Raw genomic sequence first — 57,671 nt, 5'->3', positions numbered from 1 at the left:
CACGGTGATATTTTCCCCTTTTTTGATGGACAGCGTGAGGCCCATATGGACTTCCTTGGGGCCGAAGGATTTATAAACGTCCTTTATGTCTATAATTATTTCATCCTGCATCCGATGTCCGCCGTTTCAATCAGGTGATGATAAATCACTAACGGTGATTAAATTCTCAGAAGATCATTCGGGATTGTAATTATACAACAATAATTTGTCAAAAAGAGCCGGGGCTCTCGCGAGATAACACCAATACGCCATAAAAATTGACATTTCCCCCCAATCGATGTATAAAGAAAGGCTTATAACAAACGGTTGCACGCCCCTAATAGCCACTCTTATTACGGCGCTGCAGCAGTACGGGGCAATACGCGATGAGAAGAAACGACATCAGCGCCGATACGGAGCTAGAGTACAACCTTAAATTCTTCACCCAGTTCATAATAAATCCGGCAAGAACCGGAGCCATCCTTCCTTCGAGCGACAGGCTCTGCGAGCTGATGACGGACATGGCGGGACTCGGGGACGTTTCCACGGTGATCGAGCTCGGCTCGGGGACGGGTGTAGTTACTGAAAAAATAATGCGGAAAAAAGCCGAGAGCACTACTTTCTTCGCACTCGAGATAAACCCCGCATTCGTCGAGGCTACCAAAAGAAAGTGCCCCGACGCCGTCGTCTACCAGTCCTCGGCCGAATACGTCATGAAGCACCTGGAGATGCACGGAGAGAGCGGCTGCGACCGGATTATCAGCAGCCTCCCGTGGTCTACATTCAACGGAGAGACCCAGCAGCTCATACTCGATTCCATCTACGACGTGTTAAAGCCGGGTGGCTTATTTCTGACATATGCATACGTGCTCGGGGTCGTGGCTCCAGCGGCCTGGAGGTTCAAAAAGAAGCTCTATGCAAAATTCGACAAAGTCGAAACGAGCCCGATCGTGTGGAGTAACATCCCGCCGGCATTCATTTATATGTGTGAAAAGTCGTCCCTGTGATACGGCTTCCAGCCTCAAAATACGACCCGGCCCGGCCCGGCTCCCGGCGGCCTTTCCTCCATAAGCACAAAGAGTCTTGACATAATTGTGAAAATCGATGAGAATAGCTTGTGTAGCAGATTGACCTTTCTTCGATTGAATAAAGGAGGATTGGAGGGTGGTCAATCCTGTTTCGAATTATCCATCCCTGGTACAAACGTTAGTTTCTCAAGCTTAGCCCCCGCAAATACTGGGATTACTCTGTCTTCGACTTATCGTCCGGGCGTTTAAAAACCTCTTGCAACGGCCGGGCTTCTCATATTAGTATTAAAAATGTATCAGCATCTATCCCATATCATCAAAGGAGATATGTTATGAGAAGATTAGCCAAGATATTCTGTACCGCTTTGCTTTTTGCATCGATCGCCCTGTCCGCTGTGGGGAGCGTCTGGAAGGCGGACGCCGCCCGTGCCGCCGACCTTCCCGCGCCCCAGCTTGTGACGGACGCGTGGATGTTCATAGCGGCCTACAAGACCGACCCCGAGACGCTTAAAGCCCTCCTGCCGCCGGGACTAGAGCCCAACCCGGCGGGGCATATAGTCATCAACATGTACACTGTTCCGAACGCGACACAGACCTCGGGCTTCGGGGCCTACACGCTCACCTATCTCACCGTCGAGCTGAACGGCCAGGACTCGTACGTCATGGGGTCAGATACGACGATCCCGGGGAGGTACTTCGTCTATTACTTCAACAGCTCGCCCGCCATGCGCGAATACACGAAGAAGATAGGCATCCCCGCGCAGGAAGGCATGACGACCACCACGGTAAAGGACGGCAAGCTCACTGCCGTGCTCACATCGGCTGACGGAAAGCCCCTCATCGAGGCGACTGCCGACGTAGGGAGCGAGCTCGGGAATTTCGGCGGAGGACACCTCAATTACTTCGGATTAATGACGGAAGAGAAAGACGGCAAAACGACGAGCCAGGTAGTGAAGTACCCGATACCCTGGGTCGGCGGCACGGTCGAGATGAAGAATCCGAAGATAACGTTCAAGGCCCCGGAAGACCACCCGCTCAACAAGATAAAGCCCCTAGCAGAGGCGCCCGACTGGGCGATATGGACTCAGGGAAGCTTCGTATACCCGCAGTATGTCGTAGTAAGCGAATTCACGCCGGAAGCGAAGAATTAGAACTTGTTCCACACTCCCCGCGGCGGGCTCATCCGCCGCGGGGAATTTTCTCAGCAAATTCCAACGCATAAGGCTAGGCTAAACCCGTTTTCTCTTCCTCAGCACCCCTGAAACCCCAGCGAAAAGAATGAGCAGCATTATGGCTGCATTTACCCCCGCCTGACCCGGCGAAACCTCCCCGGCAATCGCGCACCCGCCGCTTGTGTCGCCGTCGCTTACTATCACGCGGCAGTCGGCGAAATAGACCTCTATGTTCCCGTCCGGGTTCTCCCCCGTAATATCCGAACCCGAAGTGAACAGTATCCTCGTGCCGTCGCCGCTTATTACGGCGTCCGAGAAGCTGCCGCCCACGCTATCGGTTATCTGAGTGGTAATTCCCGTATTTGCGTCAAAAAGGAACACCTCTCTATTCCCGTCGGGATTATCTCCGGTCAGATTGGCGCGTGAAGTAAATACGAGACGTGTGCCGTCCGCGCTTATAGAAGGTCCGCCATTATCCGTATCAGCTGAATCCGTCACCTGCGTGAATGACATAGCAACGGTATCGAACAGGAATATCTCACGGTTGTTATCGGGGTTCCCGCCTGTCGGATTAGTATCGCTGTTGAGCCCGATAACCCCGCCGTCGGAGCTTAGCGCGGCCGTCGCGCTATTTATGCCGTCACCGTCCGTTATCTGTGTAAACGTCATCGAGACCACGTCAAATAGAAATACCTCCAGGCTCGCGTCAGGGTTTGAGCCGGTCAGGTCTGCGGAAGAATGAAAGCCGATGGTGGTCCCGTCGGGCGTTATGTCGGGAACGAGGCTGTCTCCGGACACGGTATCGGTTATCTGAGTGAATGTATCCGTATCGGCATCGTAGAGGAATATCTCCCTGTTCCCGTCAGGGTTCCCGCCAGTTACATCCGCGGAAGAGTCAAAGGCAATCAGTGTGCCGTCGCTGTTCAGCGCTGGAACGATATTATCTTCACCCGTTGTATCCGTTATCTGAGTGAATATCTCCGTCCCCCTGTCGAACAGGAATATCTCCCTGTTGCCGTCAGGATTATCCCCCGTCGGATCCCCTTCAGAAGACAGAGCGACGATGTTGTCCCCCGCGGATATATCGAAGGGAAAGCTGTCCAATCCCGCGTTGTCGGTCAGCTGTGTTATGACAAACGTATCCGTGTTGATCAGATACGCTTCGAAGCTGCCGTCGGGATTACCTCCGTTTACATCCGCATTGGAATCAAAACCCCCCAATGTCCCGCCCGAGTTCAAAAACCAAACATCGGACTCTCCGCCTACTGTATCGGTAACCTGCATAATCGTGCAGTCCTCCTGAGCCGAGGAAAAATTACTAAGGACATCGAGAGAAAAAAACGACAAGAGGAGTACTGCTGCAATTCCGATTAAGTCACTGCCCAAGCGCCCCGAAATATTCTGCTTATTACATATTGAAATACCCATGATGCCCGCCTCCTTTTGCTTCATGCCTCACTAATAATCACATGACGCATAGTTTATTTTGTCATCGCAGAATATCCCCCCTGTCGATATTAAAATAATTTTATTACTATTACAATTGGATTCTTTGGGTTACTCTCAACCTTTTTTCATCGCCGGCCTACTCCCCTACAGTCGGATAGCCCATATGCCGCAATAACTTACAGCTCCCGCCCGCCTGTCGTCTGAATATATACATACCCTGTCCTTCGTCTTCTCGACTCCCCTCTCCCCTAAGGGGAATTTCTAATCACGATTGCTTTCTCCCCACCCTTCGTGTATTCTGTAAATGTTCTGAAAGAGCGTAGATGATCTTCCTGGGCTCTTTAATGTTCTCTTACAGAAAATGGTAAGTAGACCCTTCTGAATTTATTCCATTCCTGATTAAACCAGAACGGACCCTACTAGTGTCGTGAGATTTAATCGGGAGCTTGATGCAGAAACTCAAAATCGGCGTAATCGACTTCATCACAAAGTCCCCTAACCATTCTATCTGGGCGCGCGTTATGCACGCAAACTTCATGGGCATCATGCCCCAGGTCATAGCCAAATGGTGCGAGGACGCGGGACACGAGGTTCAATATTTCATTTTTACGGGGCTCGAAGACCTGGCTAAGGACGCGCCGAAAGACGTGGACATGGTCTTCATAAGCGCCTTTACTCAATCCGCAATTCAGGCTTATGCGCTTAGTGCGAAATACAGGCGGGAGGGCGTAGTCACCGCTCTTGGAGGTCCTCACGCACGCTGTTACCCCGAAGACGCGGTCAAGTATTTCGACTACGTAATGGGGATCACCGACGAGGAGCTATGCCGGGACGTGCTCGAGGACTGCAGGCCCTACAGGCCCGAAGGTGTGAGCTTGTCGGCGAAGAGCTCACCGAAACACCTCCCCGGAGTGAGGGAGCGCTGGAAGTACATCTCGAAGGCGCTGGAGAAGACGACTTTCCTCTTTAAGGTAGTCCCGATGATCGGGAGCCTCGGCTGCCCTTATACATGCAGCTTCTGCATCGACGCGAGCGAGCCTTATCAGCCGCTCGACTTCGATATGCTCAAGGAAGATTTAAGATTCGTCCGGACGAAGATAAAACGGCCGCTTGTGAGCTGGTACGACCCCAACTTCGGCGTACGTTTCGACGATTACATGAACGCGATCGAAGAAGCCGTACCGGTAGGGAGCATCGACTTCATAGCCGAGAGCAGCCTCTCTCTCCTTTCCGAGCCCCACCTGAAGCGCCTCAAACAAAACTGCTTCCAGGCCGTACTGCCGGGCATCGAATCCTGGTTCGATATGGGGAATAAGTCCAAGACCGGGGCGAAGCAGGGGATGGAAAAGGTAAAGGCCGTCTCGGAGCATATAAATCAAATACTGAGTTACATACCCTACGTGCAGACGAATTTCGTCGTCGGGCTCGACAGCGATAACGGGGCGGAGTCTTTCGAGCTCACGAAGAGGTTCGTCGATCTCGCTCCCGCCGCTTTCCCTGCCTATCCGCTTATCACGGCTTTCGGCAGGGCTGCGCCGCTCAACCTCGAATACCAGAGCGAGGACAGGGTGCTCCCGTTCCCGTTCCATTTTATGAACAACAGCCACGCCTCTAACGTGAAGCCCAGGAACTACTCATGGCCCGAATTCTACGACAATATAATCGGGCTTGCCGAATACTCGTACTCGTGGCGCTCTATCTACAACCGCTTCAGGAAAACGAGGACTCGCATTCCCCGGTGGATGAACCTGATGCGCGCCGTCTCCACGGAAGGCTTCGGGCGTCTTCGGTACTATCGCAAGATAAGGAAATTTTTGGACGATGATGTTCAGTTCAGGGCGTTCTTCGAGGGCGAGACGAGGGAGATACCCCAGTTCTACATCGATATAATGAAGAAGGACCTCGGCCCCCTCTGGGAATACCTGCCCGAGGGCGCTATCTACCACGACCAGAACGCCTACCTCAAGTCCGAAATGGAAAAGAGGCAGAAGAAAGCCCAAATCGCGTGAAACCGAGATTTATTAGACCTAATAACATTACAAACATAGCTATAGACAATATTAGAATTGGATTAAGAAATTCTGGAAGGATACGGTAGATTCTAAAATTATTCATTACAGTAACTTAATGCTATGATTAAATATATCCGGTCTCACGTTTCTAGTACGTAGAACGAAATTATCAGGATTCATATCACTTACGACCCTTAAATGATTTTTACCTAGTGGTGAATTTTCCGGCTCGTCAAGTACAAAATCTGCGAAAACAACTGCTTTATTCTCCCACAGCGAATCGTACTTATCTATACTATATACTTTCTGTTCCACAATTGTAGCCAATGAGTTCAAGACTAGATATGACAGGAATTTAACTGCTTCAGTACTACTTTTGAAAACGGGAAACCTATCTAAAACACAATCTAGTAAAATGCATTTACCATCAGTCATAACATGTATCTGAAAACAAGTTACTCGCTTCTCTATGCTAGCAATTTTGTGAGCGACAAAATCCCTGAATGATTCATCATTGCCAACTGTAGCAAGTAATCCAAGCACCCAGCTATTCGATATATTTACAAACTCAAGTATGTTTTTTGCTTTTTGATCCTTGTGTGCAAAATTATTCAGAATCTTTTCAAGACTCCTATAACTCTGCGTTTTGCTATTATATTTCTCCGAAACCAACCATGTCAATCTATCTAACGCTGCTCTCCCATGAAGTAGTAATGATTCAAAATCCGCAATTGCTTCTTGACCATTTAAAACAAACAAAAACTCTTTGCCTTTATTCTTTGTGGCGTTATCACTAGCTGACTGTATAAATTTATCGTAAAATTCCCTAATTCTACTGATTTGCATCAAACAAGCATCAAGCTTTACTAGGCAACCTAAAATTGCCTTCATGCCGGCTTTGTCTTTTCCCCAGTTTTCAGCAATATATCGCTCCAATGCTTTCCATTGCATTTGTGGTTCATCACCTAACAAACGCCACCCTTTGTTTTCGCCCACCTTTGCAATGTAATTTATTTTCGGGCCAGTCATATAAATATTATAATAGTAATCAGATTCTTTTAACTTTTGATAGTCTGACCGTGCTTCTATAACATCCGACAGTATGAAGGAAAATTTTCCATCAAGCTATATCAGTAATCTTGATAATACTTTTTCTGCTCCCTCCTCGACCAATCCACAATTACCCCATTTATCCGCTATTACCAGCTCCTGAAACTATGTTCAAAAGCCACTCCGGATACGACATCGAGTTCCCCGCGCCCAATTCAACCCCCTTAAGCCCGCCGAGAAACGCTTCAACCACCCGCGTAAACGCGGCGTGCATCGCCGAATCGTCGGGATACGCTTCGAACGCAACCGTGCAATAAGGCTTCCCGCCGACTTCTATATCAGTGAGCTCGAAATTAATCCCGCGGTCGATGAACTCCTTCGGATCGACTTCCAATGCGCTCCCGTCGTATGTGTCTATCTTTATCTTGCGGAGTGCCCGTGTCTTCCGGACGCTTACTGTGATTAAACCCTTTTCGTTCCCGTCGAGAAACAAATTCCGGTACGCCTCCGGCATGCCCGCGTAGGACCACCTCACCCAGCGCTCGACAGACCCTTGAAACCGCCCGCAAAACGAGTGCACCCCGAGTGAAGCCGTGCGTCCCTTGACCTGAAAGTTCCCTTCCCGCCACTTGATGCCCATGTCGTCCGCCCCCGGTACGAGCAGATACACGTCAGGCTCGCCGCCGAGTCTTCCCATCCACACAGGCGGGCCGAAGCCGCCCTGCTTTGGAATAGGCGAGCTGGTTTCAAACCAGCTCCCCAGGGCGGGATTTTTATCGACAGCCCCGTCGAAAAACCACCTCACCTCGTGACTGGCGAAAGGTATATTCTTCGCATACATTGCCGGATTCACCCCGCGTGATACATTGACTTTAATTATACGATTTTATTCCGCCCGCCAGGGCGCTGTGTGAGTTGTTAAGATCGCTCACGGAGATAGATGGGATCGAACCGCCGAAGTCGGCAAAAAGCTGTCCTTCAGTTCGTCTTCTTCCCTTTCGGCTTATCCGCTGGCACGCCCTCGTCGGCCACGGCTATCGCCTGAGCCTCGTCAGCAGGGTTCGAGAGTATGATGATTGTCGTAAGCTGACCTGCCGCCGCAGGCCTGATGATCGTCTTTTTGATTTTCGTGTCGAGGCCCTGCTTGTTCAAAGCCTGACCCACCGCGGCATCGAGATTTACCCGTCCCTGGCTCTGCGTTGCGGCATCGAGGTCCGCGAGTATAGCCGCCGCCTGAGATGAGCTCACTGCATCCGTCGAATATACGAGCTTATAGAGGTTGCTCTTCGACGAGTTCAGGTTCGACCCGGCGCGGGAAAACGGTACGACAAGCATAATAAAAACAGCCGCCGCACATGCTAGGTACATGCCCCTCATTTCTGCCACCCCCTTCCCGGAGCTCTCATTACAGCGAGCCTAGTTATCACAGATATTAGCACATTGTAGCGAGAAATCGCTATGAGCGAAAATTCAATAATAATTCGTTACCCTCTATAACTTCATAACTCGCTGTAATCGTTGATATATGTTTCTCATTTATCTTTGGCACATCCGTTGCACCATTATCTCAGCAAATAAATCAAACGGAGGTAAGTGCAATGAAGAAGTTAATCGCAGTCACGGTATTAGGGTTATCGCTCGGTTTTTCCGCCCTATCGTTCGCTTCCGACTACATGGTCCTTTACACAAACGGCCCTGCGGTCTGTGAGCTGAAGAGCGAGACGATAGGCGGGGAAGTAGAGACGAGCCCGATGAGCTTCTACCTCAGCCCGGTCAAGACGCACGGCGACGATACGTTGACCACGGTTGAGGAGACGAGCGATGAGAATACTCTTCTCGTGTTCGGCGTCAGGATATAACAAAGGTTTAAACGGGCTGGGAGTCTGGTTCGAACGAGACTCCCGCTCTATTTAGAATTTATGAAATCAGGAGGGAGAAAAAATGAAAGACGATATTTCTAAAAGAATAATAGTTTTCGGATATGGAGTGGTTTCTTATTTTTTATTTGTTGCAACATATTTATACGCCATAGGTTTTGTAGGTAATTTTCTGGTGCCTAAATCCATTGACTCAACCCCGGAAGCTCCTCTATCTCAAGCTCTATTACTGAATACGGTGTTACTGGGAATCTTTGCCCTGCAACACAGTATAATGGCCAGACCGGGATTTAAACGTATTTTGACCAAACTCATTCCCAAAGCAGCCGAGCGCAGCACCTACGTATTATTCTCGAACCTCGCGCTTATATTGTTATTCTGGCAGTGGCAACCTATGGGGGGAACCATATGGAACGCAGAAAATGAAACTTTAAGAATAATTCTGTACTCACTTTTTGCATTCGGGTGGGTGACTGTTTTAGTGACGAGTTTTCTGATAAACCATTTTGATCTATTCGGACTGCGCCAGGTATGGCTCTATTTGATGGGTGAAACGTATACTCAGCTTAAATTCGGAACGCCCGGACCGTATAAATACATAAGACACCCGCTATATGTCGGATGGTTGTTTGCTTTCTGGGCGACTCCGACTATGACCGCAGCCCATCTTTTCTTCGCTATCGCTACGACCGCTTACATACTCGTTGCCATCAGATACGAAGAAAGAGATTTGATATCAGAGCACGGTAGGGCGTACGAACAATATCGGGAGTCTGTTCCGATGTTTATACCGTTTACCAGGAAGATGAAACATCATACAGAAGAGAAGACGGTTGATACCGTAGCTTGAACTCGTGATATGGGACTGGGGCCGGCATGGCTGGTTTTCCGAATCCGATCCCGCTATCACAAAGCATGGGAGGTTATTATGAGCAAGATTCTAACGATATTAAAAGAGAATTATCTCTTTAGTATGTACAAGTACTATATCATCGATAGCGTCTTTATCATCAAGAACAGAGGTTTTAAAGAACTGTTACGAACCCGGGGACTGAAATTTATTCTCGTAGTGATTGCTTATTACATTGTAAGAGATTCATTTATTTATCTCGTTATTCCTTTCCTGGCAGCGAGCGGATTATTTTGACGGGGTGCTGAGCGCTTAAATAAGCCTGGATAGAAGGGCTGATGATATCATGTACACAGATCACATATCTAACTGGAACTAACTCAATCGTATCACAACCACCTGTAATCACTGGTGGAGATGAGGGGAATCGAACCTGGCGTCCGCGTTGCGGACACAGCCTCGCAATGAGCAGGGATTCATCAAATCTGAAACACGCAAAGCGGCCCGGACTAACTAAATGGCCGCTTACTCAGCTGGCAGTAGTTCGCACTTGTGACCGTCCGCACACGCATATCCCTCCGCACAGTCGCCGTCAGTAACACACTGCTGCTGACATGCTCCTCCGACACACGCATACGGGGTACATTCCTGCTCTATTCCGTTGGTCAGCTTTACGGTGAGAGCGTCCTTGCAGAAAGACGATATGGTGCCGCACTTGCCGGTTGCCGTATCGCACTTCCCAGCCTGAGAACAGTCCGCATCGCTGACGCATGACGTTTTGCAGGTGAGTCCTTCAGCATCACAGGCGTATGGCTCGCACGGATACGCGAAGTGCTTGACGCAGCTTTCCGTTCGCGGATCAAACTGGTAGACAATCGTAACGTCGTTCTCGCATGATGAATCACAAACCTGGTTCTGCTTTGCAAAGGAGAAAGGGGTCGCGGCGATTAAGAAGACCATAACAAGAACAACGATTTTGTCTCGCATGATCTAACCTCCTTTATTTAATTTACGTTCGGATGGACGTTATCAGCTCTGTTGAGCGGCCACGCCCTTGCCACCCGTCAAATCAATCTTACAATACGAGACTGGAAAAACTAAGCTGTTTTTTCTCGGGCTATCGATACAAGAGAGGTAGTAAAATTGAAGATCGCCCGGATCGGCAAAAACCTATGTTAGAAGAATCCGCAACCCCCTGAGATCACTGGTGGAGATGAGGGGAATCGAACGTATTTCTTAGCTCCAAAGGAACACCCTATAAGAGACATGACTCTTTAAAAAGAGCCTACACTCTCGCATTAGAAAAAGCAGGTATAAAAGGACTGAGGTTTCACGACCTGAGACATACCGCGGCAACAAGAATGGTTGAGCTAGGGCATTCTATAGTGGCGGTAAAGGAGATACTCGGACATTCGACCTTGGATATGACCATGAGATACGCTCACCCTAACGAGTCCCTAAAGATGGCTTTAGAAGGACTCTCTGCCTGTTTTTCTGACTCAATTGGTGACAAATCCGGTGACAGGAGAGATTTACAATCAAGGGAAGGTGACGCAACCCCCTGAAACCATTGGTGGAGATGAGGGGAATCGAACCCCCGACCTCCGCGTTGCGAACGCGGCGCTCTCCCAAGCTGAGCTACATCCCCACGGTTTCACGATGCAAGATGCACGATACAGGATACATGATGTGACATTTTTTTATCATGCAGCATGAATCTTGCATCTTGTATCCTGAATCATAACGGCAGGCAAATTATATAACACATTTCACGGCGGGCTTCAATTGACTGGCGGCCTATTACCTCGAAGCCTTGACCGCCCTGTTAGAAGCCCAGCGCTCGAGCTTCGATATCTCCTCCCTCATCGTGGTCGAGAGAGGCACAATCGAGGAAGCGGCGATTATGAGCTCCCTGTCGTCGAGCTCCTTCCCCTTTGAATAGGACTCGAAGAGCGCCGAAATGACGGCCTGCTCTATCTCGGCCCCGCTTAAGCCCTCCGTGTTCTTGGCGAGGGAATCGAGGTCGAACCCTTCGGGGTTCTTACCTCTGTTCTGAAGGTGTATCCTGAAAATCTCCTTCCTTTCTTTCAGGTTAGGCAACGTGATGAAGAATATCTCGTCGAACCTGCCCTTCCGCAGTATCTCGGGCGGGAGCAGGTCTATCTGGTTAGCCGTAGCGGTGACGAAGACTGGATACGCCTTTTCCTGCATCCATGTGAGGAAGTACCCGAATATCCTCGCCGTAGGGCTGTCCCCGGACTTCTCCCCGCTCCTCGTGATTCCCGCCTCGATCTCGTCTATCCACAGCACGCACGGGGCGCTCGCCTCTACCGTCTTTATCGCCTTCCTGAACGCTTCCTCGGGGCTCCCGAAAGATTCGCTGTAGACCTGATTCAAATCTAATCTCAAGAGCGGCAGGTTCCACGCGGTCGCTATCGCCTTAGCGCAGAGGCTCTTCCCGCACCCGCTTATCCCCATGAGAAGTATGCCCTTTGGCGTATCCAGCCCGAACTCCCTGGCCTCGCTCGAAAAGGCGAGCCTCCTTACGTTGAGCCACTCTTTTATATTCTCGAGCCCCCCGACCTTCTCTATATCGACCCTGCTCCTCACGAAATCGAGCGTCCCCGATTTCCTCACGAGCTGCGCCTTTTCTTCGAGCAGCGCGTCGACCGCGTCTTCCCCGAGCTCTTCCCTTCCGACGAGCGTCCTCCTGAGCGCGAGCTCCATCTCCAGCGCGCCGAGACCCTGGAGCGCGTTTATGGCCGCCTCCCTGAAATATGGCTTCATCGTACTCTGCACGCTCTCGGGCGTATAGTTTTTAATAACGAAGTCGAAGATCTTGCCGGTCTCAGCCCTGTCGGGGAGGTCGATATCGACGACGGCGACTTCCTTCTCGAGCTCAATCGGAACTGAAAGGGTGTTTGAAAGTATGAATATCGTGTTGGACGACTTTCTGAGCTTCTGGTACGCGTCTTTCAGCTTCCTTATCAGCCTGGGTTCGTCGAGAAAATAATTCACGTCCTTAAAAACGTAAAACCCCTTTACCTGCTCGACCATCACCCTGTCGAGCGCATTTACCAGGTTCTCGGCTCCCTCCCTGAATCCGTCGTTACACGCCCATACGGAGAACTTGCCGGACTCGCCGTATACGTTTTTCCCTATGGATTTGAGCGTATTCTCGACCCTCTCCTCCTCCCACGAGACGAGATAGATGATCGGGTAGCCCGCTTTTACGTAATTCTCGATAGTCTTTGTGGGGAACGCCATGACTATTGGTAAGTATATAGCAAGTCTGTCTGATTAGTTGCGGGAATGCGGATTATGAAGGATAGAGGACTATTACATCCCCTGCGACGTGACCCTCTTCGGGTGCTCTTTACGCCAGCGTAGCTTGTTGAGCGCGTTCACGTACGCTTTTACACTCGCAACCACTATGTCCGTATTGGATCCCTGACCCTGGGTTATGACGCCTTCGTCCTCGACCCTCACGGTAACCTCCCCCTGTGCGTCTATGCCTTCGGTAATAGCTGTGACGACGTAGCTTTCAAGCGTAGGGCTGAGTCCCGTCGCTTTCGACACGGCCTGATACGCCGCGTCCACCGGGCCGTCCCCGCTCTCGGAAACGGTAACTTCCTTGCCGTCGATGAGGAGCTTCACCGTGGCCACGGGCTGCATGTCGGAGCCGCCCGAGTAGTTGGCGGTAATGAGCTTGTAAAAATCGGACGAGCGGACGAACTCTTCGCTTATAATAGCTTCGATGTCTTCGTCGAAGACGTATTTTTTCTTGTCCGCCAGGTCCTTGAACTTCTTGAACGCGCTCTCGAACGCCTTATCGTCGAGGAAATACCCGTAGTCCTCGAGGCGGTCCTTAAAAGCGTGCCGTCCCGAGTGCTTTCCGAGGATGAGCTTGTTCGAGGGAATCCCTACCTCTTCGGGGTCCATGATCTCATAGGTGATCCTTTCCTTGAGCACGCCGTCCTGGTGTATGCCCGCTTCGTGGGCGAACGCGTTCGCGCCGACGATAGCTTTATTCGGCTGGACGTTTACACCCGTAACCTGCGAGACGAGCCTGCTCGTCGGATAGAGCTGGTCGGTGTTTATTCTGGTCAGGTATGGATTGCGGTCGTTCCTGACCTTTAGTCCCATCACTATTTCTTCGAGCGAGGCGTTCCCAGCCCTCTCCCCGAGGCCGTTGATCGTGCATTCGACCTGCCTCGCGCCTTCCCTTATCGCGGCGATTGAGTTCGCGACCGCAAGCCCGAGGTCGTTATGGCAGTGTACACTCAGTATGATGTCGTCGAGGCCGGGGACCTTTTCCTTAAGAGTCCTGATGAAGAACGCGAACTCCTCCGGGACGGTGTATCCGACCGTGTCAGGGATGTTTATTATCTTTGCGCCTGATCTCACCGCGACGTCTACCGCGCGGCATAGGTAATCCAAATCCGTCCTCGTCGCGTCCTCGCACGAGAACTCGACGTTCTCCGTGTAGTGCCTCGCGTGCTTGACGGCGGTGCTGATGATCTCGAGCACCTCGTCCCTCGATTTTCTGAGCTTGTGTTTCAGATGGATGTCGGAGGTGGCGATGAATGTGTGTATTCTCGGGTACTCGGCGTTCTTGACCGCTTCCCAGCCCCTGTCTATATCGTTGAAATTGGCCCTGCATAGGCCCGCGATCTCGCAGCCCCGTATCTTCTCCGCAATGACCTTCACCGACTGAAAATCGCCTTCTGAAGAAATCGGGAAGCCGGCTTCGATGACATCGACGCCGAGCTTTTCGAGCTGGTGAGCCACCCTGAGCTTCTCTTCCGCGGTCATGCCGCAGCCCGGGGCCTGTTCTCCATCCCTTAAAGTCGTGTCGAATATCTTCACCATATTGTCGCTGCCCATCTCTTACGCCTCCTCAAATTCAAATTAGTCTAAGACTTAGAGCATGTTTTGTCAATTGAAGGGCTGGCGTGGGGAATGGACGGGAACCCCGTTCGGGGAATTCCCTATAAACCTGTCGGCAGGTCTATGAAAACCGTCTCTATCCCGAATTTTTTCTTCAATATCCGGGACAACGCTTTTAACCCCAGAGTCTCGGTCGCGTGGTGGCCGGCGAATATTACGTTGACCCGCGCGTCCTTCGCCGTGTGGTAAATCTCGACCGCGTCCCCGGTTATGTATAGATCGACACCCGCATCGAGCGCATTGTAAAACCCGCTGTAGCTCCCCCCGCCGCTGCAGACTGCTATCGACCTGACTCTATCCGGGCCGAACGGGAGCACCCTGCATATCGTGCTTAACTCACGGTTGAGCTTCTCCTCGATATCTTTGAGCGGAAGCCCCTTCTTGACCTCCCCTATCCAGCCGATGTTTTTCCCGTGGTAGTGAAAGAATTCTTCCGTAATCTTGGCGCCCAGCAATTTTAGGAGCTCCGCGTTATGACCGATCTCTTTGTGCCTGTCGAGCGGATTGTGGCTCACGTAGAGAGAAATATCGTTCTCGAACAGTATCCTTATTCTTTCCTTCGCCCAGCCGGTTATGGAAGGGTTGCGGAAATCCCAGAAATGTCCGTGATGCACTACTAGCAAATCAGTCTTCTCCCCGGCTGCTTTCTCGAAAGCCTCGACTCCCGCATCCACCGCAAACGCGACCTTCTTCACATTCCCCTTTCCCTCGAACTGGAGCCCGTTCCACGAGGAATCATCTATGTCATCGGTTTTGAGATAATCATCCAGGAATGCAACGATCTTGTTCAGCTTCGGCATAGATTCAAAGTATGCACAACTAACGGATTCTTGGTAAGTTCACTAGAACAAAACCCTCGGGTTCGCTTCTTTAATCCTCATACCTTGTAGGAGCGGCTTTCCTGAATAGATCCTGAAATAAATTCAGGACATGGTTCAGGACAGGCCAGCCCTTAGAAAAAGAACGGTTCTGAATGTGTGCAAGAACCAGACGCCATACCAACAAAGGCGTATGAGTAAATTATCTTCCGCGTCGTCGTTGCCTAAGCCAAAATAGGTTAGGGAGGATTTTCCTTTCCTAAAAACCGTTTATCCTGAGCGCACACGTAGTGTGCAGTCGAAGGATGTAAGGTTCTTAGGTCAAGCCTTCCCCTTCACCAACCTGTACACTGCCAGCAGAATGATAGAGCCCGCGACCGCGAATAAAAAGCTCTTGAGGTTGAAGCCGGGCTGTACTTGAGTCCCTCCGAACATCGGCATACTGGCAATAAGCCCGCCAACGAACGCCCCGACGACGCCAATCGCTATAGTGCCGATAAAGCCCCCGGGGTCCTTTCCGGGCATCAGCATCTTTGCGACTGCCCCCGCCACGAGTCCGAATATTATCCACGAGATTATCTCCATCATTTCATTCTCCTTTGTCGAGCCCCAGACGGAAACTGATGCACGTATAAAGCGACATATTACAATTTTTTCCCGAAAAGCTCAAAACCGAGATCTCTTTACCAACAATCAAGATACGAGGGAACTTTCGGCTGGTTTGTTACGAGAATTTTATCTCTGCGATTACATCAATTGAGCAGGTCCATCTTAATCATCCTGTTCCTGAGCACCTGTCTCGTAACCCCTAGCATATCGGCGGCCTTGGTCTGGTTCCAGCTGCTGAGCTCGAGCGCTTTCCTGATGACCATCTCCTCGACCGTATCCAGCGTGAGCTTGTCCATATCGAGCTCGAAGAACATCTTGTGCTCGTCGCCATGAATTTTTACTCCCTTGCTCTGCTCGTCGATCTGCACGTACTTAGGGTTGAGCGTGTCGCCTTCGCTGAGCAATACCGCCCTCTCTATGGTGCTCCGTAGCTCGCGGACGTTCCCCGGCCACTGGTAGCCCATAAACGCCATTTCTACTTCCTCGGGGACGTGCTTTATGTTCTTGTTGAAATCCACGTTGAAGTAACTTATAAAATGCTCCGTGAGAAGGGGGATGTCCTCCCTCCTCTCCCTCAGGCTCGGCATCTCGAAATTTATCACGTTGAGCCTGTGGTAGAGGTCCTCCCTGAAAAGGTTCTTTTCGACCAGGTCCTTCAAGTCCTTGTTCGTTGCGGCGACGACCCTCACGTCTACTTTTATGTCCCTCTTGCCGCCGATCCTCCTGAACGTCCTCTCCTCGACCGCCTTCACGAGCTTCGCCTGGAGGGCGGGGCTCATATCCCCTATCTCGTCGAGAAAAATAGTCCCGCCGTTAGCGTCCTCCAATATTCCGGTCTTCATCTTTTTAGCGTCGGTGAACGAGCCCGCCTCGTGTCCGAACAGCTCGCTTTCGAGGAGTGTTTCAGGAATCGCCGCGCAGTTGAGCTCTATTATAGGCTTCTCAGCCCTCACGCCGTTGTGGTGGAGAACCTTCGCCGCAAGCCCCTTGCCGGTCCCGCTCTCGCCGCTTATCAGCACCGTCTTGGGGTCGGTCGTAACGAGCTTCTCGAAGAGCTCGATAATTTTCCTGATAGCCTCGCTCTTTCCTATTAATGCATGAAACCCGTACTGCTTCTGCTCGCTCCTTAACCTCGTGTCGAGGTTTTTTTTGAGCCCGACGTTATCGAGAGCGTTCTTCACGATTATTTTAAGCTTGTCTATGGAAAAGGGTTTCTCTATAAAATCATACGCGCCCTTTTTAATGGCCGAGACCGCCATGTCCACGTTGCCGTGCCCGCTCATGAGAATTGTCACGGGCCTGGGGTCCATATTATTTATCTGGCCCAGGGCCTCGATCCCGTCCATGTCCGGGAGTCTCAGGTCGAGCAGGATCAGGTCAGGGTTGTCTCTCCTGGCAAGAAGAAGCCCTGACTCTCCGTCGTTGGCGGCGCTGACGAGAAATCCCTCGTCTGAGAGGCTCTCGCTCAATTTTTTACAGAGGAAATCCTCGTCGTCGATTATCAATACGGTCTGGCTCAATCTTTACTCCTTGACATAGAATACACCAGCGGACTCGGGTTCTCGACAGGAGCGCCTCGACACTAGACCGATATTCTGGCTTTCTCCATTGAGCTCCCGGGTAAAACCAGCGTAAAAGTAGAACCCTTCCCCAATTCGCTTGAAACAGTGATCCTCCCGTCGTGTGCTTCCGCGATTCTTTTTGATATCGCGAGCCCGAGGCCGGTACCTTGTTTTTTGCTCGTATAAAAGGGCTCGAAGACCTTATCTATATCCTGCGGCGGAATGCCGTGGCCGGTATCCGTGACTCTTATATGGAGCTCCCCGTCGACGCTTTCGGTCCCGACCGTCACCTTTCCTCCTCCCGTCCCGAGTGCGTCTATTCCGTTTATCAGGAGGTTGATGACGACCTGCTGGCACTTCTCATAATCGAGATTGAATTCTTCAGAGCACCCGAGGTCCGTTTCTATGGTCACTCCCTTTTCTTCCGCGATCGGAGACACCACAAGGATAGACCTTTCCACTATATCGTTTGGATCGGCTTTTCTGAAATCCATTTCCTTCGGGACCGAAAGCTGAAGCAGATCCTTCAGGATTCGATCGAGCCTCCTTACCTCTTTCAGGACCTCCGAAATGGACTGCTGCTGGTCATTGTCATCCGATTTGCTTTTCATTATTTCAAGCGCAACGGTGATCCCCGAAAGCGGGTTTTTTATCTCATGCGCTATGCGAGCCGCGAACTCTCCGATCGTCGCAAGCCTCTCCGCCTTGATAAGCTCGTTCTGCTGTTCCCTGATCTCGCTTGTCGCCTCGTCCACCCTCTCCCTGAGGGTCTCGTTGAACCTCTTTGTCTGCTCGAGCAGCTCCAGGTTGCTCCTGTGGGTGTCCTCTATGTTCTGAAGCATTTCGTTGAACGAGCCGGCCAGCGCGGAAATCTCGTCGGCTTCCCCCACGCTCTTGATCCTGTAGGAGTAATCCCCCTTCTTTACGGTTTTTGTGGCGTTTATCAGCCGCTCAATCGGTCTCGTGATCTTTGACGGGAAGAGGACAGTAATCATTCCCGCGAATAGCAAAGATAATCCGACAGCGATCAATACGTAGGTGTAATTATATTTCAGCTGCTCGTCGACGAGCGCCACGGCGCGGTCGACGATCTCCTTGCCGATACCGGGGTCGGGCTCGATCGTGTTGTCAGGGTTCGAGAACAGCTTATACAGGGTAGAATACCTTCCCTCGATATTGGAAGCCGCGTCGTTCAGCCTGTAGACGTTGTATACAAAAAGACCCCCGATGATAACCATGAGAATCAGCATGAGGCCGAACCCGAGCCTTATCTGTTTACTGAGTTTCAATTTTAGTCTCTCCCGACCCTCTGCGGAGGTAAAAGATAATTCTACCAGCTTTTACCCGGAAGAATTAAATGTTTTTCAAACCCGAAAATTAATAATCTCTCGATATCAGCAAAGAATCCGCATTGTAAGATTCTAAACAGCTTGTTCTGTTCCATATGCGACTGACCGGTCATTCTTCGTTCCCCCCGCCGGACGAATTCTAAATGCAACCAAAAGGAATCATTAAAAATATGCGACGCGAGCGCAGACCTGGCACGGCTTTTGCCGTTATTGCCTTGAGTATGCATAGAATATGCATGCATAAAATCCTATACCAGGGAGGTATTAGATATGAATCGTTTATTACTAGCATCGATTTTAGCTACGGGGCTTGCTCTCGGCGGAGCGAGCGGGGTTTATGCGGCCGATCAATATGGAAATCCCGAAGACGGCAGCCAGCCGTCGGAGAATTACCAGCTCGATCCGGCCCAGGATCAGCACAGTGCGGTAGGCGGACAGTATACGGTTAAGGCCGGAGACACGCTCGCAACGATAGCGGAAGAGCAGCTCGGGTCTCAGGACAGGTGGCAGGAAATAGCGATGGCCAACAACCTCGAGAACCCGGACCGGATTTTCGAGGGGCAGACGCTGACGATTCCGGCTGAGGACGGCGCGGCCGGCCAGGCGAATAATGAGGAAATCTCTCAGGAGCAGGATATCGCAGCAGAAACTTCTGCGAAAGATGCCGAATCCGGCTCAGGTGATATGACGGAAAGCGAAAAGCCGGAGGACAGTCAGCCCATGAACCGTGAGCAGGAGCTCAAGGGCGAGATCACGGAAATCAGCCCCGATAATGACAAGTTGTCACTTAAAGACGAGCAGGGAATGACACATTCCTTCACTAAATTCGAGGACGACACTATGCTCGAAGGAGTGACGGTAGGCGATTTCGTCAAGCTCGAAATCGAAAACGGCACGGTCATTTCTCTGGAAAAGGTCGAGAAGAGCGCCTGAACCGAAAGACTCTCACACACCCTAACTTCTTTAGCGGCTATGCGCTAGCCTGCTATTCAAGTTAATATGCCGGCAGGGACGTTTGCCCCGTCCCTGCCGCTTTTTTTATTCATCTCCCCCTCCCCCCTGTAGATGTTAAATAATTCGCGGATGGAATTCTCTAATTTTCTTGTCATGTTGAGCCAAATCCTGAACCACTTCCCGGCAATCTCATCCTGTATCGTGAATCTTGCGTGATTGTAGGAGCGGCTTTCCTGAATCAAGTTCAGGACAGGCCAGCCGCGAAAACAAACCTGTATTTGCCAATTATCAGGATCGCTTTGACAACACTGAATTATTATCAGATAATTCTCTCCTCGGGGTGAAAAAGACTTAGCAAGTTAATGCCCTACGACAATTGAACAATCCCGGGGTCGCATATGAAGATATCGATCTGCGCCATATTAGCTTTCTCGTGCATGCTTGCCGGCTGCATCGCCGGTCCCGGTTCCATACAGGAGCTCAACGAGAGGCAGGAAAGCCTCGAAAAAACAGTCGCGGCCATGTCAAGTGATTTAAACGACATACAGAGAAGACTCGAAATTCAGGGAGCGAGAATCAGGAGCCTCGAGCAGAATTATTCTGACATGTATATGAAAATGGACGACCTCCAGAAGAAGCGGGTCCTGCCGGCGTCGCCCAAGGGCGAATCCCCTCTCGAGGAGATACCACCACCCCCTACGGGAGACCTCTACCAGCGCGCAACCGCCCTTTACAACGAGGGGCAGTATCTGAACGCTATACTGGCTTATCAGGTATTTATCGACACTTATCCGAACGACGGGAAAGTCGCGGACGCTTATCTGAAGCAGGGCCTTTCTCTCGTTAAAATCGGGAGGCCTGACGGGGCGAAATTCTTTTTCAAGACTCTCATAGACAGGTTCCCCGATTCGAGAGAAGCCGCTCTCGCAAAGCAGGAGCTCGATAAAATCAACCCCTGATACGGCCGATTACCCGGTATATTTCCGAACAACCCGGATTGTACGAATCTGTACAACCCTAAATCTCTAATAGCCTGAATCTGTCTCTATGCTCCGTAATATCCCGGCATTATAGAACTATTCAGCGTCCCCGCTATGGCACAGGGATTGCACTTATTATCCCCAGGCAGTCAAGCTCAATTTACAGGAGGTAATCGATATGAATAAACATTCTAACTCTTGGTATAGGTATTTATTAGCTGCAGTTCTCGGCGTATTTATTGTCATGGGGATCTCGTCGACCTACGTACACGCGGTTTCAAACGGGCAAGAGCCCGGCTCCGGACTGTCAGGCGCGGCCTCGTCATCCGACTCCGCTCTGCCCAATCCGTACATCCCCGAATTAAAGGACGTCTTCTTCGACCCGGGCAGCTTTGAAATAAGGGATGACGCGAAGCCAGTGCTCGACGAAAATGTCAGCGTCCTCAAAGAATCGCCCGATATTGACGTCGTGATCGAGGCGTATTGCAGTGCGGGTGAGAATTCAGCGGACACGCTTGGCGCGGATAGAGCCGACTCCATAAAAAAGTATTTCATAGATATGGGAATTGACCCCGACAGAATCATAACGGCCGACGGATGCCGGGATTCAGCTAAACAAGTAGCTTCCGGTACGGATGATCTGGGGCTCGAAAGTAGAGTGAACTTTATTCCAATGGACAGGGTTCTCGATAAGGATTCTTTCGCACTCAATGCGTGCTGCAGAGACTCGGGAAGAAAAGGTTTGATAAACTGAAGCCTTAAACAAGGAAACCCTATTCTCAATATCTCCTCTAATATGCAAAAGCCGTTGAGCTGTCATTCCGCCCAACGGCTTTTGTTCTTTAACAGAAATTATCGTACTGAAATTTTTGAGGGATTGCCGGTGACAGAAAAGAGGCGCTCAGCCGCGATACGGCATATGCGCCTCATTTCGTCACCTTAGCTCATACGTTTCCCGTGCCCCTCTTAGCCCGCCTCCTGAGCACCATGATCGAGATCAGCACCATGAGCAGCGGCATCCCTGCCGACGCCCAGCCGGAGAGTGTGGGTATCGAGTTTATTCGTGGACCCGGGAGTGGCGTTCCCGGCGGTTCTGACGGATCGATCGTCGGAACAGGCCCTGTCGGCGTTGGTCCCGGAGGGGCCGGATCGACATCCGTATCCTCGTCATCAGAGTTGTCGCCCGGGTCAGGGTCGTTGACGTCTCCTATCACAGATGCGCTGTTCACGTTGTTTCCGACGACCGTCGGGGTAACTGTTATCGTAACTATCACGCTGTCCCCGTCCGCTATGTTTCCGAGGCTGCATGTAACTACACCCGCCGCTTCGCCGCAGCTCCCCTGCTCGGCCGTGGCCGAGCCGAATACGGCCCCAGCGGGCAGTGTATCAGTCACTACGACGTTCGTCGCCGTGTCGGGCCCCGTATTAGTAACCGTGAGAGTATACGTCAGCGGCTGATTTACAATTACAGGGTCGGGGCTGTCCGACTTTGCGATTGAAAGATCGGCGTTCTGCGGAACTGGATCGACAGCCGTATTTTCGGTATCCGAATTATTGTTGCTGTCGGGATCGCTCTCGTCACCTGCAACGGAGACCGTGTTAACGGCCGTTCCGGTAGCGGTCGGAGTAATTATGATCGTGATATTTACGCTGCTTCCGCTCGGAATGCCGCCCAGGTTGCACGTTACTACTCCCGCTGCCTCACCGCAGCTACCCTGTTCCGGCGTGGCGGAGCCGAAGGTCGCGCCTGCGGGGAGAGTGTCCGTCCCGACGACGTTCGTAGCGTCGTCGGGACCCAGATTCGTAACCGTAACCGTGTACGTCAGCTGCTGATTGACGATTACCGGGTCGGGGCTGTCCGACTTTACGACCGAAAGATTGGCGCTCGCGGGACCGGCCCCCTCGACAGTCGTGGATTCCGTATCCGAATTATCGTCGGGGTCGGGGTCGGGCTCGTTCCCCGACACTACGGCCATATTTGAAATAATACCGGCCTGTGTGGGTGTTACAGATATAGTAACAGAGGCGTTATCCCCGTTTGCTATGGTCCCCAGATTACAGGTGAGCGTCTGGCCGACGAGCGGGTTGCACGTCCCCTGGCTGGGAGTGGCGTTGTTGAACGTAAAACTCGAAGGTATTACGTCGGTGACGGTGACTCCGGTCGCCTGGTCAGGCCCGCTGTTGGTCACGGTCAGCGTGTACGTGAGGACGTTACCCACTGTAACGGGGTCGGGACTGTCGGCTTTGGTAATGGAGAGATCGGCTGATGCTTGTACCTCATTACACTGCACCTGCGCCTGGGATTGTGAAATAATAATATCCCCGCTGAGTGCGCCTATCAGCGTGAGAATCGTATTCGTCAGGTCGACGTGTATTGCGTTTACGGTTATACCTCTGCTGGTAACGCCGTCGCCGGTTACTATCTGCTCGTTCAGCACGACCCTGATGCCGAGGAGGTTAATGAGCTCGAAATTGGGCGGGGGGTTCACGGCGATGCTGAGACCGAGCCCGAGCGTTCCTCCCACGGACGCTCCCTCTATCGTCGTCGTCCCCGTAGCCGTCAGGCTGCCCGTGCCGCAGTCCCCGCTTACATCGGCAGTCGAAACGACGGTATCGGCCCCGATCGTCAAAAGCTGTAGCGCCCCCACTATGGAGAGGGCCAGGTCGTCGACCGTGGCATCGGCAGAAGTGTTGTCATTTGCGATAACAGAGCTCGCGTTCGTCGCGAGGACGCCGGTCGATAGAATATTCCCCGTCAGGCCTGTGGACAATCCGGCACTCAGCACCGTGTCAGAGTCCGAATAATCGGGCGGCGCATTCCCCGAAGCGGTGGATACGGGTCCCAGATCGATGTTGATGCCCGGGCCGAGAAGCGGCAGCAATGTCAGGTCCGCGAACGCGCCGAACGAAGAGCTGGTGCCCGTAGTCTGAGCAGTTGCGATCGTCGGTATTGAAACCAAGCTTAGAGCGATTAACAGAAAAACAGGTCGAGCCAGTCGTAAGAGATACACCCCTCCCCGATTCTTGAAGAGATTCACTTCAGCCTCCTTTAAGCCTTTTTTAAATATCCCCTGTTTTACTTTAGTGCCAATTTTAATGCATATTGCATCTATTTGTAATATATGATTTATCTTTTTGTAATAAAATCTTGTGAGTTGCCTGGAACTTAGTTGAAGATGTAATAGAGGCTTCGTTATTCTTTACTGTGTCCGGGTAATCGAATACCCCGCACGCAACCGGTGAATTCTCCCGTATAATTCTGTGAAGAAAAACATTTCTAAGATGAAAAGCCGCGCGTACGGACTCGGTTTTAGCTCGAATATCGAACAGTGATCAATCTCGGAAAAGAATTCGGAAAGGCGTTGGCTGGGGTTCTTGCATAATCTTCGAACCCCAGAATATTTCAATCTCAGATTAGGCCATCTTTTTGTTCTTCCTCAAAACGAACACTCCAAACATTCCTAATCCCGCCGCCAAAGCTATTAATCCCCATTCGGAAAGTGTTGGGATATTAGATACGAAAGTGAAAGGCACAAATTGAGTTACCAAAGCTATGTTATCTACAGTTCCGTCCGGACTGTTTACATTAACACTCGAAACACGTGAAGTAATATTTCCAAATTCGTTCGTTGCGTCAAAAAAGACAAAACCAAGATCTACGTTAAAAATATCTACGGCTGTTGGAATTCTAACATCAAGAAGTAAATTTCCTGTTGACGGATCAAAGGAAAATGGCGTTTGTAATGGTATAGTAATATCAAACGGGCACGGGGTCACCGTACAGGTTGGAGCTGACAAGGTTAGATCACCGAAAAATACCGTTGTGTTATCCGGCCCTATATTATTCGCAAAAATACTATCGAGTCCGCCCGGAACCGCCTGAGTAGTAGACAAATCTATACGTACATCAGGCAAAACAGCTGGTTCGAAGGCGGAAGGAAAGCTGCTTTCCAGACGAAAATTTATACTACTAATGTTTAATGATCCAATCTCAGAACCGAGATATACCTGCTGATACCTCATGCTAAGACAATTGCAATTAAAGGGATATCCGTTATCTATATTCCCTTCTACATTCGTAAGACTACTTGGAACTACAACCGCACCTTGTGCAAATACAGAATTTAGTGAAATTAAAATTAGAAAGGAGCAAGTAACAGCAGCTAGTCCAACTCTTCTCATCCCACCCTCCTTAATCAAACATCAAATGCATTATAATATGAAGTCGCCGACGGAACAAGTAGTAATTCCACCGGCTAACTAGCTTCGATAATCGACTTGAATCAAATGATAACCGTCGGAACCTAAAATCATGTACCGCATTGCCCGCAATTTGATTCGTCGGTGTTCGTGTCAATACACTTATCAATGCAAAGACTTTCGTCAGGTTGTCATTGAGGAATACACGTCCCACTATCACATGTCTCACCAGCCGCACATGTATTACCGCATTGCCCGCAATTTGACTCGTCTGTGTTCGTGTCAACAGACGTATCAGCGCAAAGAGTTTCGCCAGATTGTCATGGATTACACGTCCCATTAACACATGTGTCACCCGGCGCACATACGACGCCGCATTGCCCGCAATTTGATTCGTCGGTGTCCAAGTCAAAACCATTATCCACGATGCCATCACAATCGTTGTCTAAACCATCGCATACTTCATCACTAGCTTGGCATACACACGCCCCACTATCACATATTTCACCGAGCGCACATACAGTGCCGCATTGCCCGCAATTTGATTCGTCGGTGTCCAAGTCAAAACCATTATCCACGATGCCATCACAATCGTTGTCTAAACCATCGCATACTTCATCACTAGCTTGGCATACACACGCCCCACTATCACATATTTCACCAAGCGCACATACGACGCCGCATTGCCCGCAATTTGATTCGTCGGTGTTCGTGTCAACACACGTACCGTTACAATCAGTTTCACCAGGTGCGCAGACTCCGGGAGTAGTGCCCACTATAATTGGCAAAGTTACCACACAGTCGGCTTTTTCATTAGATTTGCACTGAATAGGTATCTCTTCACAGACAGCTTCAACTTCTTGTCCACAGTCAACTGCACAAGTACCTTCAGGAATACCTTCTTTGGTACAGTCAATCGCTGTGTTTGAAAAATCATTAGGGCATGGAACAGCCCTCAAACTTTTTTGCGTTTCACAAACACATTTAACTGTTACATTACAATCTTCAGCAAATGCGCCCGAATAAATACCTAATAATACATAAATAAATAATATTAAATAAATGGATCTTCTCATGATTTGTTGTTCCTCCTTATTGAATTTTCACCTCTTCCTCACAAATATCTTATTTCCACTAGTGATCTGAAAGCACAGTGTAGTACCATATCTAACATTTGTCTGTTTTAATTGCTAGTATTAATTTTTTATCATACTTAAGTATTAATATTTATTCTGTACCCCCATTAAGAGCCTATTTAAATAAATCCAGTAACTTTCGTGGAATAAAGGAGCGGCATTAAAATATCGGAGGAGGTTATTGACCTCCCCCCGGAAAACCGGATCTGATAAAATTGGAGGAATTTAGCAAAATACTTAATTAAACAGGAGTGATTTTGTCATGAAAAAGTCCAGGCTCACCTAGGAGCGGATTGCGAATGCCTTGGGTTGAAACCGTCACGAAGGTATCTGAGGTATGCCGGAAGACATGGGTAGCGGAGAATGCGTTCTACAACTGGAATTAAAAGTATGGCGGCCTGGAGGCATCGAGAAAAAAACTGCGTAATGCGTAAAAAATGAAAACGTAAAAATAAAACGACTGTTTATTTCCGGGATTATATTCGGGAGCCTCCGGGCGAGCATCGTCTTCCCCGTGCCGGGAGATCCTATCATTAGCACGTTATGTCCCCCGCTTGCCGCGACTTCGAGCGCGCGCTTTACGTGCTCCTGCCCTTTGACCTCGTGGAAGTCGACGTCGTAGGTCTTGGCGTGCGTGAAGATCGATCCGATGTCTACTCTTGTCGGATGTATTTCCCTCTTGCCTTCTATGAACTCTACTATATCATGGAGCGATTCCACGGCGAATACGTTTACGCCCTCGACGACCGCGGCCTCTTCGGCGTTCTCCTTGGGGAGTATAATCCCCTTGAGCCCGGAGTCCCTCGCGCATATCGAGGAAGGCAGCGCGCCCTTTATCGGCTTCACCTTTCCGTCGAGAGAGAGCTCTCCGAGGATCACGTATTCCAGCAGCGGCTCATGGTCGACGTAACCCAGCGCCGCGAGGATGCCGAGCGACATCGGGAGGTCGAAGGCAGAGCCGTCTTTCCTGATATCCGCAGGGGCTAGGTTGACAGTGACTCTTCTCACAGGGAATTCGTAGCCGCAGTTCTTAATCGCCGCGCGCACGCGCTCCTTTGATTCCTTGACGGCCCCTTCGGGGAGCCCTACTGTGTTGAACTGGGGGAGCCCGAACGCGAGATCGACCTCTACATCGACCAGGTATGCGTCAACTCCGAGCACTGCGCTTGAAAGGACCTTGGCGATCACAATTAGGGCTTTATTATAACCATTATTAAAAGAATTTTGATACCTTACTAATCTTGCTATGGATTTTCTTTCCGCTCATAGGCTGTCCGGACTAAGAGTGGTTTAATAAATTATTTCCTATCGTTCCGGGGACGCATGCCTGAAACCTGATTTTTGATATGGAATCAGCCATTTCTCATGGTTTAATTGATGTTACGACTTATCGACTCAAGGAGGCAGGATTATGAGCACATACGTATTGATTCACGGAGGATGGGCAGGCGGCTGGGTTTGGGACAAGGTGACGCCGCTCCTCGAGAGAAATGGACATAAAGTCGTTACGCCCGATCTGCCTAGTCACGGGAATGACGAAACGCCGATTCAAGAGGTTACACTTCAGTCATATGCCGATCAGATCTGCGAGGTTCTGAAGGCGCAGTCCGCACCAGCCATCCTGGTGGGCCACAGTTCGGGCGGTATTGCCATCACGCAGGCCGCCGAGTATTGCCCCGATAGAATTGAGACACTTGTCTATCTGTCGGCATATCTCCTGCCGAACGGGGTGTCTCTTTTGCAATACGTAACGGGGGACACAGAATCATCTATAGGCTCTCTATTGATAGTCGCTGAGGATCAGAGCTGCGTCACGCTCAGGGAGGAGGGACTAAAAGCCGTCATTTTCGGCGACTGTGCGGATGAGGATGTGGACCGATTCAAATCGCTCATGGTTCCTGAGGCGGCTGCGCCTGTCGCAACACCTCTGACAACTACCGAAGAAAACTTTGGCAGGGTTCCGAGAGTCTACATAGAATGTCTTCAAGACAGGGCAATATCGCCATCGGTACAAAAGGAGATGTATACACACATTCGTTGTGAGAGAGTTATCTCGATGAATACCAGTCATATGCCGCTTTTCTCAGCGCCGGAAGAGCTGGCAGGACATTTGAGCTCATTGTCTCTATAGGGCACGAGGGAAGAGACTTCTTTGATTATGTCCTCAGCGGGGCCTGGTTAACAGTCGTCCTGTCTTGTCACCTGTGTCAGGGTTAATTTGGCAACGTACATCATATATCAGCTGATCGCCACTTAAAAATTGATTGACAGAAAGGGCTTTCTTGCGAATATTTATATAGTTCAAAGTAAGCACTTACTTACACTTTCTGATAAATCTTAAGCTTTTGCGCGGGACGATATGAAAAGCCTGAAACAAACGGATTGTTTATAATTATCGTAGTACGGCGGTTTGTCGGGACATGCCTTCTTGACCGAGGGTTTGAGGGATCGTGACAGCGAATCGACTTACCTTAACACATTCTCGAACAATAACCGTGGGAGGCAGGATTTGATCACTCCCCGCCTAGGTTACTTCTATATAATCTCCGTTCTATTGTTGACAATCACGGCATGTTCCGGTGGGAGCGATGAACGCGGAAACGGTACGGATCGAGAAAGCGAGGGCGTTCCCGTCAGGGTCGCAAGGGTCGAGCAGAAGGACGTGCCCGTTCAACTCACAGCCATAGGCAACGTTGAGGCGTATTCGATCGTCGAAGTCAAGCCGCAGGTGAACGGTGAGCTGGCGAAGGTCTATTTCAAGGAGGGCGAGAACGTAAGCAAGGGCGAGCTCCTGTTCCTTATAGATACCAGGCCTTATGAAAATGCCCTCAGGCAGGCGGAAGCCAATATGGCGAGGGACTCCGCCATGCTCAAGAAGGCGGAGCAGGACGCGCTCCGCTACGAGGACCTCATCAGTAAAGGGGTGGTGTCGGCGCAGCAATATGACCAGGTCCGTGCGGAGCACGAATCGCTCGAAGCAACGGTCAGGGCGGACAGGGCGGCGGTCGAGAGTGCGAAGCTCGAGCTCGAATACTGTTCTATACGATCCCCGATCGACGGGCGTATAGGGGAGATACTCGTCCACGAAGGCAATACCGTGGAATCCCGCTCGACGCTGCTGGCGGTTATAAACCAGACGAAGCCGGTGAACGTCAATTTTTCCGTGCCCGAGCAGTTCCTGGCCCTGATAAGAAGCTATTTGGCGGAAGCCGGCGACTTGAAAGTCTATGCAAGCGTGCCCGCGGGCAGCCGCGGAGCCGTGCGGAGGGATGCTGATGCTGAGGGCATAAAAAATACCGTGGATCTAAGTACGGAGAATGAGCCCGCAGTCGGCACGCTCAGTTTCGTAGACAACCAGGTCAACGAATCCACAGGGACCATCATGATGAAGGCAGTTTTTCAGAACGATTCGGAGACACTCTGGCCGGGCAAGTTTATCAATGTGACGATCAATCTCACGACGCAGCAGGACGCGCTCGTAATACCCGCGCGCGCAGTCCAGACCGGCCAGCAGGGGGATTACGTCTACGTAGTCAAGCCCGACTCAACTGTGGAACAGCGCCTTGTGGCTCCGGGAGCGAGGATCGGGGATGAAGTGGTAATCACGAAAGGCCTCGAACCCGGGGAGATCGTCGTCACCGAGGGACAGCTCAGGCTCGGTCCCGGAGTAAAGGTGAGGATCGAAGAAAGCACGGGGAGAGTATCCGAAAAAGGGTCGGAAGTAAGCAGCAATTAGTGCGAAACCGGAGAATTAAGGAAATCGGGGGACTCGGCATTTGAACCTTTCCGGAATATTCATCAGGCGCCCTGTAATGACGTCGCTCATTATGGCGGCAATACTGCTTTTCGGGATCGTCGGTTACAGGGCACTTCCGGTAAGCGACCTCCCCAACGTGGACTTCCCTACCATCCTAGTCAGCGCAAGCCTCCCCGGAGCGAGCCCGGAGACGATGTCCTCCTCAGTCGCCACACCTCTCGAGCGGCAGTTCTCGACGATCGAGGGTGTCGATTCGATCACCTCGGTGAGCTCGCTGGGCTCTACGCAGGTCACTATCCAGTTCGACCTCAGCAGAGAGCTCGACGCGGCCGCCCAGGACGTTCAGACCGCGATATCGAGGGCGACGCGGCTCCTGCCGCAGGACATGCCTCAGCCGCCGACGTACAGAAAGGTAAATCCGGCCGACCAGGCAATAATCTACTATGCATTGAGGTCCAGCAGTCTCCAGCCGTGGGAGCTGAACGAGTATGCCGATACCATCCTTGCCCAGCGCATATCCATGGTCAAAGGGGTTGCGCAGGTGCAAATCTTCGGGTCCAAGAAATTTGCAGTCAGAATAGAGCTAGACCCCAATGCATTGAGCAGCAAGGGGATCGGTATCAACGAAGTCGAAGAGGCTGTGAACAGCGCTAACGTGAACATGCCGACGGGCGCGCTATACGGGCCCGATAAAGCCTATACGATCCTGGCATCCGGCCAGCTTTATAACGCAGAGGCTTATAAGGACATTATTGTCGCATACCGGGACGGCTCGCCTGTACGGCTGAGTGAGCTTGGTGATGTTGTGGATAGTATTGAGGATGACAGGAATGCGGCGTGGTTCGTTACGAAGGACTTTCAGGAGCGTGCGGTGATCCTCGCGGTCCAGCGCCAGCCGGGCACCAACACGGTCGCGGTAGCGGACGGCGTGAGGGAAGTCATACCTTCACTCAAAGCTTACCTGCCTCCGACCGTGAACCTCGACCTGCTTTACGACCGCTCCCAGTCGATAAGGGACTCAATGGCGGAAGTGAACTTTACCATGGCGATTACTCTAGGGCTCGTCGTCATGGTCATCTTCATCTTTCTACGAAACGTCTCGGCAACCATCATTCCGAGCCTCGCCCTGCCCCTGTCCATCGTTGGGACGTTCGTCGTCATGTATCTCTGCGGGTACAGCCTCAACAACATCTCCATGATGGCCCTTATCCTGGCGATAGGGTTTGTCGTTGACGACGCCATCGTGATGCTCGAAAACATAATCAGACACATGGAGATGGGGAAAAAGCCCCTCCAGGCGGCATTCGACGGCTCAAAGGAAATAAGCTTCACGCTCGTCTCGATGACAATCTCTCTGGCCGCCGTTTTCATACCGGTGCTTCTCATGGGAGGGGTGATAGGAAGGCTTTTCAAAGAGTTCGCCGTATCGATCATGGCGGCGATACTTATTTCCGGTTTCGTATCACTCACACTTACACCCATGCTCTGCAGCCGCTTCCTCAGGAGCGGGAGAGAGCAAAAGCACGGGCGCCTTTATAATATGATGGAGAGATATTTCGACTCCATGTTCAGGATGTATGAATGGAGCCTCATGCGAGTGCTCCAGCACCGCTTCGCGTTTCTCCTGGTAAACGCCGCGATACTTTTAATCACCGCCTACCTGTTCATGATAATCCCCAAGGGGTTTTTACCGAACGAGGACCAGGGAACCATCTTCACCATCACCGAAGCCCCCGAGGGGACCTCGTTCGAGAAGATGGTCGAATACCAGACTCAGGTATCCAATATCTTTAGAGAAAATCCTTATATAAGGGCTTTTTACTCAGCCATTGGAGGCGGCGGGGGCGGTACGACGGGTACTAACCAGGGACGCATGCTCATGAACCTCGTTCCCCGCGAAGACCGGCCGAGCTCATTCGATATAATAGATGAGCTTCGCCCCACTCTCGCGGAGCTGCCGGGGGTCACCGCTTTTATGCAGGACCAGCCGGAGATAAGGATAGGCGGGCAGTTCTCGAAAAGTCTTTATCAGTTCACGGTCCAGAGCCCGGATGTCGAGGAGCTTTATAAATATGTCCCCATTCTCGAAGCGAGAATGAAAGAGATGCCGGAGCTAAAGGACGTCACGAGCAACCTCGAGATCAAGAATCCCCAGGTAAACGTGGAGATAATGAGGGACAAGGCGTCCACTCACGGGGTATCGGCCGCGGAGATCGAAAACGCGCTCTATAATGCCTACGGAGACAGATGGGTGTCCACAATATATACGCCTACGAACCAGTTCCAGGTCATTATGGAGCTTAAGCCTGAGTATCAGCAGGATGTAAACGCCCTTTCGAGGCTGTACGTCAAGTCAGCCGACGGTACGCTCATACCGCTAGAGACGGTCGCGAGGTTCACCGAGAACGTAGGTCCCAAGACCATAAACCACTACGGGCAGTTCCCGGCCGTGACCATATCTTTCAACCTTACTTCAGGAGTGTCTTTGAGCGAAGCGGTCGATAAGCTCGATAAGCTCATAGAAGAGACCCTTCCGGGAAACATGAGCACGAATTATCAGGGCGTTGCCCAGGAATTCCATAGATCGCTGAGCGGTCTCGGGCTTCTTCTCGTCTTTTCGGTTCTTGTCATTTACCTGATCCTGGGCATTCTCTACGAAAGCTTCATCCATCCGATCACTATCCTGTCGGGTCTGCCCTCGGCGGGGTTCGGCGCGTTGCTGATACTCTTTATTTTCGGGATGGAGCTGAACGTATATGGTTTTGTCGGGCTTATAATGCTCATAGGCATAGTAAAGAAAAACGCGATCATGCAGATAGATTTCGCGCTCGATGCGCAGAGGAGTGATGGGAAGAGCCCTGTCGAGGCGATCTACCAGGGCTGCCTCATCCGTTTCCGTCCCATCATGATGACCACCATGGCAGCGCTTCTCGGGGCGCTGCCTCTGGCACTCGGCCACGGCGCGGGGGCCGAGTCGCGCCGCACGCTGGGCCTGACTGTCGTAGGAGGTTTACTCTTCTCCCAGCTCATCACGCTTTACCTTACGCCTGTGTTCTACGTGTACATGGACAAGTTCCAGAGCTACGTCCCCAAACTTTCCCTTTCGCGTCTCAGGGGAAAGCGGCCGGGAGAGAGTTACGCGTCGCGGTGAGTGAGGATTGACCGGAGGGAACACGGAAATCCGCGGAGACGTCCCGAACCGATTCTAAATCATATCTAGTCTGCGCTGAGCTTCACTTGAATATGAGGGGAAGCAGTCTACTGAGAGCAAAGCAGTTTATAGATCGTGTTTCAGATCGATTTCATAAACTGCCCAGTTGTCAAGGTCTTTTATTTTGTGCATGAAGGCCAGGCTGTCGAGTCTCTTTTTAATCGCATCATCCTTGACTGCAATTAGGCGTGTCTTTTCCTTCCTCATGTATTGCAGAATGTCGTCGTCCCCCATCGAAAGTAAAACGGAAGGGATTCCGGAGAACTCGTCCGATTCCTCTCTGTCAAACCTGACGCGGTCGAAGTGCCTGGCGGCGAGCTCGACGTAAAGGTAATCCCAGTAAAAAAGCTCCACCATGACGGTTTCCTCAGGATCGGCGACGTCTTTCTCCATGCTCTCTTTCAGGTATCGACCGATGCTCACGGCCGCTTTCGCACTTTTTACCTCAAAGTCGATTGCCTTCATGAAGTTGAGGCCCAGTATGAAAATCACGAGTATAGCCGCAGCGGCGCGTCTTATGCGGACATCGGTGAAGTATCCGCTGTATTTAAAAATGACGACGATGCCCAGGGCCGCGTACGGGAAGAATAATATTGAAAAGGGGAGCGAATAACGGCCTGGAGCGGCCGCAGCCGGGACCGAGAGGACGTTGAAAACGGAGTAGAAAATCAGGGTCCCAAAACCCACCGCGAACGGGAAGAGAGTGATCTCCTTCCTCTGCTGGCCGCCGAGCCAGTAGAGTCCGATAGGGAGGGATATCCAGAGCACATTACCGGTTGACGCAACCAGCCTGGGATAGTAAGAAAGCTTTTGAAGCGGTCCGATGTGATAGCCGTTGTAAAAACCCTTTGTAAAATCCGAGTGTCCGCGGAACATGGCGAGCCATTGTCCCGTCGCAAGATACTCGCTCGGAAGGTAGTTAATAATGAACAGGTTGCTGAGTATGAAAAACCCGACGAGCTTGACGAGTCCTCCGTAGTCCTTCTCCCCGAGCATGCGCCAGGCGAAGAAGCAGAGACACAGGTTTACTACGTTCACGAGTATCCAGCTCTGGCTGTGGAAGCCGGTCGATAAAAAAACAGGAGGCCGCCGATAACCAGATAGAGGCCTCTCCGCTCGGATACCCATTTCGATATGTAGTAAAGTCCGGCTACGAAGGGAGCCAGATAGTAGATATCGAGCATCGGCGTGCCGCTCAGCCAGATGAACCACGGGTTAAATACGAGTAAAAGGCCCGCGAGAAACGTAACCGGCAGCCGTCCGAACAGGTGCTGAACGAGCTTGATGAAATAAACGAGCAGGAAACAGGAAAAGAGGAAGGCGGTGATCCGGGGAGTCCAGATGACGTTGTCCCACACCATGAGCGCGAGGCCGTTGAGATAGGTCTCGAACGGCAGCCAGTTGCTCATGTATATAGCCGTCGGAATAGTGCCGTCGAGAGCCCAGCGCGCAGCCGTGATGCCGCGGGAGTATTCGTCCGCGCTTACGCTAAGAAAGCCAATCCTGTATAGATAGAGCTGCACGGCCAGCTTTACCATTAGTAGTGCGAGTATTGTCAGAGTCAGGTTGCTTACGTGAGGGTAGATTCTCTTTTCAAGACTGTTGTCTGTGCCTGTCATATAGAGAAACCATTTGTGCTTTTTTGAGTCAGCGCTTCCGCGTGCGCGGCGGCGATCCATCATAAGATGGTTTCTGACAATTATATGTGAAATTAAGAAAAATTATACGGCATTGTGTTCTCCTGCGGGGTTCCGAATTCTGAATCGCTGCGATATGAAGATTTCCCGTGGCGCGGTCTCCTGTGTATACGCATGTCTGCAAACCCGAATTTTATTGACATATAATGCTAAATATCCTAAAATTAAAGTAAAATATAAAAACGTGGATTGGATTAACGATTCGTTATGACGGAACCCGACCCTGATTTGTGCAGCTCTGACTTATTCTTTGAAAGAACCCCCGCCCCAAGACCGGATTTTTTTACAGGTAATATTCAGCTAAATAAGCAAGTTTCCGGGATTTAATCCGCATGATAAACGAACTTAGCGCTCTTCGTCTCATCGAAGAGCAGTTTCCGAGCGCATCGAACTGCGTCGAGGCGGGGATTGGCGACGACGCAGCCGCATTGAAGGTGAGTCCGGGGAAGCTGCTCCTCGCGACTACGGACTGCCAGGTCGAGGACGTCCATTTCCTGAAAGCCGGTATTTCCCCCGATGAGCTTGCGAGAAAATCGGTCGCGGTTTCGGTGAGCGATATCGGAGCCATGGGCGGGGTGCCGAAGTTCATCCTCGCGTCGCTCGGATTCTCGAAGAACGAGGGCGAGGGATTCCTGAGGGAGCTGATAAAGGGGTTCAAGACCGCCGAGCAAGAGTTCGGAGTGAAGCTCGTTGGGGGGAACCTGAGCTCGTCGGAAAAGCTCTTTCTGGACGTAACGACGCTCGGCGAGGTGGAGCCTGAATACATTGTCAGAAGGAGCGGCGCTTTACCCGGGGATGCGATATACGTGAGCGGGACGCTCGGGGATTCCGCGCTCGGGTTGAAGCTTCTCATGGACGGAAGGAATTCCGATGTATACTCCTATTTAACCGGGAGACACAAACACCCGACGCCGAGACTTGCTCTCGGCAGGAGGCTTGCCTTAAGCGGAGCGGTTACTTCGATGATCGACGTTAGCGACGGACTCCTGCTCGACCTCGAGCGCATAACCGTCGAGCAGGGCGCGGGGGCGAGGCTTCATCTGAGCCGGATTCCGGTCTCCCGCGAGTACTCGGAGCGTATTTCTGATTATACAAGCGATTTTTATGACACTGCATTGAGCGGGGGGGAAGATTACGAGCTGCTCTTCACGTCGCATGCCGCACGGAGGCAGGAAGTACAGGAAATCTCAGGCGCTCTCGATATACAAATAACGGAGATTGGCGAGGTGACGGCGGAACCCGTGCTCACCGTGCTCGGTCCGGATGGTAATGAAATCAGTATAAAAAGGAAGGGATTCATTCACTTCGGTAATTAAATGGACGACGTACCGTTAAGTTATAATTTTTTGTTAATTATTCTGCTGCTTCTGCTCTCGGGCTTTTTCAGCACATCCGAGGGGGCGCTTTTTTCTCTGGGCAGGCATCAGCGTGAAAGGCTCCGAAAAGAGGGACGTAAGAGCTCAAAGCTCATAGAGAAGCTGCTCCACGAGCCGTATAAGCTCATAATAACGATCCTCTTCGCCGACGAAGTCGTAAACGTCGCTTATACGAGCGTCATCGGTCTTACGGTTAATGAATTCCTGCAGGGTTACTCTGAAAATTTCATTACTATTTTATCTATAGCGATCGCCTCACCGAGCCTCCTTCTTCTGGGCGAGATAGGACCAAAGACACTCGGCGTAAAGTATCCGAGGATCATCGCCGGTATCATTTCATACCCGCTTCATCTGTTCCACCTTCTGATTACACCCGTGAGATGGGTACTCGTGATACTGTCTATAGGGTTCACCAGGGTATTGGGCGGAAAGATCGAGTACGAGCACAGTAAGGAATTTACGCCCGAGGAGGTCAAGGTCCTGGTGGGACTCGGCAGCGAGGAAGGCGTGATCACGGACATAGAGAAAAAGCTCGTCGGCAGCCTCTTCAAGCTCGAGGAGGTCCCCGCGTATAAAATAATGACCCCGAGCATCGACTGCTTCCTCCTGCCCGCAAACCTCTCGCGGAAGGATGCCGTGTACGAAATCAAGAAGAGGGGATTTTCGAGGACTCCCGTTTATGAAGGGGATAAGGACAACATCATAGGCGTGCTTTATGCCAAAGACCTGCTCTCTTACGATCTCGCGGACGACACGATACTCAAAAACATCCTGAAGCCGCCTTATTTTATTCCGAGAACGAAAATGGCGTTCGATTTGCTGAAAGAACTCCAGCACGAGCGTAAGCACATAGCTATAGTCGTCGACGAGTACGGCCGGTTCGACGGCCTTGTGACCATGGAAGACATACTCGAAGAACTCTTCGGCGAGATCGAGGACGAGAGGAGGGTGGTCAAACAGCCGCAGGTCAGGTGGGACGGCGAATCCCTGATAATACCGGGCAGCATGAAGATAGAGGAATTTAACGATACGTTCCTCTTTACGGTCCTCAGGTTCGGCGGACTCGAAAACCTGGGCGATGAGCTCGAGCAGTCCATACTGCCCGCGCAGGAGGACCACGAGACCGTAGCCGGGTTTATATTCGATATGTTCGGGAAGTTCCCCGACGAAGGGGACAGCGTTTCGCACGGGAGCCTGGTTTTTCTCGTCAATAAGGTATCGGGCAAGAGGATTACCGAGATTAAGGTTCAGAGGATGAGGGAGGAGGTGGCCGTTGTCGCTTGAGCTGCTGATCGTGATAATCGCGCTCTCGCTCCTGATACAGGGCTTTTTCGCGGGCTCCGAGATAGCGCTCATTTCGTGCGACAAGGTCAGGATGAAGGTGCTCGCCGACAGGGGCTCGAAGAGCGCGAAGCTCGTAATGAGCGCGTTCTCCGAGATCGAGCGGTTTATCAGCACGACTCTCGTGGGGATTAACCTGTCCCTGATAACGAGCACCATAATAATGACTTTTTATATCCATCACAGGTTCGGGAGCGGAAAGGAATACTACACCGTTCTTATCCTGTCGCCCCTTATCGTCATATTCGGTCAGGTGGTGCCGAAGGCGGTGTTCCAGAAAAAAAGGGATACGATAATCCTCTGGTCCATATATCCGCTGTGGCTAGCGTCCAAGATTTTTTATCCCATCCTGATAGTCGTGAACATTTTCACGAAGAAGATACTGACGCTGATAGGCAGCACGGAGAACACATTCATAACGAGGGAAGAGCTTATAGGCGTCATAGAGGGCGACACGTCGATTCCTAAGGTGGACTACAAGGAAAGGATCATAAAGAGGATTTTCAGGTTCTCCGAGACTACGGTAGACGAGATAATGATCCCGCTCATACACGTGAGCGCGCTCAGCGACGAGGCGAAGGTCGGCGACGCCGTGCGCATGATCAAGGAAACCGGCTACTCGAGGATCCCCCTTTACAGCCATAGAGTGGACAATATCACGGGCATGCTCCACTCTTTTTATCTAATCGGGGCCGACCCGAACGACAGGGTGAAAAACTTCTCGCGGCCGCCTTTCTATGTGCCCGAATCCAAGCTCGTCGACGAGCTGCTCGACGAAATGAAAGAGGGCAGAGCGGGAATGGCGGTTGTAGTGGACGAGTACGGGGGCGCGGTCGGGGTGATAACGCTCGAGGATATTATAGAAGAAATCGTCGGCGAGATAGAGGACGAGTACGATAAGGGGATCAAGCTCTGGAGGAAGATGGGCGAGGGCGAGTATCTCGTGAACCCGAAAATCGAGATAGACGTGATAAACGACGACCTCGGCCTGGGCATCCCGGAGAGCATAGATTATGAAACCCTGGGCGGCTTCCTCTTATCTGAATCGGGCTCGATACCGAAAACCGGTGATAAGATCAAGCTCAAGAACTGCGTGTTTACTATCACCAGGGCGACTACCAGGTCCATCGACGAAGTGAAGCTGGTTATAACGAAGAAAAAATAGCCCGGTAGAATCCGTTTTCAGAAGTCCTTTACAGACGACAGGAGTAGGGATTCCATTTCCCGCATTATTTCTTTTTCCCTTTTCTTTTTATGGTCGTATCCGAGGAGATGGAGCACGCCGTGGACGATGAGCTTCTTGAGCTCGTCGTGGAGTGTGCCGCCGTATTTGATGCTGTGTCTTTCCGCCGTGTCGAGAGAGATAACGATATCGCCGAGGATTGTATAGTCCGGGCCGCCCTCCTGCGGGAAAGAAAGAACGTCCGTCGTGCGGTCAATATTCCTCCAGTCCCGGTTGAGCTCCCTCATTCTCCCGTCGTTTATAAACGAAAGGGAAAGCTCGGTCCCTGAGGGCAGTCCCATATCCTCGAGCACCGCGCCCGCGATCTTCCTGAGCCGGGTCTTGTACGCGCCTCCGAGCCCGCCCGTTTCGTCCGAGATCGAGATCTTCATTCCCGGTATTTTACTCGCGCATAAGGGCGTGCGGAAGATTGGTACAGCGGTAAAGAGCCCGCAGCGCTCATTTGGACAGTCCTTTAATTTCTGATATGATTCATAACCATCTATGAAACAAAGAAAAGCGAAAACCGAAAGGGTTACGTCGGAGGTCAAGGTCAAGGTCGATATCAACCTCGACGGCAGGGGCGATTTTGAAATAGACACCGGGATACCGTTCTTTAACCACATGCTCTCCCAGTTAGCCAAGCACGGTTATTTCGACCTTAAAATAAGCGCCGAGGGCGACCTCGACGTGGACTTCCACCACACGGTCGAGGACGTGGGGCTCGCCCTCGGGGAGGCGTTCCTCAAGGCGCTCGGCGACAAGAAGTCGATTAGAAGATTCGGGGAGGCTTTCGTGCCGTTCGACGAGACGCTCGCTTTCGCCTCCGTCGACCTCAGCGGTAGGCCCTATCTCGTCTACAAGGTCAAGGTGCCTAAAAGCAAGGTGGGCGAATTCGACCTCGAGCTCGGGGAAGAGTTCTTCAAGTCCTTCTCGAACACTCTCATGTGCAACCTCCACATAGAGCTCAAGTACGGCGACAACCTCCACCACATGATCGAGGCTATCTTCAAGGCGGTCGGCCGGGCGCTCGACAACGCTACGAGGATCGACCCTAGGTCGTCCGGCATTCCTTCCACCAAAGGGAAACTCTGATCCATGATCGCGATAGTCGATTACGGAATGGGCAATCTGAGGAGCGTTAGCAAGGCGCTCGAGAGCCAGGGTTTTACCGTCAGCGTTACGAAGGACCCCCGCGACATCGAGAAAGCGAGCGGTCTCGTGCTTCCGGGTCAGGGAGCATTCGGTGATTGCGTCAGGAATCTCGAAGAGAACGGCATTACGGAAACAATAAAGGAATTCATCGGGTCGGGGAAGCCTTATCTGGGCATCTGTCTCGGTCTCCAGGTGCTTTTCGAGGAGAGCGAGGAGTCGCCGGGCGTCTCCGGGCTCGGATTGTTGAAGGGCAGGGTCGTCAGGTTCCCCTCCTTTAAAGAAGAGCGGCTGAAAGTCCCGCACATGGGCTGGAACCGGATCGACATAAGAAAGAGATCCGCATTGCTGGAAGGGGTTCCCGACGGGAGCTGGTTCTATTTCGTCCACTCGTATTACCCCGTGCCCGAAGACGAGAGCGCGATAGCCATAACGTGTAAATACGGGCTTGAATTCACAGCGGCAGTAGCGGTGGACAACATCTTCGCCTGCCAGTTCCATCCGGAGAAAAGCAGCTCCCACGGGTTGAGGCTTCTCAGGAATTTCGGCCTTCTCTGCGGGGAGAAGGCAAAAGCCGCAAACTAATTAACCGGGCTGTTCGTCACCGTGCTCTGAGCGGGAGAGGAATTCTCAGCCGGGGCCGTATTCACCGGCGCAGCCACGGCTGAATTCCCGTATATCGCCTTGTATGCCCCGTAGCTCCTCAATATTCTCCTTATGTAGTTTCTCGTCTCCCTGAACGGAATCTCTTCTATGAACTCGTCCTTCTCGAGCCCGTAGAAATCGACTTTCCAGTCGGCCGCCCTGCCGGGGCCTGCGTTATAGCTCGCGAGCGCGAGCTCCACGTCACCGTCGAACTGATCGAGGACCTGACTCAGGTAAAAAATGCCCATCTCGATGTTTATTCTCGGGATAGTCAGCATCTCGGTAGTGAAGCCGCTCAGCCCGATCTGGCTCGCTACCGTCCTCGCTGTGGGGGGGATGAGCTGCATGAGGCCTACTGCGTCTGCGGGGGAGACGACGTCTTTCTGGAACCTGCTCTCTTCCCTAATGACGGAGTAGACGAGCAGCTCGTCGACGCCGTATTTTTTCGCATATGAAGCAACTATGTCCCTGTAGCCTCGCGGAAAAGAAAGGCTGTTGGCCTGGGGGAGCCCGATGTCCTGGGCCACTTTTATGGAGTTATAGTAATCCTCCACTTTCGAATAAAGGAGACTGACCGCGACGAATTCCTCCTTGGTGTTCGCCAGCGCCTCCATCTTTTCGATCTCGAGCCTCGCGTCCTCGGGCAGTCCGAGCCTGATAAGCATCTCGGCCTTTTCCTTCTTCGCGGCGGCCGAGGGGTTGAGCGTCGTCGCTTCGGGGCTCACGTTCGGATAAGCGGGCGTGTACCCCGTTTTCTTTTGAGCCATATAAGAGTGGTATGTCGGGGTGGTCATCCCGGCTAGCTCCATGTACTCGGCTCTCGCCTCGTCCCTCCTTCCCTGCTTTTCGAGCGTCCTTGCCTTCCAGTACCTCGAGTTTGCCGCGTTGAAGGCGGAGGACGAGTTGGTGAACGCCGAAAATGTTGCAAGCGCTTCCGCATACATTCCCCGTTTGTAATATATCCAGCCCAGGTTCCACGCGCCGTCCTCTGAGAAGCTGTTTTTAGGGTAAGTCCTTATGAGTAGGTCGTAGGTCTTTATCGCCCTGTCGAAATCGTCGTTTATCTGATAGAGCCTCCCCGCGTTGTAAAGCCCTTCGGGCGCGAGCTCGCTCGAGGAGAATCGGGTATGGATACTGGTGTAGAGCGATGCGGCTTCCCCGTCGAGACCCTGTTTCGATTTGAGCTTTCCCCTCCAGAAAAGGGACTCGGGGGAATCGATCCCGCTCAGCACGTTTTCGGCTTCGTTGAGCCTGCCCGCGTTGACCATGGCTATGCCCTTTCTGGTTCTTGCGTCAGTGCTCAGGGACGTGACCATATCATAGTTCTGTGCAGCGGAAGACCACCTCGAGAGCTCATAAAGCTTGTCTGCCCTCTGGAGGTAATCGGATTCGGTCGGTACGAACGGGACGCCCGTGGCAGCACCGACCTCCTTTGCTGCTTTCTGCGCGCTGTAAGAGGATTTTGTCTCGGGGAATTCGACCCACACCTGTTTATAAGTATTCACTGCCTCGGAGTATTTCCCCTCTTTCTCGAGGGCTTGACCGAGGCTTTCGAGAGAGGACGCCTTGAGCTCCCTGTCGCTTTCCTCGGCGTAGAGGGACCTGAATATGCGCTCGGCGTTGGCGTAGTCGCCTGACTCCGTGTATATGCCGCCGAGCCTAGCGAGGGTCTTTTTCCTGACGCCGCTGTCGGGGTAACCGGTTATGACCTTGTTGAATTGCGCGGCCGCGTTTGCGAGGTCGCCCAGGTTCTCATACCCCGCCCCCTGATAATAGATAACGTAGTCTGCTATTACGGGGAGCTCGGTTTCCAAACCGGTAAGCCGTGTCACGCCTTCCTGGAACTGTCCGAGCTGTATGAAGCAGTAACCCTTTTTGAACCTGTCCTCGGCATCCGTCTTTGCGGGCAGGTAGATTTCGGACTGGCAGTTTATCTGGGCGCGCGCGGACGAATGAAAAGTGAAGATGGCGGATATTGCAACCGCGGAGTAAAGCGCGGCATACGAAAGCGCATACAAAAGAATGTGCGGCTTCATGCCGCTTCCCGGCCGGTCTTTCTTCAGAGTCTTCAGCATACTCACCTCCCTCTTTTTTGCGGATCGAGGTAATCCCTCATGCCCTCGCCGAATAGATTAAATGAAAATGCCGTAATAAAAATAGCTAGGCTCGGGAATACTATGAGGTGGGGGAATGTCCTCATACCCTGCCATCCCGTGCTCGCGAGCGTCCCCCAGCTCGACTCGGGCGGAGCGATGCCGAGTCCTAAAAAGCTCAAGGTTGATTCCGCGAGTATTGCGTAGGGCACCGCGAATGTGAGCGTTATTATGAGCGGACTCAGTATGTTCGGAATGATGTGGTAGCCGAGTATCCTCGAAGGGGAGGCGCCGAGGCTCTTCGCCGACTGGACGAATTCGACCCCTTTTAACTGGAGGACGCTCCCCCTCACGATCCTCGCCACGCGCATCCACGCCGTGAGGCCGAGCGCGAGCACGATCCCGAGGACGCCCCTGCCGATGACGAGCGTAATGAGGACTATGAGAAGGAGGTCGGGGAGTGAATAGAATATGTCGACGAGCCTCATCATCGCCTCGTCCGTCTTCCCGCCCATGTAACCTGAGACAGCGCCGTAAAACGTCCCTATTATCAGCGCGATGAGCGCCGTGCCGAGTGCGACGGTTATGGACACCCTCGAGCCGTATATTATCCTGCTGAGGAGGTCTCTGCCCTCCTGGTCCGTGCCCATCAGGTGTTTGCCCCCGGGCTTCGCGAGCGCGTTCCTGAAGTCGGTCTCGTCGTATGCGTACGGCGCGACGTACGGCGCTGCGAGGGCCACGCCGATTATCACGGCTATAATCAACGCGGTTATCGTGATCTGGATCTTCACAAGCATCGGTCGCCTGCCTATATACGCCGGGACGGGAGTATTCAACTGACCGTCATCCGGCCATCCGCGAAATCACGGATGACGCACAAGGTTTGCTGCGCCTGTATTAATTCGTCTGCTGCTTGAATCCCGCTTTACCGCTCTCGCTCTTGTGATAGGATGCCTTTACGACTGTCTTGATTCCGCCGCGCACGTTGAAGTCTCCGGTGACCTCGGCTCTAAGCGGTTTGCACGCTTCTACTATGTCGTCGAGGATTTTATTGGTCACGTGCTCGTGGAAGGTGCCGACGTCACGGTAAGAAAAGATATAGAGCTTGAGCGATTTGAGCTCTATGCAGAGCCGGTCGGGTACGTATTTGATGTTGATCGTGGCAAAGTCCGGCTGACCGGTCTTGGGACACACGCATGTGAATTCGGGACAGGTGATGTCGATCTCGTATTCCCTGCCGGGGTATTGATTTTCGAACGTCTCGAGCTTTTGTGAAGGGGTCATTTGCATCTTGATTTATGTTTAAGAGTGTACCTCGATTTCAATCTCGTATTCGCCCCTGGATTTTTTGACCCTGTTTTCCTTATACCCCTGTTTTACAAAAATCATGCCGTGTTTGGACGCTTCTTTTAAAGCCTTTTCCACGTTTTTTTTGAGCTCTTCCTTGTTTTTCGCCTTTACGGTAAGAGTTTTAGCGGGCATGCAATATCTCCTTTCGCTTGTTTTTCTACAGTTCTATTTTATCAAATGGGCGAATGCTATCAAGATACTTGACGGAAAAGGCATAATTATAAATACTTTAAGGTCTACTGGGGCATAGTATAATGGTAGTACTATGGACTCTGGATCCATCAGTCTAGGTTCGAATCCTAGTGCCCCAGCCAATATTAATTCCCTCAAATAGTCCCTACTATTTTAATCTAATCTATCTTCTTCTCTTCTCACAAAATAAACCACTAAGAAAGTGACTGTAAGAGATTTTTCTTTTCACCCATCTCTAAGTGTAGGAGTATTCAGAATGCATTTATTTGAAGTAAACGTCAAAACCCGGGTCAACGCGAATCCAAAACAAATTTTTATTATTTTATAAATACTAGGAAATCCAAACGTCTACCCATGAGTACAATAAAAGTATAGGGGCAAAACAAATAGGCCAAAAAAGCCGCCGGAGATGTATTTATGGAACAAAAATATATGACGATTTCCGAAGCTGCGGAGTACTCTGGATTGAGTAAATGGACATAATATCGACACTCAGCTAGAAGAGAATTACCTATGTTGAAATACGGTTCAAAAGTTTTAATCCCAATACAGGATTTTGAAAATTGGTTAAAGACATTCAGATGCGATTTGAATATAAGCAGAGGGAAAGGTGAGTAAAAATATCCCGAACAGTATTAATTTGAATCAGTCGGTATTCGGTCGCTTACGTGAATCACAAGCGGGGCACATATTGCAATTTCACGCCTAGATAGATACTAAGGGCCTAAAAAATTTTATCGCGTTTTCCTAGTGGAGTAGTGAGCATGGGATTTAAATTTAAAAAACTTACTGAATTTGCAGATAAAGAGGGGGAGGAATGAGAGTGAAAAGCAGAAATAAGTGGAATGGTAATAGCTTAGGTAATAATATGCCTAAGAATAAGCAAAAACAAAGCGAGTATGAGCCTCTCAGAACAGGCTGGATAAAGCTCGATTTGCAAGAGGCCTGGCGAGAATTTATCTCTCGTTATGACTACGACCTGTTTGTCACTTTAACATTTCGAGACGAGATAAAGCCCTGGATTGCTAAGAAGCGATTCGAGAAGTGGCTTGAGTCTCTTAACCTTGAACTCTTCGGCGAGGAGTATAAACAGGAAGGGCTTGGCATTCGGTATGCGCTCTCTATAGAGTATCAGAAAAGGGGAATCCTTCACTTTCACGCCCTGCTAGGTGCTAAAGGGCTAAAAGAGATTAACAGGGAGTACATGGCTAAGCTCTGGAAGACTAACGGACAACGAAAAGATAAGGCTGGACCTTTGCTTGACCGGATTGTTAATGGGCATGCAGTGATAAAGCCTTACGACCCAGCCGGGGGTGCAATTCGTTACATGACGAAGCACATCCGCAAAGGGGTTGAACCTGATATTTTCATCCCTCGAATAGAACGAGAGGGGTAAATTTGCATTCGAGACCACTGAATTAGTGGGTTAGTCGATTGCTACTTACATTCAGACCGAAACAAGTTGAGGATTTTCCTCTCTTGAATAGTATAGGTATATCATAATAATGAAATATTTGAGTTGATTTTTCTTGTAAACTACAAGTTGAGCTTAGTAGCATTTATCTATGGTCTTTTATGGGGTATACAACATCGGAGGCAGGCGGATGATGACCTCAAATGAATTGACAACGGCAGGTGTTGATGCCCCTTTTGATAGATGCGTTATCATAATGGGGAATAAGACGATTTCTTATTCTGAGGATGCTTACAGACTGAATAGTTAATTTTTCTGTTTGTATCTTTGAAAGAATTTACGAATATCTTACATCCAATATCAGTATTAGGTTGATGATAATTTTCTCGTGTATCAATCCGTTTTTTAGCATACGCCATCTGTGTCAATTCCTCAGAAAGCGGTTCACCTTCCAAGTTAGATACTCCAGATAATTCTCCAATGATTTAGAAGAATCTGTGCACTAATCAATCTGTATCTATTGCTATGGAGTACTTTTGTTAATCTTGTAAATGAGAATAATGTTTGCTCATTTCGTTTTCCTAGTGAAGAATAAATACTATTCGGCGGATTCTATTCGATTTCCTGACTGTTTTTCCACTAAATACCTTTTAGAGTCAATTTAACAAGATGATGCAAATAAGCCATGGACTAGGCAGTGTTAGTACACTCTGATGAAGCGACCTTTCCCGCTCGTTCCCGGTTCCTTTAAAACACGGACAGGATAAATTAGGGGGGGCTGTATAACCGCTAACATCTTGTCACCATCCACATCTTTATTTCATTCAAATTCACTGCTACTTAAATCCCCAAATTAGCCGCTTAAAACGGTTTTTAAGTTTAAACACGCACAAACCCCCTACTTTTGTAAAAAGTCGCCGTATAAGCCTGCTTACGCTAATATTTGCCACCGAAATTAGCACATTCCAAAGTCTTACGAGAGCTTATAAATGGGGAGTAGCAGAGAACTATTCATAAAGGGTGTCTAACACCTCACGAACCTCTTATCCGTACATCGTATTCCTCAATTAAAGTATCACCTTGGTAAACCTTAATAGCAGTCATTGGAACATTCGAACCCTTAATCAACTCTTCAATACGAGCTTGATAAGATGCACCTGGTGGAAAAACGTCAGTTTCAGTTTCTTTCCCTTGGGATACAATGACTATCCTTATGGAGTCCTCGTGAGGAAATTCTTTAGCGTTCATATGTGTAAGATGTATACTAGGTGAAAATAATTTTGCTCCACTTTCAATCAAACCATAATCAGCGTCATCGTAAGCCCAATCCGGTGGCTCCTTGCTTACGTGATTGTGTATGTTGATTATAGCTTTTCTTATTACGGAAATCGCATTCTCGGCCACCGATAATTCGGGGAATAAATCAGCGTCTGTTATACCCCTATGGGTATACCTTTTACGCTCCTCATATAGATTAGCCACTCTCTGCCATATACCCTCTCCCCATTTAATAACTGGATACCCACCATCTGCGAGAGCTTCATTGAGATTATCCTTAAATCTATTCCCTAATCCAGATGCACCTGTTACATCCTCGCATACTACTTCAAACACTGTCCAAGCTGTGTTCACAGCCCATCTGACATATGCCCCTCTGTCCCATTCATTGTCAGACTGCCTAGCTAGTGCTCTTGCATGGAGAGCGTCGGTCCACAGATGATATTGGTTGGATGTTATAAGTTTGGTAATTCTATTTGTCATAGTTTAATACTTCAATTCTGGCAATTGATGTTCCCATGGTGGCTCAGCACTCTTTGTTTTAGAGACCTGACTCTTAATACGCTTATATGTTTGCCCATTCCACTTATATACATCTCGACCCCATTTCGTAGGACATGCGTTGCATTCCCCATCATATATTTGATATATTGCCGTAAAATCAGGCTCCATAAAATCAACCGTTATGTACTTTTCGTTCAAAGCTAAAACCTGTGTTACATTCTTCCCATCAAACCGGAATATTGTTACCAAACCAGTATAACAAGCTGCGGCACAACGAGTCGACTTAACCATAAAATCCACATTATTAGGTTCTCCCCTTTTCCAAATACGTTCTATTTCCTTGTAACCGGCTCCAAGGGAAGGGCACTCATTGTTATGAAAGTAGTTCTGCTTTACCTCAGTCGAGCTGGGGTAAGACCATAGCTCTTCTTGGGATTCAGAATTCCTTATAACCACAGCAGTAAATGTCCCCGGTCTACAACCAAGCTGTCTTCCGATGTCAATTTCCTGTAGTTCGTAAGTTACCCCATTGATATTGAAGAATTCCAGTGAGCTTGCGAAGTGAACGAAAAGGAAAAATGTAAAGATGGTTACCAAAATTATAGTTCGGGTTATGATAGATACATTTCTCATGATGGTTATCCTTGGCTAAGAAGATACACGCATTTTAAAACATAAGGGATTAAATAACAAGCATTCTCTTATAGCATGCTGAATCCTTTATAAAGAGATTTTTGTGAGTTATGACAGTCTCTTGTGATTCAGAGGTTTTGGAGTTAGATTAGTTAAGGTCACCACATTTATGGAGAAAATGTATGCCACCACACACTTATTGGAAGAACCTAAGAAGAAAAGGGATGTGGTGATAGTTCATGAGCTCCTGCACCTCCGGTATCCGCACCACGGGAAGATGTTCTTGTTTCTATCAAAATCTTATCTTACATGGGGGTAACCAATGTCAATACTTATAAGTATTTTATTAATGATTACAATGCTCTTCATATTAAATCTAATTAATACTGGAGGTCCATTTTTTAATGTTATGGTTGGTGTTATATTACCTGGAATTTTTTGGGGAGTATTACGATATGGGATTATAGTTCAACAGATTACAGGTACTTATGAAGTTATTATTTTTACATATGGGGTCAGTTTTATAGTTTATTGCTTAATAGTGTTTGGTGGTCAAAATGAACACACAACAAAGAAAGGAAAAATTGATAAAAGGTACAAGGATAATCCATACTTGTATATTTTTTCATCGGATTATAGGAATAGGGCATCTGCTTCATTAGTATCATCCTTTATAGCTTTCATCATACTGTTGGCTATTGCGTATTTTTTCCCTTCGATTCTGGGAAATTATTAAGTACGAATGAGCCAATATATGTACAATGAGGTGAAGTATGGCTAGGACACCACAATGGATTAAAAAGTTAGGAGGGCACGCTGGTGAGTTGTATGTATCCGCCGAGTTGTCGAAACGGGGTATTCCCAATGCACTATTGCCTGAGAACTTTTCGGATGATGACATAATCATTGGCAAAAAAGACGGGACATTGCTAGGGTTTATTCAAGTAAAATCCTGTCATCCAGATAGGAGTTCAACTTTTATCCTTAGCGCAAGTGCGGAATCTTGGATGCAACTACCAAACAGTAATCTGTACGTTGTTTTTGTGTGGCTGGGTTCACCTAAGACTAATGAAAGCCCTCGATATTGGATTGCTTTAAAACAAGAGGTAGGCAAAGCTTGTATCAAACATCATGCTCATGGAACTACTAACTGGGAGAGGAGATTCTTTCCGACAGACTTAGATTCGAGGTGGGAAAATAACTGGAAGATATTCTCGGAATTTTTGCCGTGAAATACATATTAAGGACTTATCCGTAAACCCACTATGATGTCTTCTATAGACGATGGAGAGGTTACTTGCAACCTGTAATAAATAATATCTTATGTCGTAAGAGTAATAATATTGATTCTTTTTATTCCTCTTTGCATCAATACTGGAATCATTAATTGCAATCTACCTTCTAGGATTTTGATGTCTATTCGCTCAATTATAAAATCTTCTACCACTGCCTGTATTTCTGGAGGGAGAGAATTTGGGTCAAGCCAACCTAAACTTGAATTTACCATAATTTCCCAAATGTAGGTCTCGACCTGATTTAATAACTTGTATCCCCCTAATATCCATTTCTTATCATTCCAAGTAGATTCTGGTAGTAATTGGCGATGGCAATATTTGCTCAAGCTGCACCAAAATTTATTCACTTTTTCAACGTCGATTATGGCAACTTTTTTTTTCGGATAGCCCAATTTAGTGCCTAGAAGTTTCTGATATAATAAGTTAAATTCCATCCAACGCATTAATCTTTTTTTACCGACTTTTCTCCCACCTAGAAATTTATAAATGGATTTAAGAACTTGACCGAAATCATAGTTCAATTCTTCATCAGAGAGTTTTCGGTCGCTCATAAGATAGAATAATTCAAGAAGAGAGCGTTCCATAGCTAAGCGAAATTCAAAGGCGGAGTAACTTAACGGTGCATGTAGTAATCTAGATTCTCCATAAAGTCTCCAATACCTTCCTAAATGTGCATGGTATGCAGAAGTTACGTGTCTTTTCTCTGTCAGTATTGCATTTAGTTTATCCACTCGTATAAGCCGTCCGCAAAGACCAAGCAGCCTCCTTTCGGGGTTGTTATGGAGATAGTGTAAACCTATGGATGGTGTACTTCAATGCGCCCTGATGGAGAATGATGACATTAATTCAATGCAACCAATGATACTCAGGGTGTGGGTGTAACCTGGTCAATGTGGTACAGGTCTTATTTGAATATCAAATGCATCACGTTTTAAGATACTCTCATAATCTACCGCCTTAGTCTCTATTCCTTTAAGCTCAGCCCTCTTAAACATGTATGTAGGGATAGCACTTTGAATAAACGACTTGGCGAAACAAACTACTAAATCCGGATTATGATAGGTCAGCACGAGGTCGTTCCTACTGAAATAACTAATGCTGTCTAGGACACTGACGGCTGGTTGTATGATGGTATCTGCACCGAGCATTTCACAGCGTTCCCTGATATTTTTGATTATTGTTTCTAATCTTATTAGCTAGGTTACCATTTTCAGATGGTAATACATCTGCATATAAAGCAGTCATGCTTATTTTACTATGTCCAAGTTGTTTCTGAACATATCTAAGATTGTTTGTAGCGTGTAATAAAAAAGTTGCGTATGTATGCCGTGCACTGTGTATTGAATAATGCAAAGGCAGGTTTGAATCTTCGATGGCTCTTTTAAAAGATTTCATCAGGGTTATTACTGCACAATGTTTTCCATCTCTACCAGTAAATAGAGGACAATCGACGTCAACTTTTTCCATCATTGTCTTATTCTTCCAATTGATAAAAAACTTAATATGTGTGACAAGTTCTTTATCCAAATAAACATCTCTTTTTTTTCCCCTTTTCCCTTTCCTAACAATTAGATAGGGGTCTTTGGCTTTTATATTGATATCACCGATTGTTAAATTAGCAATCTCAGCTACCCGTAAACCAGTAAATAATGCTATATCAACCAACATGTAACGTTTTACCCATGTTTCACGACCATGCAGTAAATCCAGTTCAGCCTTGTCTCGACATGTTTTTATCAGCCTTGCTCTTTGTTCTAGGTCTAAAATCTTTTCTCTGTCTATGATATAAGTGGTAGAATTCATTTTATGCTCCGCAAATTGTATAGTCTATGGCTAATATTATATAGAATATTACTCTATAGACAAGGATATTTTATAGATTATTTATATTCTCTATAAGATATTTTGGGTTTTGGGTAATCTGACGCCGCAGGAGTATGTGAAAATGCATTCCAAAAAGCCAGGAATCTCAAATTTACCCAGTACAGCTTTTGGGTGAGGCTCATTTTGACAGACAGTCCTACTTATCACATGTCTGCTTTTAGGGGAACTTACAAATTGAGTCAATCTTTTTTAAGTCCCCTTGTTATAATCATTTCATTTACAAAGATTTCATAAAGCTTAATTAGTTCCTTTCTCTTTACTGATATACCCAATGCTTCTAATACAGCTAAATCAAAATCAATTCTAACATCCGAAGGGGACACTGATTTGTTTAACACAGAAATCAGGTGTTTTTCTCCCCTATCCATTTCTCTTTCCCACCACTCTTCATATCTGGCAAAAAAGTTTTTATCAAATTGCTCAGCAAGACAAGGAAAGTCAACATTGCTAAATCTGTTAAATATTTTAGCAAGGGACGTGATATGTAATTTAGAATTCGGATATAGATACATCTCATCAAAATCTGAACCCCTTATATCTACTTGCCGTCCAGTGCTCTCTTCCTTTAAAAGAAAAAACTGAGCAAAAAATAATATTGAATTTAAAAGGACACAAATTGCCTTGGCGGTATTAATATCGTTTTCTAATATAACTTTAAATTGGTCTCCGGGATGGAAATAAACCGGTGAAAAAAAAGAGACAAGATGTATATTGGGAGAAAATGGATTAATTCTACGAGCAATGGCAATATTTGTTTTGATTTTAGAAAGGGCATCTTGTATTACAGTCCAATTAACTTTTCCATTAAATCCACATGCTTTCTTAACTCTCAAAAATTCCTTATAAGAAGAACAGGCAATGTAATCTAGAGAGCTTGTGATATCCATATTGTTTAAAGAAACCGTAGTGCGCAGACCGGGAACAAACGCATCCTTTTCAAGACTGTAATGTATTCCACTATGTGTTCGAGCAGAAATATTATTTTTGTCCTCTTTATCAAAAAACAAAAATGCTTTTTCAACTCTGGCATCACTTAATCTTCTTGTTGCTAAAATGGCTTTAGAAATACCTTCTGCAAATCTATATCCCTCTTTAGAATAACTATTAGGGAATTTCCTCAAATTACTGAGAATCTCAGGAAAAAATTGAGTTATAGAATCTTTACCCACGAAATCAGAAATACCTATAAACCACATCAAATTGTCCATTCTAGAACGTATATCAGCAACAGTCTCAGAGTTTATATCGAGCTCATTAGAACGAAGATGCTCTTGGGTTTTTATTTGCGTTATAATGGATTTTATGTCTTTGTCTAAAAATTTCGTTATATCCCTCTTAATAAGACAAAATTTTACTTTATGGCCATCCAATGGTTTTTTCTTCTGTGCAATAAAAATAATATCTCTATATTCTGCTCCTTCAGAAAAGGCATAATTATTTACGAGCTTCAAGATATAAAGGGGGGTATACTCCGAGAACAAAAATTCACGAACCTTAGCACTTTCTCTCCCTCGTAGTACATTGATAGGAATAACTGCACCTAATATACCTCCTGGGCGCAGAAAATTATCCGCAAGAAAAATGAAATGCCCCCAAAGACCTACTTCTCCACCGCATTCATCCTTAAATCTATTCATTAAGATATATTTCCCTATACCTCTTTCCACTTTAGTAAAAGGTGGGTTCATAAGAACAGCATCCATTTCGTTAAGTTTAAACTCATGTTCGCCTCCTTTGGCTTTTTTGCCCTTTACCAAACTTGGGAAAAGTTCTCCTATTCTTACTCCTGCGGTATATTTGTCACCCACAAATAGTTTCAAACTATCAGCTTCAGTAATCCGTGTTTCATTTATTGTTGTCGCCACATCTAGGGATGCAAGATTAGTTACAGTAAGATGGACAGCAAAAGGCATAATATCAGCACCGTGTATATCTTCTTCACAGAACTTTTTGTGTAGAAGATGCTCATCAAAAGCTAATTGCTTTTTTCTTTTATATGCGGATACCAATATTGTTCCAGAACCACATGCAGGGTCAAAAATCCTGGCGTTATAATCATTGATGGATAGGCCCGCAAGAATATCCGCAGCATAGGGTCTGGTATAGAATGCTGCAAGCATTTTCCTTATCTCAGGTGGAAGAAGCTCATGGAAAATCCGTCCCGGAAGCTCGTACTTAATATTCTCAATCCTTAAACCGTGTATAAGGTCGTAAGTATCTTTAATAAAGGCATCTGGAATTGCTTCAAGAACATCTATAGAAAATATAGGCTCATAATTTATTTCTAAAATTTCATTAAATGCGTCTCTAAGTTTTATACGTGTAGCGGGCGGAATAAATTGCGGTTTACCCAAAGCACTTTGAAAAAGCCTTAAGAAAAGAATTTGACTTGTAAAAACATATGCTGCCAGAAATCTTACTACTTGATTCTCATCCGCTTTTATATGTCCTAGAGATTTAAATAGAGATTTATCCGCTACTACCTGCATAACTTGACTTTCTTGAAGTTTGAGGCTATGCATGATGTCTTGGAGGTGTGTTTGTAAAATTGGGACTACAAAATCTAACGAGAAATATTTTTGTTGCTTCTGATTCTTAAGAACTTGAATTTCAGTAGAAAGTTCAAAAAGGAACTCAGGAAATTTACTGATATATTCACTTTGTATTAAGTCAGAAAGAACAATTATTTTACATTCGCTGTTTCTAACAGCTCTTTCGACCGCTTCTTCAGATGGATGAGTTTTTCTTATTGAATCTGGAAAAAAAAGTAGAGTGCAATTATTAATTCTGGATTCTCTTCTGTGCCTTTCCGCTTGTATTAAATTGTTTGTTAAAATCTTATTGTTCTGTCCAATTTTAACTGGAAGTAGCCATTTCTCACCCAAGAATTCAAAAACAATGTCTGGCTCTCCATTATATCTTAACTCACTGATGCCACTTGCATTATTTTCATTAAGAATTTGCATCAAAGGATGATAAAGTGTTCTTTCAGTGATTTTCCCGCCTAACATCACACTCCTCTCCTCCCTGCTAATGTTGGCTCTCATTATCGCACTTAGAATAATCTATTGTCAATACTGTGTTTTTGAAAATTGGCTTGGTTAAAAGTATGGGTTATATTTCATTCCGTTAACAAACTAACCTTACCACTCTTAAAAGGTCTAGATTATAAGTTTGATTATACTGCTCCCCATTAAGAGGCTATTGGAAATAAGCTATTAAAATATCTGTAGTAAACAATGGGGGAGAGTAGACATGAAACGAAGGAGATGGGATTGGACTTCCCCCGGTTTGCTAGACAGATTTAGAGGTAAAATTGGAAGCAAGAGAGGAGGAGTCTATCTCGAACCGGAAGTACATATAGGAGTTCAAGACTGAGACAATTAAGCAGGCGATGGAGGGTCACTATAGATTTATGCATGCGCGGATTAGGCTTATTAAATACATTTCTTTATATCTTTAAAGCCTCACCCTTGTGAATTACACCATTTAAATTATTCGGTCTGTATTTCTTATACAAGCTCATCCCACCATTCTTAATATGCAGGGGCAGAAAACTACTCAAGTCCATAAATTTCAATATAAATGTTATCATCCTCAGTATATTGCAATGTATATATAATAGGAGTATTTAAATCATTGTCTTTTAGGAAAAATATATTTCCACCACATTCAATTTTCTGAATATCATCAAAGCGTTGATTTACTCTAATATATTTTAGAGTTATAGTCACTTTTGCCGTTAATTCATCTATAAATCTAACAACTTTCGCTGCAAATTCCCTTTCTGTTTCATCCTCGGATGTATTCTTAAGTACTACGTATTCCTCATAGGTATATAAAAAAAATCTAGATACTGCGTCTCCCGCCGCAATAACAGCTCTAGGCACTAATTGGTCTTTCATGCGACTTGTTACCATAGCAACTACTTCCTTTTTAATATTTTCATCATCGCAGGATGGAACACTAGAACTTCCCCATCCACCCAGGAATCCACACAATATCACTGTGAATATAGCTAGTTTTTTCATTGTTTATTATCTCCTTCAAAATAAGCATTCTGTGCTCAAAAATCTTAATAATTTCTGCACTTTGCCTTTTTTATAATGAACTACTAAACATAATTATTCAAGATGCTTCAATTCACATTTTCCATCACGTGTGGAACACAGTTTTTATCATAATCACTATAAGACTCTGGAAACACAAAAGAAACTACCTCAAATAAACACATCATATATGCTCGCTCAATTGAAAACAAGTTTTGATTTTGATGCTAACTAAAGGATTAATGCAAGACAGCATTTAATAATTTAGTATTCCACATGGGAGCAAGTCCTCACTTGCCTTTTCCCGTCTTGTTCATTTCGCCAGCGGTAATAAGTGTTCTCCGTTACTCCTATCTCCCTGGATATCTCCGATACGCTCTTCCCTGAGAAGAGTGAACATCTGCCTGGATTAAATGCCCTATTATCTGCTCCGGGTTGTAACATTTCCTCGCGATGTTTCCGACCTCCTGTATATAAAGGGATTATCATGCATCTAAAATTCAGCCAAATACCTGCGAACGCAAACTTCACTGCATGAGTATAATAAGTTTAATAGGGTTGATTGCCGAGAGGCCACGGTGATTGATAAATCATAAATTGTATAATTATGCATATACCATTTAAGAGGGCGGTAGATGAACAAAAATCATAAGAAAGCAGTTGGATACATAAGGGTTTCTACGACTATGCAGGTCAAAGAAGGTGAAAGTCTCTCAACACAAAGGCAACAGATAGAAGACTTTGCTAAAGATAAAGGTTGGGAATTAGTCTGCATATATGCCGATGAGGGAATTTCTGGAGCTAAGATTGAATACAGACCTGATTTTAAGAGATTAATTAGCGACGCTAACCAAGGAAAGTTCGAAGTTGTTATCTTCACAAAGCTATCAAGATTTGCACGCAATGCTAGAGAATATATGAACTTGTCTCATGAAATGGAAAAGAACGGTATAACTTTAGTAAGCTTAAAAGAAAACATAGACCCAACAACTACTACAGGCAGAATGATAGCTGGATTTTTAGCCCTATTAGCAGAATGGGAGCGTGATACTATTAAGGAGCAAATGCATGAAAACAAGATGGCTAGGTGGAAAGAGCAACGCACATTTATTGGCAAGCCACCATTCGGCTACTACTGGAATAAAGAAAAGAAACAGCTTGAAATCAATGAAGATGAAGCCAAGGTTTATAACTTGCTAGTTGATATGTATTTGAATCAGAAAATGTCTTTTCAAGACATGTGTATAAGGCTGAAGAAAAATGGAATTAAATGTAAACGTGCAAATTGGAGTAGCACAACAATTAGTTACATACTAAAAAATCCTGCTTACTATGGCAATTATATTGTTAATCAGTACGTATATGAAGATGGAGGAAGGGGGGCTGGTTCAAAAAGAAGTAAAAAGAAAAAACCTAATTCTGAATATATCGCTTATCAGATACCACCTTTAATCCCTAAAAATCAATGGAATAAGATACAAGAACAGACAGAATTTAATAAACGCAAATCTAAACGTTCTGATAAAACAGATGATTTAATATTGCGTGACGTTCTTATATGTGGACGATGTGGAGGACGAATAAAGCCAAGAGTAGGAAATATTAGAAGAGATGGCACTGCACCACGCTATTATGGTTGTTATTGGGCGGGGACAAGTAAAAAGAACTTGATAGCCTCGGGACGCAAAAAGAAATGCAGTCTGCCTTATATTTATACTAAGAATATTGAAAACGCTGTTTGGAGCGATATTTTAATGAAGTTTTCGTTAAATCCGAGCAAAATCTTAGAGCACCTGCTTAATTCTAAAAAACACGAGGATAAAATCAATCAATTAAAGGAAACAATAGCCAGGTTAGAATCGGAGTTTAATAAAAAGGAGAGAGCAAGAAATAATCTCTTTAAATTAACCGAAGAAGATGAAATAAACATCGGTGAGTTAAATGATAGACTAAGAATAAACAAAGACGAGATATTAGCTCTCAAAGGTAGTTTAGATGACACCAAACTCGAATATCAAGAGTTAGTTTCTTTAAATGAAGGCGAGAAGGATATTTTGAATTTTTTACACAATAACAGAAATCTCAAAAGCAAAATAAGAAAGGCTATTTTTAATTTAAACTTAAAAGACCGAAAACTGCTAGTTGAATCTATGTTAATGGATAAAGTCATTGTGGATTATCAGGAGGATAATGAGCTGGACGGACCGGGAGGTCCTACTTGTGACTATAAATTAAAATGGAACCCAGATATTTTGCAAAGGTTTATTGAGGAAGGAAAGATTACCAAATTAGATAAGAATAGTACCTACGATCCTCCCCGACATGAGCTTCGAGGAGGCGCTTGAGACGACCAAGATTTATTCGGTCTCCGGTCTCCTCCCCGACCATTCATCGTTATACGCGACGAGGCCGTTCCGCGCCCCTCATCACACGATAAGCGACGCGGGTCTGATAGGTGGCGGCGCGATACCGAAGCCCGGAGAAGTCAGCCTCGCTCACAACGGAGTCCTCTTTCTCGATGAGCTTCCAGAGTTCCGTAAAAATGTATTGGAAGTCATGCGCCAGCCTTTGGAAGACGGCACGGTTACTATATCGAGGGCCTC

General features: G+C 48.3%; 52 protein-coding genes, 2 tRNA genes and 1 pseudogene (2 of these 55 only partly in view). 24 read left to right on the top strand and 31 right to left on the bottom strand.

The window, feature by feature from the left end:
* Positions 1 to 111, bottom strand: the beginning of a protein-coding gene (locus tag AB1598_12255) for an ABC transporter ATP-binding protein (GenBank protein MEW6145779.1). The gene continues 645 nt to the left of window position 1, outside the view; the window shows 111 of its 756 coding nt (coding positions 1-111); the start codon lies at positions 109 to 111; the stop codon falls past the left edge of the window.
* A gap of 254 nt (positions 112 to 365) precedes the next feature.
* On the opposite strand from AB1598_12255, the gene AB1598_12250 reads away from it, so the two are divergent.
* Positions 366 to 986 carry a methyltransferase domain-containing protein gene (locus tag AB1598_12250; GenBank protein ID MEW6145778.1) on the top strand — a complete coding sequence of 207 codons (621 nt, stop codon included), beginning with the start codon at positions 366 to 368 and terminating at the stop codon, positions 984 to 986.
* A gap of 353 nt (positions 987 to 1,339) precedes the next feature.
* Entirely contained in the window at positions 1,340 to 2,158 is an 819-nt protein-coding gene (locus AB1598_12245) for an acetoacetate decarboxylase family protein (protein MEW6145777.1), read from the top strand.
* Positions 2,159 to 2,236: 78 nt separating this feature from the next.
* Here AB1598_12245 and AB1598_12240 read toward each other — a convergent pair whose 3' ends face one another.
* A complete protein-coding gene (locus AB1598_12240; GenBank protein MEW6145776.1) occupies positions 2,237 to 3,463 on the bottom strand; it encodes a hypothetical protein in 1,227 nt (408 codons plus the stop codon).
* A 614-nt stretch (positions 3,464 to 4,077) separates the two neighbouring features.
* Between AB1598_12240 and AB1598_12235 the strand changes: the two genes are divergently transcribed.
* Positions 4,078 to 5,637 carry a cobalamin-dependent protein gene (locus tag AB1598_12235; protein ID MEW6145775.1) on the top strand — a complete coding sequence of 520 codons (1,560 nt, stop codon included), beginning with the start codon at positions 4,078 to 4,080 and terminating at the stop codon, positions 5,635 to 5,637.
* 105 nt (positions 5,638 to 5,742) lie between these two features.
* Here the strand turns inward: AB1598_12235 and AB1598_12230 are convergent, their stop codons facing one another.
* The 3 genes from AB1598_12230 to AB1598_12220 all read right to left on the bottom strand — a co-directional run bounded on the left by AB1598_12230 (position 5,743) and on the right by AB1598_12220 (position 8,067).
* On the bottom strand, positions 5,743 to 6,669 hold the full coding sequence (locus tag AB1598_12230; protein MEW6145774.1) for a hypothetical protein: 927 nt from the start codon (positions 6,667 to 6,669) through the stop codon (positions 5,743 to 5,745).
* Positions 6,670 to 6,829: 160 nt separating this feature from the next.
* Complete coding sequence (locus AB1598_12225; protein MEW6145773.1) at positions 6,830 to 7,531, bottom strand: hypothetical protein; 702 nt, start codon at positions 7,529 to 7,531, stop codon at positions 6,830 to 6,832.
* A gap of 137 nt (positions 7,532 to 7,668) precedes the next feature.
* Positions 7,669 to 8,067, bottom strand: a complete 399-nt coding sequence (locus AB1598_12220) for a hypothetical protein (GenBank protein ID MEW6145772.1) — start codon at positions 8,065 to 8,067, stop codon at positions 7,669 to 7,671.
* A 221-nt stretch (positions 8,068 to 8,288) separates the two neighbouring features.
* On the opposite strand from AB1598_12220, the gene AB1598_12215 reads away from it, so the two are divergent.
* From AB1598_12215 to AB1598_12205, 3 genes and pseudogenes are all read left to right on the top strand, one after another.
* Entirely contained in the window at positions 8,289 to 8,549 is a 261-nt protein-coding gene (locus AB1598_12215) for a hypothetical protein (GenBank protein ID MEW6145771.1), read from the top strand.
* An 82-nt stretch (positions 8,550 to 8,631) separates the two neighbouring features.
* Entirely contained in the window at positions 8,632 to 9,417 is a 786-nt protein-coding gene (mddA, locus tag AB1598_12210; protein ID MEW6145770.1) for a methanethiol S-methyltransferase, read from the top strand.
* A gap of 1,241 nt (positions 9,418 to 10,658) precedes the next feature.
* A pseudogene (locus tag AB1598_12205) lies at positions 10,659 to 10,982 on the top strand (tyrosine-type recombinase/integrase).
* Between the two features lie 6 nt (positions 10,983 to 10,988).
* Here AB1598_12205 and AB1598_12200 read toward each other — a convergent pair.
* From AB1598_12200 to AB1598_12170, 7 genes are all read right to left on the bottom strand, one after another.
* Positions 10,989 to 11,065, bottom strand: a tRNA-Ala gene (locus AB1598_12200).
* A 152-nt stretch (positions 11,066 to 11,217) separates the two neighbouring features.
* Complete coding sequence (locus AB1598_12195) at positions 11,218 to 12,684, bottom strand: AAA family ATPase (GenBank protein MEW6145769.1); 1,467 nt, start codon at positions 12,682 to 12,684, stop codon at positions 11,218 to 11,220.
* A gap of 72 nt (positions 12,685 to 12,756) precedes the next feature.
* The gene (locus AB1598_12190) at positions 12,757 to 14,304 is read right to left on the bottom strand and encodes a 2-isopropylmalate synthase (protein ID MEW6145768.1); all 1,548 of its coding nucleotides are present in this window, start codon (positions 14,302 to 14,304) and stop codon (positions 12,757 to 12,759) included.
* A 104-nt stretch (positions 14,305 to 14,408) separates the two neighbouring features.
* On the bottom strand, positions 14,409 to 15,167 hold the full coding sequence (locus AB1598_12185; protein MEW6145767.1) for a Nif3-like dinuclear metal center hexameric protein: 759 nt from the start codon (positions 15,165 to 15,167) through the stop codon (positions 14,409 to 14,411).
* A gap of 339 nt (positions 15,168 to 15,506) precedes the next feature.
* Positions 15,507 to 15,770, bottom strand: a complete 264-nt coding sequence (locus tag AB1598_12180) for a GlsB/YeaQ/YmgE family stress response membrane protein (protein MEW6145766.1) — start codon at positions 15,768 to 15,770, stop codon at positions 15,507 to 15,509.
* Positions 15,771 to 15,937: 167 nt separating this feature from the next.
* Complete coding sequence (locus tag AB1598_12175; GenBank protein MEW6145765.1) at positions 15,938 to 17,314, bottom strand: sigma-54 dependent transcriptional regulator; 1,377 nt, start codon at positions 17,312 to 17,314, stop codon at positions 15,938 to 15,940.
* A 62-nt stretch (positions 17,315 to 17,376) separates the two neighbouring features.
* Complete coding sequence (locus AB1598_12170; protein MEW6145764.1) at positions 17,377 to 18,645, bottom strand: ATP-binding protein; 1,269 nt, start codon at positions 18,643 to 18,645, stop codon at positions 17,377 to 17,379.
* A 330-nt stretch (positions 18,646 to 18,975) separates the two neighbouring features.
* Here AB1598_12170 and AB1598_12165 point away from each other — a divergent pair, with 330 nt between their 5' ends.
* Complete coding sequence (locus tag AB1598_12165; protein MEW6145763.1) at positions 18,976 to 19,638, top strand: LysM domain-containing protein; 663 nt, start codon at positions 18,976 to 18,978, stop codon at positions 19,636 to 19,638.
* A gap of 56 nt (positions 19,639 to 19,694) precedes the next feature.
* Here AB1598_12165 and AB1598_12160 read toward each other — a convergent pair whose 3' ends face one another.
* The gene (locus AB1598_12160; GenBank protein MEW6145762.1) at positions 19,695 to 19,901 is read right to left on the bottom strand and encodes a hypothetical protein; all 207 of its coding nucleotides are present in this window, start codon (positions 19,899 to 19,901) and stop codon (positions 19,695 to 19,697) included.
* A gap of 156 nt (positions 19,902 to 20,057) precedes the next feature.
* Here AB1598_12160 and AB1598_12155 point away from each other — a divergent pair, with 156 nt between their 5' ends.
* Together AB1598_12155 and AB1598_12150 are read left to right on the top strand one after the other, a co-directional pair.
* The gene (locus AB1598_12155; protein MEW6145761.1) at positions 20,058 to 20,618 is read left to right on the top strand and encodes a tetratricopeptide repeat protein; all 561 of its coding nucleotides are present in this window, start codon (positions 20,058 to 20,060) and stop codon (positions 20,616 to 20,618) included.
* Between the two features lie 199 nt (positions 20,619 to 20,817).
* Complete coding sequence (locus tag AB1598_12150; GenBank protein ID MEW6145760.1) at positions 20,818 to 21,393, top strand: OmpA family protein; 576 nt, start codon at positions 20,818 to 20,820, stop codon at positions 21,391 to 21,393.
* Positions 21,394 to 21,583: 190 nt separating this feature from the next.
* Here the strand turns inward: AB1598_12150 and AB1598_12145 are convergent, their stop codons facing one another.
* The 4 genes from AB1598_12145 to AB1598_12130 all read right to left on the bottom strand — a co-directional run bounded on the left by AB1598_12145 (position 21,584) and on the right by AB1598_12130 (position 27,163).
* Positions 21,584 to 23,599, bottom strand: a complete 2,016-nt coding sequence (locus AB1598_12145) for a hypothetical protein (protein MEW6145759.1) — start codon at positions 23,597 to 23,599, stop codon at positions 21,584 to 21,586.
* 454 nt (positions 23,600 to 24,053) lie between these two features.
* The gene (locus AB1598_12140; GenBank protein MEW6145758.1) at positions 24,054 to 24,821 is read right to left on the bottom strand and encodes an IPTL-CTERM sorting domain-containing protein; all 768 of its coding nucleotides are present in this window, start codon (positions 24,819 to 24,821) and stop codon (positions 24,054 to 24,056) included.
* Between the two features lie 338 nt (positions 24,822 to 25,159).
* On the bottom strand, positions 25,160 to 25,915 hold the full coding sequence (locus tag AB1598_12135; protein ID MEW6145757.1) for a hypothetical protein: 756 nt from the start codon (positions 25,913 to 25,915) through the stop codon (positions 25,160 to 25,162).
* 378 nt (positions 25,916 to 26,293) lie between these two features.
* The gene (locus AB1598_12130) at positions 26,294 to 27,163 is read right to left on the bottom strand and encodes a magnesium chelatase domain-containing protein (protein MEW6145756.1); all 870 of its coding nucleotides are present in this window, start codon (positions 27,161 to 27,163) and stop codon (positions 26,294 to 26,296) included.
* A gap of 223 nt (positions 27,164 to 27,386) precedes the next feature.
* Between AB1598_12130 and AB1598_12125 the strand changes: the two genes are divergently transcribed.
* The 3 genes from AB1598_12125 to AB1598_12115 all read left to right on the top strand — a co-directional run bounded on the left by AB1598_12125 (position 27,387) and on the right by AB1598_12115 (position 32,883).
* Positions 27,387 to 28,106: an alpha/beta fold hydrolase gene (locus AB1598_12125; GenBank protein MEW6145755.1), complete on the top strand. Its 720-nt coding sequence runs from the start codon at positions 27,387 to 27,389 to the stop codon at positions 28,104 to 28,106.
* A 378-nt stretch (positions 28,107 to 28,484) separates the two neighbouring features.
* Positions 28,485 to 29,711, top strand: a complete 1,227-nt coding sequence (locus tag AB1598_12120) for an efflux RND transporter periplasmic adaptor subunit (protein ID MEW6145754.1) — start codon at positions 28,485 to 28,487, stop codon at positions 29,709 to 29,711.
* A 40-nt stretch (positions 29,712 to 29,751) separates the two neighbouring features.
* Positions 29,752 to 32,883 carry an efflux RND transporter permease subunit gene (locus tag AB1598_12115; GenBank protein ID MEW6145753.1) on the top strand — a complete coding sequence of 1,044 codons (3,132 nt, stop codon included), beginning with the start codon at positions 29,752 to 29,754 and terminating at the stop codon, positions 32,881 to 32,883.
* Between the two features lie 126 nt (positions 32,884 to 33,009).
* Here AB1598_12115 and AB1598_12110 read toward each other — a convergent pair whose 3' ends face one another.
* Complete coding sequence (locus AB1598_12110; protein ID MEW6145752.1) at positions 33,010 to 33,981, bottom strand: hypothetical protein; 972 nt, start codon at positions 33,979 to 33,981, stop codon at positions 33,010 to 33,012.
* Positions 33,978 to 34,562 (bottom strand): hypothetical protein, encoded by a 585-nt coding sequence (locus AB1598_12105; GenBank protein ID MEW6145751.1) that lies wholly within the window; start codon positions 34,560 to 34,562, stop codon positions 33,978 to 33,980. Before AB1598_12105 ends, AB1598_12110 begins: the two co-directional genes overlap by 4 nt.
* Before the next feature lie 410 nt (positions 34,563 to 34,972).
* Between AB1598_12105 and thiL the strand changes: the two genes are divergently transcribed.
* The 3 genes from thiL to AB1598_12090 are packed head-to-tail and all read left to right on the top strand — an operon-like array spanning position 34,973 to position 38,522.
* A complete protein-coding gene (gene thiL, locus AB1598_12100) occupies positions 34,973 to 35,956 on the top strand; it encodes a thiamine-phosphate kinase (GenBank protein MEW6145750.1) in 984 nt (327 codons plus the stop codon).
* Positions 35,957 to 37,300: a hemolysin family protein gene (locus AB1598_12095; protein ID MEW6145749.1), complete on the top strand. Its 1,344-nt coding sequence runs from the start codon at positions 35,957 to 35,959 to the stop codon at positions 37,298 to 37,300.
* Positions 37,290 to 38,522, top strand: coding sequence for a hemolysin family protein (locus tag AB1598_12090; protein MEW6145748.1), 1,233 nt, complete (start codon positions 37,290 to 37,292; stop codon positions 38,520 to 38,522). Before AB1598_12095 ends, AB1598_12090 begins: the two co-directional genes overlap by 11 nt.
* 17 nt (positions 38,523 to 38,539) lie before the next feature.
* On the opposite strand, the gene ybeY is transcribed toward AB1598_12090, so the two are convergent.
* The gene (gene ybeY, locus AB1598_12085) at positions 38,540 to 38,971 is read right to left on the bottom strand and encodes an rRNA maturation RNase YbeY (GenBank protein ID MEW6145747.1); all 432 of its coding nucleotides are present in this window, start codon (positions 38,969 to 38,971) and stop codon (positions 38,540 to 38,542) included.
* Positions 38,972 to 39,083: 112 nt separating this feature from the next.
* Here ybeY and hisB point away from each other — a divergent pair, with 112 nt between their 5' ends.
* Entirely contained in the window at positions 39,084 to 39,674 is a 591-nt protein-coding gene (gene hisB, locus AB1598_12080; protein ID MEW6145746.1) for an imidazoleglycerol-phosphate dehydratase HisB, read from the top strand.
* A gap of 3 nt (positions 39,675 to 39,677) precedes the next feature.
* On the top strand, positions 39,678 to 40,316 hold the full coding sequence (gene hisH / locus AB1598_12075; GenBank protein ID MEW6145745.1) for an imidazole glycerol phosphate synthase subunit HisH: 639 nt from the start codon (positions 39,678 to 39,680) through the stop codon (positions 40,314 to 40,316).
* Here the strand turns inward: hisH and AB1598_12070 are convergent.
* From AB1598_12070 to AB1598_12055, 4 genes are all read right to left on the bottom strand, one after another.
* Positions 40,313 to 42,451: a transglycosylase SLT domain-containing protein gene (locus tag AB1598_12070; protein MEW6145744.1), complete on the bottom strand. Its 2,139-nt coding sequence runs from the start codon at positions 42,449 to 42,451 to the stop codon at positions 40,313 to 40,315. The genes hisH and AB1598_12070 overlap by 4 nt on opposite strands.
* A gap of 2 nt (positions 42,452 to 42,453) precedes the next feature.
* Positions 42,454 to 43,305: an ABC transporter permease gene (locus AB1598_12065; GenBank protein ID MEW6145743.1), complete on the bottom strand. Its 852-nt coding sequence runs from the start codon at positions 43,303 to 43,305 to the stop codon at positions 42,454 to 42,456.
* 61 nt (positions 43,306 to 43,366) lie between these two features.
* On the bottom strand, positions 43,367 to 43,759 hold the full coding sequence (gene queF, locus AB1598_12060; GenBank protein ID MEW6145742.1) for a preQ(1) synthase: 393 nt from the start codon (positions 43,757 to 43,759) through the stop codon (positions 43,367 to 43,369).
* A gap of 12 nt (positions 43,760 to 43,771) precedes the next feature.
* Positions 43,772 to 43,951: a hypothetical protein gene (locus tag AB1598_12055; protein MEW6145741.1), complete on the bottom strand. Its 180-nt coding sequence runs from the start codon at positions 43,949 to 43,951 to the stop codon at positions 43,772 to 43,774.
* A 108-nt stretch (positions 43,952 to 44,059) separates the two neighbouring features.
* Between AB1598_12055 and AB1598_12050 the strand changes: the two genes are divergently transcribed.
* Positions 44,060 to 44,133 (top strand) — tRNA-Gln (locus AB1598_12050).
* A gap of 701 nt (positions 44,134 to 44,834) precedes the next feature.
* On the top strand, positions 44,835 to 45,407 hold the full coding sequence (locus AB1598_12045; protein ID MEW6145740.1) for a hypothetical protein: 573 nt from the start codon (positions 44,835 to 44,837) through the stop codon (positions 45,405 to 45,407).
* A 1,050-nt stretch (positions 45,408 to 46,457) separates the two neighbouring features.
* Here AB1598_12045 and AB1598_12040 read toward each other — a convergent pair.
* Both AB1598_12040 and AB1598_12035 read right to left on the bottom strand, forming a co-directional pair.
* A complete protein-coding gene (locus AB1598_12040) occupies positions 46,458 to 47,186 on the bottom strand; it encodes a hypothetical protein (protein ID MEW6145739.1) in 729 nt (242 codons plus the stop codon).
* 3 nt (positions 47,187 to 47,189) lie between these two features.
* On the bottom strand, positions 47,190 to 47,840 hold the full coding sequence (locus AB1598_12035; GenBank protein ID MEW6145738.1) for a hypothetical protein: 651 nt from the start codon (positions 47,838 to 47,840) through the stop codon (positions 47,190 to 47,192).
* 169 nt (positions 47,841 to 48,009) lie between these two features.
* Here AB1598_12035 and AB1598_12030 point away from each other — a divergent pair, with 169 nt between their 5' ends.
* From AB1598_12030 to AB1598_12020, 3 genes are read left to right on the top strand one after another with little or no spacing between them, the layout of a single operon-like run.
* On the top strand, positions 48,010 to 48,159 hold the full coding sequence (locus tag AB1598_12030; protein ID MEW6145737.1) for a YgjP-like metallopeptidase domain-containing protein: 150 nt from the start codon (positions 48,010 to 48,012) through the stop codon (positions 48,157 to 48,159).
* A gap of 3 nt (positions 48,160 to 48,162) precedes the next feature.
* Positions 48,163 to 48,576, top strand: coding sequence for a hypothetical protein (locus AB1598_12025; protein ID MEW6145736.1), 414 nt, complete (start codon positions 48,163 to 48,165; stop codon positions 48,574 to 48,576).
* Between the two features lie 37 nt (positions 48,577 to 48,613).
* On the top strand, positions 48,614 to 49,072 hold the full coding sequence (locus tag AB1598_12020; GenBank protein ID MEW6145735.1) for a hypothetical protein: 459 nt from the start codon (positions 48,614 to 48,616) through the stop codon (positions 49,070 to 49,072).
* A gap of 89 nt (positions 49,073 to 49,161) precedes the next feature.
* Here the strand turns inward: AB1598_12020 and AB1598_12015 are convergent, their stop codons facing one another.
* The 5 genes from AB1598_12015 to AB1598_11995 all read right to left on the bottom strand — a co-directional run bounded on the left by AB1598_12015 (position 49,162) and on the right by AB1598_11995 (position 55,512).
* On the bottom strand, positions 49,162 to 49,866 hold the full coding sequence (locus tag AB1598_12015) for a hypothetical protein (GenBank protein ID MEW6145734.1): 705 nt from the start codon (positions 49,864 to 49,866) through the stop codon (positions 49,162 to 49,164).
* Between the two features lie 418 nt (positions 49,867 to 50,284).
* A complete protein-coding gene (locus tag AB1598_12010; protein ID MEW6145733.1) occupies positions 50,285 to 50,938 on the bottom strand; it encodes a tyrosine-type recombinase/integrase in 654 nt (217 codons plus the stop codon).
* A gap of 260 nt (positions 50,939 to 51,198) precedes the next feature.
* Positions 51,199 to 54,030 (bottom strand): N-6 DNA methylase, encoded by a 2,832-nt coding sequence (locus tag AB1598_12005; protein MEW6145732.1) that lies wholly within the window; start codon positions 54,028 to 54,030, stop codon positions 51,199 to 51,201.
* Positions 54,031 to 54,576: 546 nt separating this feature from the next.
* On the bottom strand, positions 54,577 to 55,050 hold the full coding sequence (locus AB1598_12000; GenBank protein MEW6145731.1) for a hypothetical protein: 474 nt from the start codon (positions 55,048 to 55,050) through the stop codon (positions 54,577 to 54,579).
* Between the two features lie 282 nt (positions 55,051 to 55,332).
* Positions 55,333 to 55,512, bottom strand: a complete 180-nt coding sequence (locus AB1598_11995; GenBank protein ID MEW6145730.1) for a transposase — start codon at positions 55,510 to 55,512, stop codon at positions 55,333 to 55,335.
* Between the two features lie 191 nt (positions 55,513 to 55,703).
* Between AB1598_11995 and AB1598_11990 the strand changes: the two genes are divergently transcribed.
* Entirely contained in the window at positions 55,704 to 57,413 is a 1,710-nt protein-coding gene (locus tag AB1598_11990; GenBank protein MEW6145729.1) for a recombinase family protein, read from the top strand.
* A protein-coding gene (locus AB1598_11985; GenBank protein MEW6145728.1) for an ATP-binding protein crosses the window boundary here: on the top strand, positions 57,391 to 57,671 show its start. The gene runs 529 nt beyond the window's last position; the window shows 281 of its 810 coding nt (coding positions 1-281); it begins with the start codon at positions 57,391 to 57,393; its stop codon lies beyond the right edge, outside the window. Before AB1598_11990 ends, AB1598_11985 begins: the two co-directional genes overlap by 23 nt.

It is taken from the genome of Thermodesulfobacteriota bacterium (assembly GCA_040754335.1).
Lineage (GTDB): Bacteria > Desulfobacterota_D > UBA1144 > Nemesobacterales > UBA2774 > 2-12-FULL-53-21.
The sequence above is the reverse complement of the archived record's forward strand: the minus strand, read 5'-3'. Positions and strand labels throughout refer to the sequence as shown.

Bases quoted from the DNA above. Each gene is read 5' to 3' on its own strand.
- AB1598_12125 (MEW6145755.1), top strand. From the start codon at position 27,387: ATGAGCACATACGTATTGATTCACGGAGGATGGGCAGGCGGCTGGGTT.
- AB1598_12000 (MEW6145731.1), bottom strand. From the start codon at position 55,050: ATGAAAAAACTAGCTATATTCACAGTGATATTGTGTGGATTCCTGGGT.
- hisB (MEW6145746.1), top strand. From the start codon at position 39,084: ATGAAACAAAGAAAAGCGAAAACCGAAAGGGTTACGTCGGAGGTCAAG.
- ybeY (MEW6145747.1), bottom strand. From the start codon at position 38,971: ATGAAGATCTCGATCTCGGACGAAACGGGCGGGCTCGGAGGCGCGTAC.
- AB1598_12095 (MEW6145749.1), top strand. From the start codon at position 35,957: ATGGACGACGTACCGTTAAGTTATAATTTTTTGTTAATTATTCTGCTG.
- hisH (MEW6145745.1), top strand. From the start codon at position 39,678: ATGATCGCGATAGTCGATTACGGAATGGGCAATCTGAGGAGCGTTAGC.
- AB1598_12215 (MEW6145771.1), top strand. From the start codon at position 8,289: ATGAAGAAGTTAATCGCAGTCACGGTATTAGGGTTATCGCTCGGTTTT.
- AB1598_12225 (MEW6145773.1), bottom strand. From the start codon at position 7,531: ATGTATGCGAAGAATATACCTTTCGCCAGTCACGAGGTGAGGTGGTTT.
- AB1598_12005 (MEW6145732.1), bottom strand. From the start codon at position 54,030: ATGTTAGGCGGGAAAATCACTGAAAGAACACTTTATCATCCTTTGATG.
- thiL (MEW6145750.1), top strand. From the start codon at position 34,973: ATGATAAACGAACTTAGCGCTCTTCGTCTCATCGAAGAGCAGTTTCCG.
- AB1598_12055 (MEW6145741.1), bottom strand. From the start codon at position 43,951: ATGCCCGCTAAAACTCTTACCGTAAAGGCGAAAAACAAGGAAGAGCTC.
- AB1598_12035 (MEW6145738.1), bottom strand. From the start codon at position 47,840: ATGAGAAATGTATCTATCATAACCCGAACTATAATTTTGGTAACCATC.
- AB1598_12020 (MEW6145735.1), top strand. From the start codon at position 48,614: ATGGCTAGGACACCACAATGGATTAAAAAGTTAGGAGGGCACGCTGGT.
- mddA (MEW6145770.1), top strand. From the start codon at position 8,632: ATGAAAGACGATATTTCTAAAAGAATAATAGTTTTCGGATATGGAGTG.
- queF (MEW6145742.1), bottom strand. From the start codon at position 43,759: ATGCAAATGACCCCTTCACAAAAGCTCGAGACGTTCGAAAATCAATAC.
- AB1598_12165 (MEW6145763.1), top strand. From the start codon at position 18,976: ATGAATCGTTTATTACTAGCATCGATTTTAGCTACGGGGCTTGCTCTC.
- AB1598_12190 (MEW6145768.1), bottom strand. From the start codon at position 14,304: ATGGGCAGCGACAATATGGTGAAGATATTCGACACGACTTTAAGGGAT.
- AB1598_11990 (MEW6145729.1), top strand. From the start codon at position 55,704: ATGAACAAAAATCATAAGAAAGCAGTTGGATACATAAGGGTTTCTACG.
- AB1598_12135 (MEW6145757.1), bottom strand. From the start codon at position 25,915: ATGAGAAGATCCATTTATTTAATATTATTTATTTATGTATTATTAGGT.
- AB1598_12155 (MEW6145761.1), top strand. From the start codon at position 20,058: ATGAAGATATCGATCTGCGCCATATTAGCTTTCTCGTGCATGCTTGCC.
- AB1598_12010 (MEW6145733.1), bottom strand. From the start codon at position 50,938: ATGAATTCTACCACTTATATCATAGACAGAGAAAAGATTTTAGACCTA.
- AB1598_12240 (MEW6145776.1), bottom strand. From the start codon at position 3,463: ATGCAGGTTACCGATACAGTAGGCGGAGAGTCCGATGTTTGGTTTTTG.
- AB1598_12220 (MEW6145772.1), bottom strand. From the start codon at position 8,067: ATGAGGGGCATGTACCTAGCATGTGCGGCGGCTGTTTTTATTATGCTT.
- AB1598_12245 (MEW6145777.1), top strand. From the start codon at position 1,340: ATGAGAAGATTAGCCAAGATATTCTGTACCGCTTTGCTTTTTGCATCG.
- AB1598_12250 (MEW6145778.1), top strand. From the start codon at position 366: ATGAGAAGAAACGACATCAGCGCCGATACGGAGCTAGAGTACAACCTT.
- AB1598_12195 (MEW6145769.1), bottom strand. From the start codon at position 12,684: ATGGCGTTCCCCACAAAGACTATCGAGAATTACGTAAAAGCGGGCTAC.
- AB1598_12180 (MEW6145766.1), bottom strand. From the start codon at position 15,770: ATGGAGATAATCTCGTGGATAATATTCGGACTCGTGGCGGGGGCAGTC.
- AB1598_12230 (MEW6145774.1), bottom strand. From the start codon at position 6,669: ATGACTGGCCCGAAAATAAATTACATTGCAAAGGTGGGCGAAAACAAA.
- AB1598_12030 (MEW6145737.1), top strand. From the start codon at position 48,010: ATGGAGAAAATGTATGCCACCACACACTTATTGGAAGAACCTAAGAAG.
- AB1598_12025 (MEW6145736.1), top strand. From the start codon at position 48,163: ATGTCAATACTTATAAGTATTTTATTAATGATTACAATGCTCTTCATA.
- AB1598_12140 (MEW6145758.1), bottom strand. From the start codon at position 24,821: ATGAGAAGAGTTGGACTAGCTGCTGTTACTTGCTCCTTTCTAATTTTA.
- AB1598_11995 (MEW6145730.1), bottom strand. From the start codon at position 55,512: ATGTTACAACCCGGAGCAGATAATAGGGCATTTAATCCAGGCAGATGT.
- AB1598_12040 (MEW6145739.1), bottom strand. From the start codon at position 47,186: ATGACAAATAGAATTACCAAACTTATAACATCCAACCAATATCATCTG.
- AB1598_12105 (MEW6145751.1), bottom strand. From the start codon at position 34,562: ATGACAGGCACAGACAACAGTCTTGAAAAGAGAATCTACCCTCACGTA.
- AB1598_12235 (MEW6145775.1), top strand. From the start codon at position 4,078: ATGCAGAAACTCAAAATCGGCGTAATCGACTTCATCACAAAGTCCCCT.
- AB1598_12070 (MEW6145744.1), bottom strand. From the start codon at position 42,451: ATGCTGAAGACTCTGAAGAAAGACCGGCCGGGAAGCGGCATGAAGCCG.
- AB1598_12150 (MEW6145760.1), top strand. From the start codon at position 20,818: ATGAATAAACATTCTAACTCTTGGTATAGGTATTTATTAGCTGCAGTT.
- AB1598_12185 (MEW6145767.1), bottom strand. From the start codon at position 15,167: ATGCCGAAGCTGAACAAGATCGTTGCATTCCTGGATGATTATCTCAAA.